This is a genomic window from Serratia sp. (in: enterobacteria), from assembly GCF_051654945.1.
In the GTDB taxonomy this organism is placed as follows: domain Bacteria; phylum Pseudomonadota; class Gammaproteobacteria; order Enterobacterales; family Enterobacteriaceae; genus Chania.
This window is the reverse complement of the sequence record NZ_JBOFZA010000072.1, coordinates 171,151-228,821: the sequence shown is the minus strand read 5'-3', so window position 1 is coordinate 228,821 and position 57,671 is coordinate 171,151. Positions and strand designations below refer to the sequence as shown.

The window sequence follows — 57,671 nt, the reverse complement described above, 5'->3', positions numbered from 1 at the left end:
CACCAGCAGGAAGCCCATCAGGCGGGAAATCGCCTCGATACCGCTTTTGCCAACCAGCTTCATGATCCCCGTAGAACTGCGTAAACAGACCCACAGAATGATCGCTATCGACAGGAAAATGGCCACCGGTGCGACATGCAATACCCAGTTGGCAAAACCCAACGTATTTTCGTGGACGCTGGATGCGGTGCTGATGATCATGGCGATGGTACCCGGCCCCGCGGTACTAGGCATGGCCAATGGTACAAAGGCGATATTGGCCGAGGTTTTCTTGTGCAGTTCCTGGGTTTTGCTTTCTACCTCCGGGGCTTCATCGGCACCTTGTTGTGGGAATAACATGCGAAAACCGATAAAGGCGACAATCAAGCCACCGGCGATCCGCAGGCCGGGGATGGAGATCCCAAAGGTGCTCATCACCACCTGGCCTGCATAGAACGCCACCGTCATGATAAAGAACACGTATACCGACGCCATCAGCGACTGACGGTTGCGCTCTTCGTTGGTCATATTGCCTGACAGGCCCAGCAGCAATGCCACGGTCGTCAGTGGGTTGGCTAGCGGCAACAGTAAGGCTAACCCTAGCCCGATGGCCTGAAACAACTGCAGAATACTCGACATAAACAGACCCCAATAAAACAATGAAACTCCGGCGTAGCCAGAGGATTAATTTAAACCACCCTCGTCAAACCAGGCGCTCAATTTTTTTATGCCGCCATACCAACCTATAGAACGTGGTCTGTAATGCCAACATCACTAAGTAGGCGATAGGGAAGGCCATCCATACGCCCTGTAGGCCAAAGCGATCACTGAGTAGATAGGCCGCAGGCAACTGCACGGCGACGATACACAGAATGGAAATCGTCACTGGCACCACCACGACACCGCTGGCGCGCATGATGCCACCGACGATCGCCTGGAAACCAAACACCAACATGCTCCACAGCATGATATGCAGTAAATGCTCCGCTTCTGCCAATACCACCGGGCTGGTGAGGAACAGGCCCAGGATCCAGTGTGACAGCAGGTAGACCAGAATGATCAACGAACCGGTCAGCCAAAGATTGATAAACAGCCCGGTACGCAAGATGGGGGCAATTCGTTCCGTTTTACCCGCGCCGATGGCCTGAGCGCCTAATATAGAGGCGGTAACGGCGATGGACAGGGCAGGGAATTGGACATAGTTCACGATCTGCGTCACTGCACCGTAGGCTGCCGTGGCATCCGAGCCGTGGCGGTTAACCAACGTCAGGATGATCAGTTCAGACATCGAAATTACCACCATTTGCAGACCGGTGGGCAAGCCAATACGTAACACTTTGCGTAGTACCACCATATCCAGTTTCATCGCCGCAAGCATGGCGCGATCGGGTGCCAACACGTGCTTTTTGCGGCGCAGGCGCACCGTCAGATACAGCATAGCCAGCACGTTACCCACCATGCCCGCCAGAGCGGCACTCTGAATGCCCATTGGGGCAAAGCCCAACCAGCCACGGATCAGGGCCGGAGTGAGCAGCAAGCCGACGATGGTGGACAGCAATAGGGCTAAAAGTGGCGAAACGGTATCACTGACGCCACGCAGCAACTGAGTGAACAGTACAAACACCAGTAGCAGCGGCATGATCAGCATCATGACGCGGGCGTAGGAAACGGCTTCTTCAAGCACGTCTGCGGGCGTGCCTAACGCCTGCAAAGCCTGGCGGGCAAACAGACTGCCAAAGACCGCTGCCAGCAAGCCAAGCAATACGCCGAGCATCAAGGCGGTACCGGCAATGGTTTTGACTTTTTCCGGTTCGTTCGCGCCCCACGCCTGCCCAATCAGCACCGAGGCACCGGCCCCGACGCCAATCACCAGTGAGATGAAGAAGAACACGACCGGGAACATCCCGGAGATGGCGGCCAATGCATGGGTGCCGAGCATCTGGCCAATGTAGATACCGTTGAGCGTGCCAGAAAATCCCTGCAGGAAGTTGGCCAGCACCATGGGCACCAAAAAGATCAGATAGATGCGCCAAAGGGGGGGCTGCTTATGCTGTGGACGGGTTTGCATTCAATGTTTTCCTGCGGCTGAAAGGCCTGTAAAGAGTACCAAGTGTGCTGACAAAGCGTTGCCCGGTTCCGAATGTAGGGGCGCTGCTCCCGCCTGGATATCAGATGTCATCATGGGAACGCATCGCGGGTCATCCAGGCTAAATGGGCCTGGATATCGGCAGGCCAATGCGCGGTGCGCTCGGCAAACAGATTGGCGTCATGACCAAACAGTGCGCGGGTGGCTTCTTCATACCCCGGCAAGGAACCGGCTATGGCGCTCATAAAGCGATAGACGTTCTCTTTGCTACGGCGTTCATTATCCTGCTCGACCGAAACACGTCTGGCTTCATCAACCAAACGACGTAGCGCCGCAGAAGCCCCGCCACGCTGTTGTGCCAGCCATTCCCAATGGCGCGGCAGGAGGGTCACTTCACGGGCAACCACGCCGAGTTTTGGCCGCCCAACCGAGGGCTGAGCTGCGGGTTCGCCGTCGGGTTCTGCAATATCCCCACCGGGCTGAGGCCAAACGTAGCCTGCTGGCCAAGGGTAATCCACCTGTGAGCCCGTGGCATCATCAAACACCAACAGGCCACCGGCAGTGAGATCCAACTTTGCCAGCGCCTGAGCAACTTCGCCATACGACCCGGCGGCTATCCGTTGATGCTGCAAGAATGCGGTACAGCTTGGCGTAGTAACAATTTTCATGCGCTTTATATCCGGGTTAAATTATTTTACCCGGGTAATTTGACTGAGGTGTATCTGGAAGTCAAGCGCGATCAATTATGCAGCAGGGTAAACTGCGCTTTATTTATCCTCCACAGATTTAATGTTACTATTCGCAAGGCTGTGAGCAGCCACTGGAGGTTCGCGTGTTATTAACGGACCAAGTCGTGCGTCAATCTGGCAATTGTGGGCGAGATATGGCGCATAACTGACTCAACACTAACCAAAATATCTGTACTGCATGTGATCTGTCGTGTGGGTCACCACTGTAGATAAGGAATTATTAATGCCTGTTATTACTCTTCCTGACGGAAGTCAGCGTCAATACGACCATGCCGTTTCCCCGCTGGATGTTGCCCGTGATATCGGTCCTGGCCTTGCCAAAGCCTGTATCGCCGGCCGCGTTAACGGTGAACTGGTTGATGCCAACGATGCGATCGAATCCGACGCGCAACTGGCCATCATCACCATCAAAGATGCCGAAGGCCTGGAAATCATGCGCCACTCTTGTGCGCACCTGCTGGGTCATGCGATCAAACAACTGTGGCCGGATACCAAAATGGCCATTGGTCCAGTGATCGACAACGGTTTCTACTACGACGTTGACCTCGACCATACCCTGACGCAGGAAGATCTGGATCTGCTGGAGAAGCGGATGCATGAATTGGCCGACAAAGATTATGACGTCATCAAGAAAAAAGTGAGCTGGCAGGAAGCCCGCGACACCTTCGCAGCCCGTGGCGAAAGCTACAAGGTGGCGATTCTGGATGAAAATATCAGCCATGACGACCAGCCTGGCCTGTATCATCACGAAGAATACGTGGATATGTGCCGTGGCCCGCACGTGCCGAACATGCGTTTCTGCCACCATTTCAAACTGCAGAAAACCTCCGGTGCCTACTGGCGTGGCGACAGCAAAAATAAAATGCTGCAACGTGTCTACGGCACTGCCTGGGCAGACAAGAAGCAGCTGAACGCCTACTTGCAACGCCTGGAAGAAGCGGCCAAGCGTGACCACCGCAAGATCGGCAAGCAGCTCGACCTGTATCATATGCAGGAAGAGGCACCTGGCATGGTGTTCTGGCATAACGACGGCTGGACTATCTTCCGTGAACTGGAAGCCTTTGTGCGCATGAAGCTCAAAGAGCACCAGTATCAGGAAGTGAAAGGGCCGTTCATGATGGACCGTGTGCTGTGGGAAAAAACCGGCCACTGGGAAAACTACAAAGACGCCATGTTCACCACCTCTTCCGAGAACCGTGAATATTGCATCAAGCCGATGAACTGCCCGGGCCACGTGCAGATCTTCAACCAGGGCTTGAAATCCTACCGTGACCTGCCGCTGCGTATGGGCGAGTTCGGTAGCTGCCACCGTAACGAACCATCCGGTTCGCTGCATGGCCTGATGCGTGTGCGTGGCTTTACTCAGGATGATGCCCACATCTTCTGTACCGAAGATCAGGTGCGTTCCGAAGTGAACGACTGCATCAAAATGGTCTACGATATGTACGGTGTGTTTGGCTTTGAAAAGATCGTGGTGAAACTCTCCACCCGTCCTGAAAAGCGCATCGGTACTGATGAAATGTGGACTCGAGCTGAAAACGATCTGGCCGCTGCGCTGACTGAAAACGGGATTCCGTTTGAATATCAGCCGGGTGAGGGCGCTTTCTACGGACCAAAAATTGAATTTACCTTGCATGATTGTTTGGATCGCGCATGGCAATGTGGTACCGTGCAACTCGATTTCTTCTTACCGGGCCGTTTAGGCGCGTCGTATGTTGGCGAAAACAACGAACGCGTGGTCCCGGTAATGATCCACCGTGCTATTCTTGGCTCCATGGAGCGCTTCATCGGTATCCTTACCGAAGAATATGCCGGTTTCTACCCAACCTGGATTGCTCCAGTGCAGGTAGTGGTGATGAATATCACCGACAGCCAGTCTGATTATGTCCAGCAATTGACCAAAAAACTGCAAGATGCAGGGATTCGGGCAAAAGCGGACTTGAGAAACGAGAAGATTGGCTTTAAAATTCGCGAACATACTTTACGACGGGTTCCATACATGTTGGTGTGCGGTGATAAAGAGGTCGAATCAGGCAAAGTTGCCGTTCGTACCCGCCGTGGCAAAGACCTGGGGAGCCTGGACGTACAAGAAGTCGTAGACAAGCTGCTACATGAGATCCGCAGCCGAAGTCTTCATCAACTGGAGGAATAAAGTATTAAAGGCGGAAAACGAGTTCAACCGGCGCGTCCAAATCGCATTAACAAAGAAATTCGCGCGCAAGAAGTTCGCCTAACCGGCGTCGATGGCGAGCAGATTGGTATTGTCAGTCTGAATGAAGCTCTTGAAAAAGCTGAGGAAGCGGGTGTTGATTTAGTAGAAATCAGCCCAAATGCCGAACCGCCAGTTTGCCGGATCATGGATTACGGCAAATTCCTCTACGAGAAGAGCAAGTCGACCAAAGAACAGAAGAAGAAGCAAAAAGTTATCCAGGTTAAGGAAATCAAATTCCGTCCTGGCACCGATGATGGCGACTATCAGGTCAAACTACGCAACCTGATTCGCTTTCTGGAAGATGGCGATAAAGCCAAGATCACCCTGCGTTTCCGTGGGCGTGAAATGGCGCACCAGCAGATCGGTATGGAAGTGCTTAACCGCGTCCGTAAAGACCTGTGTGAAGATATTGATCTGGCAGTTGTCGAATCCTTCCCTACTCGGATCGAAGGCCGTCAGATGATTATGGTGCTCGCACCCAAGAAGAAACAGTAAGGCTTCCAAGTAATCGAACCCGCGCCGTGCAAGCGTGCGTGGGTTTTATTCGCCTCACTGATTCGTTGTTTAACAATGCGAAGTGGATTTAATTAACATGCCAAAGATTAAAACTGTACGTGGTGCAGCCAAGCGCTTCAAAAAGACCGGCAGCGGTGGTTTTAAGCGCAAACATGCTAACCTGCGTCATATTCTGACCAAAAAAGCAACCAAGCGTAAACGTCATCTGCGTCCGAAAGGCATGGTGTCTAAAAACGATCTGGTCCTGGTTATCGCGTGCCTGCCGTACGCATAAGCCACATTTTTTGAATCTAGAATAAGACTTTAGGAGAGAGCATATGGCTCGCGTAAAACGTGGTGTAATTGCACGCGCACGTCACAAGAAAATACTGAAACAAGCGAAAGGTTACTACGGTGCCCGTTCGCGCGTTTATCGTGTTGCCTTCCAGGCAGTAATCAAAGCAGGTCAGTATGCTTACCGTGACCGTCGTCAACGTAAGCGTCAGTTCCGTCAGCTGTGGATTGCACGTATCAACGCAGCTGCTCGTCAGAACGGCTTGTCTTACAGCAAATTCATTAACGGCTTGAAAAAAGCTTCTATTGAAATTGACCGTAAGATCCTGGCTGACATCGCAGTATTCGACAAAGTGGCCTTCGGCGCACTGGTTGAAAAAGCGAAAGCAGCACTGGCGTAAGCTAGTTGAAAAGAGGGAGCTTGCTCCCTCTTTTACTATTTGTTATCACTACAGATATTGACTTTTACTGGCTGGCGCTATAACACTGGTAGCCAAGCTAACGACTAAGGTACGACAACCATGCACGCTGTTATTTTCCGCTTCTTTTTTTACTTTAGCGCCTGACTTCAGGAGGCTTTGCGCGTAAGAAAAGAAACGGAAAGTAGCGCCTAAGCCTCCCAAGTGGAGGCTTTTTTGTTTCCGCTCATCGCCAATGAGTGCTTTGGGGATGAGTGCCAGGTGTGTTCGAAAAATCACAATAATTACTTAGCGGGCCATAGGGCCAGAGGAAGAGGAAAGCAATGTCACATCTCGCAGAGCTGGTTGCCAACGCCAAGGCAGCCGTAGACGATGCCCAAGATGTTGCCGCGTTGGATTTGGTACGCGTCGAATATTTTGGCAAGAAAGGTCATTTCACCTTACAGATGCAGTCCCTGCGTGAAGTGCCAGCGGAAGAGCGCCCGGCAGCCGGGGCGGTGATCAACCAGGCAAAACAGGAAGTTCAGGATGCGCTGAACGCGCGCAAGAACGCGTTGGAGTCTGCGGTACTGAACGCCCGCCTGGCGGCGGAGACCATCGATGTCTCGCTGCCGGGGCGTCGCCTGGAGAACGGTGGCCTGCACCCGGTCACCCGCACCATCGATCGCATTGAAACCTTCTTTGGTGAGCTGGGCTTCTCGGTAGAGACCGGCCCGGAAATCGAAGATGACTATCATAACTTCGATGCGCTGAACATCCCCGGGCACCACCCGGCGCGCGCCGATCATGACACCTTCTGGTTTGATGCCACGCGTCTGCTGCGCACCCAGACCTCGGGCGTGCAGATCCGCACCATGAAGAACCAGCAGCCACCAATCCGCATCATTGCGCCGGGCCGTGTGTATCGTAACGACTACGATCAGACGCACACCCCGATGTTCCATCAGATGGAAGGGCTGATTGTCGATAAAGACATCAGCTTTACCAATCTGAAAGGGACGCTGCACGATTTCCTGAACAACTTCTTTGAAGAAGACCTGCAGGTGCGTTTCCGTCCTTCCTATTTCCCGTTCACCGAGCCTTCTGCCGAAGTGGACGTGATGGGCAAGAACGGCAAGTGGCTGGAAGTGTTAGGCTGCGGCATGGTGCACCCGAACGTACTGCGCAACGTGGGCATCGATCCGGAAATCTATTCCGGTTTTGCCTTCGGCATGGGTATGGAGCGTCTGACGATGCTGCGTTACGGTGTCACCGATCTGCGTGCGTTCTTCGAAAACGATCTGCGTTTCCTCAAACAGTTTAAGTAAGGCGGGAATATCACATGAAATTCAGTGAACTCTGGTTGCGCGAGTGGGTAAACCCGGCCATCAGCAGCGAAGCATTATCCGATCAAATCACCATGGCTGGCCTGGAAGTGGACGGCGTTGAGCCGGTGGCTGGCGTGTTCAACGGCGTGGTCGTGGGCCACGTGGTGGAGTGCGGTCAGCACCCGAACGCCGACAAACTGCGCGTTACCAAAGTGGACGTGGGCGGCGAACGCCTGTTAGACATCGTTTGTGGTGCGCCAAACTGCCGTGTTGGCCTGAAAGTGGCTGTTGCTACCGTCGGTGCCGTGCTGCCGGGTGATTTCAAAATCAAAGCCGCCAAGCTGCGTGGCGAGCCTTCCGAAGGTATGCTGTGTTCGTTCTCCGAACTGGCGATTTCCGACGATCATGGTGGCATCATCGAGCTGCCGCAAGATGCGCCGATCGGTACCGATATCCGCGATTATCTGCAACTGAACGATAGCGCGATCGAAATCAGCGTTACGCCGAACCGTGCCGATTGCCTGGGCATCATTGGCGTAGCGCGCGACGTTGCCGTGCTGAACCAACTGCCGCTCACCGAGCCGGATATGAGCCCGGTTGCAGCCACCATCACCGACACGCTGCCAATCCGCGTAGAGGCTCCACAAGCCTGCCCACGTTACCTTGGCCGCGTAGTGAAAGGCATCAACGTGAAGGCACCTTCACCGCTGTGGATGCGTGAGAAGCTGCGCCGCGCCGGTATTCGCTCGATTGATGCCGTGGTAGACGTGACCAACTACGTGCTGATGGAGCTGGGCCAGCCAATGCACGCTTTTGACCTCAATCGCATTGAAGGCGGTATCGTGGTGCGTATGGCCCGCGAAGGTGAAACCCTGCGTCTGCTGGATGGCAACGAAGCCAAATTGCAGGCGGATACGCTGGTGATTGCCGATGAGCAAAAAGCGCTGGCAATGGGCGGTATCTTTGGTGGCGAGCATTCCGGCGTGAATGACGAAACCCAGGATGTGCTGCTGGAATGCGCCTTCTTCAGCCCGCTGTCGATTACTGGCCGCGCTCGCCGTCATGGCCTGCATACCGACGCCTCCCATCGTTACGAGCGTGGCGTTGACCCGGCACTGCAACATAAAGCGATGGAGCGTGCCACACGCCTGCTGATCGAGATCTGCGGTGGTCAGGCTGGCCCAATCATTGATGTCAGCGATGAAAGCACCTTACCGAAGCGTGCCACCATTGCGCTGCGCCGTGAAAAGCTGGACCGCCTGATTGGCCACGTGGTCCCAAGTGAGCAGGTGAGCGATATTCTGCGCCGCCTGGGTTGTCAGGTTACCGAGCAGGGTGACAACTGGCTGGCGGTCGCACCAAGCTGGCGTTTCGATATGGAGATCGAAGAAGATCTGGTGGAAGAAGTGGCCCGCGTGTATGGCTACAACAACATCCCGGATGTGCCTGTGCGCGCCGATCTGGTGATGACCAAACACCGTGAAGCCGATCTGACGCTGAAGCGTGTGAAGACCATGTTGGTCGATCATGGCTATCAGGAAGCAATTACTTACAGTTTTGTCGACCCGAAAGTACAGGCGCTGTTGCACCCAGCTGAAGAAGCGTTGATCCTGCCAAGCCCTATCTCGGTAGAGATGTCTGCCATGCGTCTGTCGCTGTGGACGGGCCTGCTGTCGGCGGTGGTTTATAACCAGAATCGCCAGCAAACGCGTGTGCGCCTGTTTGAGAGCGGGCTGCGCTTTGTGCCTGATACTGCGGCGAATCTGGGGATCCGTCAGGATGTCATGCTGGCTGGCGTGATTGCCGGGCATACCCATGATGAACATTGGGATCTGGCAAGAAAGCCGGTGGACTTCTATGATTTGAAAGGGGATCTGGAGTCGGTACTGGAGCTGACCGGTAAATTATCCGAAATTCAGTTCAAGGCACAATCCAATCCAGCCCTGCATCCTGGGCAGAGTGCGGCCATTTATTTACACGGCGAACGTGTCGGTTTTATCGGTGTTGTGCACCCAGAACTTGAACGTAAACTGGATCTTAACGGCCGAACTGTGGTATTTGAATTGGAGTGGAACAAGGTCGCAAGCCGCGCCGTGCCTCAGGCCCGAGAGGTTTCTCGCTTCCCTGCAAACCGCCGCGATATCGCCGTTGTAGTGGCTGAAAACGTCGCCGCAGAAGATATTTTGGCAGAGTGTAAGAAAGTTGGCGCAAATCAGGTAGTTGGCGTAAACTTGTTTGATGTGTACCGTGGCAAGGGCGTAGCTGAGGGTTATAAGAGCCTGGCTATCAGTCTGGTATTGCAGGATACCGCCCGTACACTGGAAGAAGAGGAGATTGCCGCTACCGTTGCAAAATGTGTAGAGGCTCTAAAACAGCGATTCCAAGCATCCTTGAGGGATTGAACCTATGGCGCTTACTAAAGCTGAAATGTCAGAACACCTGTTTGAGAAGCTAGGGCTTAGCAAACGGGATGCCAAAGACCTGGTAGAACTGTTCTTTGAAGAGGTCCGTCGGGCTCTGGAGAATGGGGAACAGGTCAAGCTGTCTGGTTTTGGCAATTTTGATTTGCGAGACAAGAACCAACGTCCGGGACGCAACCCGAAAACCGGTGAGGACATTCCGATTACGGCGCGCCGCGTGGTCACTTTCCGTCCGGGACAGAAACTGAAAAGCCGGGTGGAGAACGCCAGCCCGAAAGAGTAAGTTACACAACGCCAAAAAGGCCGCGCAAGCGGCCTTTTTCTTTGGGAGCTACTGGGCCAATCCTGTAGGGGCGCCGCATGTTGAACCCGTTCTCACCAAAATAACCGTGTAGGAATTGCGTAAGCAGAGCGAAAACGATCTGAAAATCGGCGTTGCTCCAATAGGCGTGCCAGGGGGGCCTTGATATAACCATCCCAGCTTTACTAAAGGGAGAGCGTCCAATGAAAAAGATCCTGTTGCTGGTGTGTTTACCGCTGTTGCTGCCGATTGCGGCCCAGGCGGCCGTCTCTATTGATATCAACGTGCCCGGTGTTTCACTGCATCTTGGTGATCAGGATAAACGCGGTTACTACTGGGATGGCTACGACTGGCGTCCACCGCAGTGGTGGCATGAACATCAGGGGCGTGGCATAGGGGAACGTAACGTTCGTGGCCTGTATTGGGACGGTGGCCGCTGGCAACCGGCTCCGGCACACGGTAATCAACCGCGTGGAGGCAACCCTTTCCACGGCGATCGTCATGACAATGGCAATGCGCATAACAACCAGCATGACAACGGCGGCCGTGATGATCAGCACGATCGTGGCAACGATCATGACCGTGGCAACAACAATAACGGCAATGGGCAGGGTAAACCTTACCCAGACAAGGGCAACGGCCCACAGCGTTAATCAATTCCACGGAGGCTGGTATTGCCATCATCATCTTGATGCCCGGCAGTGCCAGCCGCTGTTTTCCCCACCATTCACGCATTCAAACCTTCCCCTCAGCGCCCGAACCTCCTACTATTTGCTGCAAGACGTTATTTTCAGGCCATAATCCTGGCCAGTAGGGAAGTTGTGTAGTCATGCCGAGCAGTCAAACCTTCACGTTGTTACAACAGCATCAACACCGACGCGATAAACGCTATTTGTCCTGGCTGGCGCTGGGCGTCGTGCTGGCGTTTGCCTTCAGCCTGAGCGCCGGGGATCTGTGGATCTGGCCTGCGCAATGGTTGAGTGAGCCTGCACAACTGTTTGTCTGGCAATTGCGGCTGCCACGCGCGCTGGCGGTGATGCTGGTAGGGGCAAGCCTGGCGGTGGCTGGGGCAGCAATGCAGGCACTGTTCGAGAACCCGCTGGCGGAACCAGGGTTGCTGGGCGTATCCAACGGTGCCGGAGTGGCGCTGGTGCTGACGGTACTGTTCGGTAACGGCCTGTTGCCAGTAGCGGTGATGAGCATGAACGCCATTATTGGCGCGTTGGTGATGACCTTGTTGTTGCTGATGTTTGCCCGCCGCCGCCGGTTGAGCAACGCGCGTTTGCTACTGGTGGGTGTCGCGCTGGGGATTGTGTGCAGCGCGATCATGACCTGGGCCGTCTATTTCAGTTCGAGCCTCGATCTGCGACAGTTGATGTATTGGATGATGGGCGGTTTCGGCGGCGTGGATTGGCGGCAGAAATGGCTGCTGTTAGCCCTGTTGCCGGTGCTGCTGTGGTTATGCGCGCAAGGCAAGCCACTCAACTTGATGACGCTTGGCGAGATGCAGGCGCGGCAGTTGGGTCTTTCCCTGCATGTATGGCGTAATCTGCTGGTGCTGGCTATTGGCTGGTTGGTGGGAACCAGCGTGGCGCTGGCGGGCGTGATTGGCTTTCTCGGTCTGGTGATCCCGCACATTTTGCGCCTCAGCGGTTTGACCAACCAGCGCTATCTGCTGCCTGGCTGTGCGCTGGCGGGGGCGGGCGTGTTATTGGTGGCAGACGTGGTGGCGAGGATTGCGTTGTTTTCGGCGGAATTACCCATCGGCGTGGTGACTGCGACGCTGGGAGCGCCACTTTTTATCTGGTTACTGGCCCGGACAAAAAGCGTAAGGTAAACCGGCTACCGGCGATCGCCGGCGGCGTTTTTCTGTATCACCTGCAAATAAAACCAAAGGATAACATCTGATGAGCAACCCGATTTATGCCATTCCCCTGCAAACCATCGAGAACCAATCAACCACGCTGGACGCCTATGCGGGCAAGGTGCTGCTGGTGGTCAACGTGGCGTCGGAATGCGGCCTGACCAAGCAGTACGAAGGTCTGGAAAAGCTTTATGAAACCTGGCGTGAGCAGGGTTTTGCGGTGTTGGGCTTCCCCTCCAACGAGTTTCTTGGTCAGGAGCCGGGCAGCAATGAAGAGATCCTGGCGTTCTGCCGTGGCACCTTTGGCGTCCAATTCCCGATGTTTGCCAAAATCGAAGTCAATGGCGAAGGGCGTCATCCGCTGTATCGGCAACTGATTGCCGCACAACCACAGGCCGTTGCGCCGGAAGGCAGCGGTTTCCTGGAGCGGATGAGCAGCAAAGGCCGTGCACCGAAGCAAACCGGCGATATCCTGTGGAACTTTGAGAAGTTCTTGATTGGCCGTGATGGCACGGTGATCCAGCGTTTCTCACCGGATATGACGCCGGAAGATCCGCAGGTGTCCGAGGCCATCAAACAGGCCTTGGCCAAGTAAAGGAGCGATAGCACCATGCTGCAACTCAGTGAGGTCGGGGTAGAAGGGCGATTAATGCCGTTTTCGGGGCAAATCGCCGCTGGGTTGCAGGTGCACCTGATCGGCCCAAACGGCGCAGGCAAGAGTACGCTGTTGGCCAGATTGGCGGGAATGCTGCCGGGGTCTGGCGAAATTCGTTTATCTGGCCGGTTGCTGGAGGCGTATACGGGGGCGGAGCTGGCCAGACACCGGGCTTATCTGTGTCAGCAGCAGCCTCCGGTTGCGCTGATGCCGGTGTTTCAATATCTCGCCTTGCATCAGCCCGCTGGGGCGGACGCAGGTGAACTGGAAAGCACGATTGTTTATCTGGCCCGTAGCCTGAAGCTGGCGGATAAGTTATCCCGCATGTTGACCCAGCTCTCAGGGGGCGAATGGCAACGGGTGCGGCTGGCTGCGGTGCTGTTGCAGGTTTGGCCAACGGTCAACCCGCTGAGCCAACTGCTGCTGCTTGATGAACCCACCAACAGCCTGGATGTGGCGCAAAAGGTGGCGCTCGATCGCTTACTGCAAGAATTTTGTCAAAATGCCCGCAGTGCGCTGGTCTGCGCTCACGATCTCAATCATACCTTGCAACAGGCCGATCGAGTCTGGTTACTGCAAGCCGGGCGGCTGGTGGCTGAGGGGAATACGCACGAGGTCATGGAGCCGGGGCTATTATCCAGGGTCTACGAAGTGGATTTCCATCTGCAGGCGGTGGGGGAGCAACGCTGGATTATGACTAAAACGGCCTAGTGATGTTGCCGTAAATAGGAGTTAAACGAAAAGTAAACGTGCACGATATAATTACTCTACGGGGGAGCGAAATTCCTCCGTTAATCCCGCCAGCTTTGTTGAACAACGCCCATTCCCTGCTAGGCTGATTAGGTTCAAATAAAATTCGGTAAATAATTATAACTGTATAACATTATGATTATACAGAAGATAACTATTTCACTGCTGCCAACGTTTTGCAAAAAGTTTCCTGATAATAATTCCCCCCTTAAGGTTTAGTTAAGCTTACCCAAGTACATTGGTGGTTAATTTACCAGGAACCATTCTCTGTGACGTTTACTATTCGTTAAATGTAAGAGTCTTACAGTGGCTTAAAGAAAATCGAGACGTTTGGGGTTTAATTATGGATCAATTCCTGCCTTTTTCACGCCCGGCGATTGGGGATGAAGAAATTGCGGCGGTAGAAAAGGTGTTGCGTTCCGGCTGGATCACCACCGGGCCGCAAAATCAGCAGTTGGAAAGCGAGTTTTGCCGAACCTTTGGCTGCAAGCATGCGGTGGCCGTCAGTTCTGCAACGGCAGGTATGCATATCACCTTGATGTCTCTGAGGATCGGGCCTGGTGATGAGGTGATTACTCCCTCTCAGACCTGGGTGTCCACCCTCAATATGATCGAGTTGCTTGGCGCTACGCCGGTGATGATCGATATCGACCGTGATACGTTGATGGTCAGCGCAGCGGATGTTGAAGCGGCCATCACCGCACGTACCAAAGCGATTGTTCCCGTTCACTATGCGGGCGCGCCATTACCAATGGATGCGTTACGCGATGTGGCACAACGTCACAATATCCCCCTGATTGAAGATGCGGCTCATGCCGTGGGCGCTCGTTTCAATGGTGAATGGGTCGGCGCACGGGGTACCGCGATCTTCTCTTTCCACGCCATCAAGAACCTGACCTGTGCCGAAGGTGGCCTGATCGCTACCGATGATGATGAATTGGCCGATCGCGTCCGCTGCCTGAAATTCCACGGCTTGGGTGTTGATGCCTTCGATCGTCAATTACAGGGGCGTAAGCCACAGGCCGAAGTAGTTGAGCCTGGCTATAAATATAACCTGTCCGATATTCACGCGGCGATCGCCGTGGTGCAGTTGGCGCGTTTGCCTGAACTGAATGCCCGGCGCAAGGTGCTGGCGGAACGTTATCTGGCCGCACTGCAAGACTCGCCTTGCCAACCGTTGGGGTTGCCGGATTACCCGCACGAACACGCCTGGCATCTGTTTATGGTACGTGTTGATGCCCAGCGCTGTGGTATTGAGCGCGATCAATTGATGGAACGGCTGAAAGAAGTCGGCGTGGGCACCGGCCTGCATTTTCGCGCGGCGCATACGCAAAAATTCTATCGTGAACGTTACCCACAGCTGTCACTGCCCAATACCGAATGGAACTCGGCACGCCTGTGTACCTTACCGCTGTTCCCGGATATGACCGAAGCCGATGTCGATCGTGTGGTCAATGCCCTGTCTTCTGTTCTGGAGTCTTCAAGTGTCTCGCGCTGAACCGATTAGTAAAGTTTCGGTGGTGATCCCGGTGTTCAACGAGCAGGAAAGTTTACCTGCCTTGCTGGAACGCACCACCGCTGCCTGTAAGCAGTTACTGCAACCCTATGAAATTATCCTGGTTGATGATGGCAGTAGCGACGACTCCGCCGCCATGTTGACCGCCGCAGCGGAACAGCCCGGCAGTTGCATTATTGCCGTGCTACTGAATCGTAACTACGGCCAGCATTCCGCCATTATGGCGGGCTTCAATCAGGTCAGCGGCGATCTGGTGATCACTTTGGATGCCGATCTGCAAAACCCGCCGGAGGAAATTCCCCGTCTGGTCAGCGTTGCGCAAGAGGGCTATGACGTGGTGGGTACCGTACGTGCCAACCGTCAGGATTCCTGGTTCCGCAAAACCGCCTCACGCATGATCAACATGATGATCCAGCGCGCCACCGGCAAATCCATGGGCGACTATGGATGCATGCTGCGTGCCTATCGCCGCCACATTATTGACGCGATGCTGCACTGTCATGAGCGCAGCACCTTTATTCCGATCCTGGCCAACACCTTTGCTCGCCGCACCACGGAGATCGAGGTACGCCACGCCGAGCGCGAGTTCGGTGACTCCAAATACAGCCTGATGAAGCTGATCAACCTGATGTATGACCTGATCACCTGTCTGACTACCACGCCGCTGCGGTTGCTCAGCGTGGTGGGCAGCGTGATCGCGCTGTCGGGCTTCGTGCTGGCGGTGCTGTTGATCGTGCTGCGCCTGATCCTGGGGCCTGAATGGGCGGCAGGTGGGGTCTTCACGCTGTTTGCGGTGCTATTCACCTTTATCGGTGCACAGTTTGTCGGTATGGGATTGTTAGGGGAGTACATCGGCCGGATTTATAACGATGTCCGTGCTCGTCCCCGCTATTTTGTCCAGAAAGTGGTTGGTGCTAAACCAACCCAAAATACTCAGGAAGAAGAATGATGAAAGCTATCGTATTTGCTTACCATGATATCGGCTGCGCAGGCTTGAAAGCGCTGACAGAAGCGGGCTATAACGTACAGGCCGTGTTTACCCATACCGAAGACCCAGGTGAGAACAACTTCTTCTCTTCCGTTGCTCGTCTGGGTGCCGAACTGGAGTTGCCGGTGTATGCGCCGGAGGACGTCAATCATCCGCTATGGGTGGAACGCATCCGTGAGCTGCAACCGGATATCATCTTCTCTTTCTATTACCGTAACATGCTGAGCGAAGAGATCCTGTCGCTGGCCCCTAACGGCGGGTTTAACCTGCATGGTTCACTGTTGCCGCGCTATCGTGGCCGTGCGCCAATCAATTGGGCACTGGTGAACGGCGAAACGGCAACCGGCGCTACGCTGCACAAGATGGTCAGACGCCCAGACGCCGGTGATATCGTCGGCCAGCATAAGGTGGCGATTTCCGAGCAGGACACGGCGCTGACGCTGCACAAAAAAGTGTTGGAAGCGGCACAGGTTGTGTTGAAAGAGCAACTGCCGAAACTGAAAAATGGCACAGCGACACTGACCGTACAGAATGAAGCGGATTCCAGCTACTTTGGTCGCCGTACCGCCGCCGATGGTGAGATCCTCTGGCACAAATCCGCCCGTGAAATCAACAATCTGGTGCGTGCCGTTACCGAACCTTATCCGGGCGCATTCAGCTATCTGGGCCAGCGCAAGATGATCGTTTGGCGCGCACGCGTGCTGAATACCGCACACGATAAGCAACCGGGTACGGTGCTGAGCACCACGCCACTGGTGATCGCTTGTGGTGAAGGGGCGCTGGAAATTGTTGCTGGCCAGAGCGAGTCGGGCCTGTATGTGCAGGGCAGCCGTCTGGCGCTGGAAATGGGCATGGTGACCGACGTGCGTCTGGCTGCCAAGCCTAATTCCGTGATGAAACGTCGGACCCGCGTGCTGATCCTTGGCGTGAACGGCTTTATCGGCAACCACCTCACCGAACGCCTGTTGCGCGAAGATCGTTATGATATCTACGGCCTGGATATCGGCTCTGATGCGATCGGCCGTTTCCTGGATAACCCGCGTTTCCACTTTGTGGAAGGGGATATCAGTATCCATTCCGAGTGGATCGAATATCACATCAAGAAATGCGACGTGGTGTTGCCGCTGGTAGCGATCGCTACACCGATCGAATACACCCGTAACCCGCTGCGCGTTTTCGAGTTGGATTTCGAAGAAAACCTGAAAATCGTCCGCGACTGTGTGAAATACAACAAACGCATCATCTTCCCGTCGACTTCCGAAGTGTATGGCATGTGTGACGATAAAGAGTTTGATGAGGACACCTCACGTCTGATCGTCGGGCCAATCAACAAACAGCGTTGGATCTACTCGGTCTCCAAGCAATTGCTGGACCGGGTGATCTGGGCCTATGGAGCCAAAGAAGGCCTCAAATTCACGCTGTTCCGTCCGTTTAACTGGATGGGGCCACGCCTGGACAACCTGGACGCGGCGCGTATCGGTTCTTCCCGCGCGATCACTCAGTTGATCCTGAACCTGGTTGAAGGATCTCCTATCAAGCTGGTGGACGGTGGGGCGCAGAAACGCTGCTTTACCGACATCAACGACGGTATCGAAGCGCTGTACCGCATTATTGAAAACCGTGACGGCCAGTGCGATGGTCAAATCGTCAACATCGGCAACCCGACCAACGAAGCCAGTATTCGTGAATTGGCGGAAATGCTGCTGGCCAGCTTCAACGAGCATCCGCTGCGCGGCAATTTCCCACCGTTTGCCGGTTTCAAGGATGTGGAAAGCAGCAGCTACTACGGCAAAGGCTATCAGGATGTCGAGCATCGTACGCCAAGCATCAAGAACGCGCGCCGCCTGCTGGACTGGCAGCCGACCATCGCCATGCAGCAGACCGTTGCCGAGACGCTGGACTACTTCCTGCGCACCACGGTAAAGGAAGGTGAGAGTGCATGAAGAAGGTCGGCCTGCGAGTTGATGTAGACACCTTTAGCGGTACCCGTGAAGGGGTACCGCACCTGCTGGAACTGTTGGCCAAATACGAGATTCAGGCCAGCTTCTTCTTCAGCGTCGGGCCGGACAATATGGGGCGTCACTTGTGGCGCCTGCTTCGTCCTCAATTCCTGCTGAAAATGTGGCGTTCCAAGGCCGCATCGCTGTATGGCTGGGATATTCTGTTGGCAGGCACCGCCTGGCCGGGGCGGAATATCTCTCGATCTTTGGGGCCGCTGATGAAGCGTACGCTGGAGATGGGCCATGAGGTAGGATTGCACGCTTGGGATCACCAAGGTTGGCAGGCCAAGGTGGGGCAGTGGTCAAAAGCCCAGTTGGCGCAACAGGTGCAACTGGGCGTTGATGCGTTGGCAAACGCGATCGGAGAACCGGTTCAGTGTTCCGCTGTGGCAGGGTGGCGTGCCGATCAGCGCGTGGTGGAGGTGAAGCAAGATTTTGCTTTTCAGTACAACAGCGATTGTCGAGGCACCCATCCTTTCCGCCCGCTATTAGAGAACGGCCAACCCGGCACGGTGCAAATCCCCGTGACGTTGCCCACCTTTGATGAGGTGATTGGCCGTGAGACCAGCATGGCGGACTTCAATGACTATATTCTGCAAGCGATAACCAACGATCGCGGTGTGCCGGTATACACCATTCACACCGAAGTTGAAGGTATGTCGCAGTCGGCGATGTTCGAACGGTTATTACAACGTGCCAAACAGCAGGGCATAGAGTTCTGTCCTCTGAGCGCATTGCTGCCGCAAGACGTATCATCTTTACCGTTAGGCCGAATTACACGAGCGCCGTTTCCTGGCCGAGAAGGCTGGTTGGGTTGTCAAACCGCAGTTGGGGGAAAAGACGTTACATGAAAGCGCTGAAAGGAACCTGGGCCATCGTTTTGGCCATTTTTTTTGCTCTGGTTTACCTGCTGCCACTGAATGGGCGGTTGCTGTGGCAGCCTGATGAAACCCGCTATGCCGAGATTAGCCGTGAGATGCTGGCGCGTGGCGATTGGGTAGTCCCTCATCTGCTCGGCCTGCGCTACTTTGAAAAGCCGGTCGCCGGTTACTGGATCAATAACATCAGCCAATGGCTGTTCGGCGACAGTAACTTTGCCGTGCGCTTTGGCTCGGTATTCAGCACCGGCATGACCGCCTTGCTGGTTTTTGCCCTGGCCTGGCTGATGTGGAAAAACGCGCGTCGTGCCTGCCTGGCGGTGCTGATCTTTCTGTCAATGGTGCTGGTATTCAGCATCGGCACGTACAGCGTGCTCGATCCGATGATCTCACTGTGGCTGACAGCGGCTATGGTCAGCTACTACCTGACGCTGCAAGCCACCACCGCCAAAGGGAAACTGGCTGGCTATGTGCTGCTTGGCCTGGCCTGTGGCATGGGTTTTATGACCAAGGGCTTCCTGGCGCTGGCGGTACCGGTGATTGCCGTGATCCCGATTGTGATCCAGCAGCGCAAAGTCAGAGATCTGTTGTGCTATGGGCCGGTGGCGATCGTGGTTGCAGCATTGCTCAGCCTGCCGTGGGCGCTGGCAGTAGCCCAGCGTGAGCCGGACTTTTGGAACTACTTTTTCTGGGTGGAGCATATTCAGCGCTTTGCTGAAGAAAATGCCCAGCATAAGGCCCCCTTCTGGTATTACCTTCCGATCCTGATCGCTGCGGTATTACCGTGGCTGGGACTATTGCCAGGCTCACTGCTCAAGGGATGGCGTGAACGCGCTCAACGCCCGGAGTTGTTCTTCCTGCTGAGCTGGGTGGTAATGCCGCTGATCTTCTTCAGCATCGCCAAAGGCAAGCTTCCTACCTATATTCTGCCATGCATGGCACCGTTAGCCCTGCTGATGGCGGCGTACGCCGAGGACTGTGTTGGTCAACTGCGCACCAGGGTATTCAAGGTCAATGCCGTACTGAACGGTCTGTTTGGGCTGATTGGTATTATCGCGTTGCTGTTGATCGGTTCCGGTGTGTTACCCAAAGTGCAGCTGTTTACCGCCGATGAATGGCCGAAAATCGTGCTTGGCCTGATTGCCTTTGGTGGTTGGCTGCTGTTTGCCGTGGTTTCCGCCCGTGATAACGCGAAACGCTGGACCTGGGCGGCCGCTTGCCCACTGCTGCTGTGCCTGTTGATCGGCTATGCCATTCCGCAGCAGGTGACCGATTCCAAGCTGCCGCAAAACTTTACCCGTGACAATATAGCCATGCTCAGTCAGAGCCGGTTTGTATTGGCCGATCGCGTGGGTATCGCCGCTGGCCTCGCCTGGGAACTAAAACGCAGCGATGTGTTGATGTACGGCGAGAAAGGCGAGATCGCCTATGGCTTGGCTTATCCGGATGCTAAAGGTCACTATATCGGCGAGGAAGATTTTGCTGGCTGGCTGACGCAGGCTCGCAAGCAAGGGGACGTATCGCTGGTGATGCAACTCTCCCGTGGTGAGCATGTGCCGACAGATTTGCCAACGCCAGACAGCGTGGTCGAGATGCACCGCATGGCATTGGTATGGTATAAGCAGCAGCCATGATGGCATATTTATTGGTGATCCTGGTTAGCCTGTTCACCTGTGCAGGGCAACTGTGTCAGAAGCAGGCGGCCCTCAGTTGGCAACAGGCTACCGCACGGCGGTGGGTTATAACGCTGCGCTGGTTGGCGCTGGCGGTGTTGCTATTGGGGCTGGGCATGTTGGTGTGGCTCTCGGTGTTGCAGCGCCTGCCGCTTAGTGTGGCCTATCCGATGCTGAGTCTCAATTTTGTCCTGGTGACGCTGGCGGCACGCTGGTTGTTTAATGAACCGACTACGCTGCGCCACTGGTGCGGCGTGGTGTCAATCATGCTGGGGATCCTGTTGATGAGTCTGCAATCATGAAAGGCTATCTTTGGGGCGCGGGTAGCGTACTGCTGGTCACGCTGGCACAGTTGCTGATGAAATGGGGCATGGGGCAGATCCCGCTGCTATCCATTATTGAGGTGAACTGGCCGTTACTCAACCATTACGCTGTGGCCCTGCTAGCAGTGGCCATGGGTATCTGCGGCTATGCGTTATCGATGCTGTGCTGGTTCTTTGCGCTCCATTACCTGCCGCTGAACCGGGCTTATCCGCTGTTGAGCGTCAGCTATGCGTTGGTATATCTGGCTGCGGTGATCCTGCCCTGGTTTAATGAATCGGCCACCCTGCTTAAAACGCTGGGGACGTTGTTTATTCTGTTCGGCGTCTGGCTGATTAACGGTCATCGGGCGGAAAAAAAGCGCGAATAGTGAAAAAAAACGCTGTCGATTCGAATATCTCATGCCCAAAACTTGCCTTTTTCCCAGCTTGAGCGATAAATTAACGCCAAACAGCATTCTCCTTACCTGGGGTGGCGGGGTGAAATACCGCAGGCGGTTGATCCGGTTCGGTGTTCAAGTGAAAGGTAAAATGCGATGCGTGTATGGTTTCTATTAGCCAGTTTGATCCTTGCCGGTTGCAGCAGCCATGCGCCACCGCCGAGCGGCCGTTTGTCCGATTCCATCGTGGTAGTCGCGCAATTGAACGAGCAACTGCGCCAATGGTACGGCACCCCGTATCGCTACGGCGGGCTGGATCGCGGCGGGGTCGACTGTTCCGGCTTTGTTTATCGTACCTTCCGCGATCGTTTCGATATGCAATTACCGCGATCCACCGAACAGCAAACCGGGCTGGGTACTAAAGTCTCGCGTGATGAGTTGATGCCGGGGGACCTGGTGTTCTTCAAGACCGGCAGCGGTGAGAACGGGTTGCATGTGGGTATCTACGATACCAATGACGAGTTTATTCATGCCTCGACCAGCAAAGGGGTGATCCGCTCCTCACTCAATAACGTTTACTGGCGCAAGGTGTACTGGCAGGCGCGCCGGATTTAACGCCGCAAATCGCCTATCTGGTGTATGATGGCAGCACTGCATGATGAGGTGACTGCCATGAATTCCTTACGTTTATTGATTTCCGATTCCTACGATCCCTGGTTTAATCTGGCGGTAGAAGAGTGCATCTTCCGCGAAATGACCACGCAAAAAATCCTCTTCCTGTGGCGTAATGCCGAAACCGTAGTCATTGGCCAGTCGCAGAACCCGTGGAAAGAGTGCAATACCCGGCGGATGGAGCAGGATGGCATTCGTTTGGCACGGCGTAGCAGCGGTGGTGGAGCGGTGTTTCACGATTTGGGTAATACCTGCTTTACCTTTATGGCCGGTAAGCCTGGCTATGACAAAACCGTTTCTACCGGCATTATTCTGGCGGCACTAAAACAGCTGGGGGTTGATGCAACGGCTTCCGGGCGAAACGATCTGGTGGTCGAAACGCCCGACGGAGTGCGCAAGATCTCCGGCTCAGCCTACCGCGAAACTCAGGATCGTGGCTTTCATCACGGCACGCTGTTGCTGAAGGCCGATCTCAATCGCCTGGCAGATTACCTCAACCCCGATCCGAAAAAATTGCAGGCGAAGGGCATTACCTCCGTGCGTTCCAGAGTCGCCAACCTGGCCGAGTTTGTCCCAGAGATCGACCACCAACAGGTTTGTGATGCCGTCATTCAGGCATTCTTCACCCATTATGGTGAAACGGCGCAGCCGGAAGTGATTTCTCCGGATGTGTTCCCCGACCTGCCCGATTTTGCCCAGCAATTTGCCAAGCAGAGCAGCTGGGAATGGAATTTTGGCAAAGCGCCCGCGTTTAGCCACTTGTTAAATGAGCGCTTTACCTGGGGTGGGGTGGATATCTTCTTTGATGTCGAGAAAGGCGCGATTGTACGTGCCCAGATCTTCACCGACAGCCTAAACCCCGCACCATTACAGACCTTGGCCGAAAGGCTGGTGGGATGTGCCTATCGCAGCGAGGCGTTGGCAGATTGCTGCGCGCAGCTGGTAGCGCAGTATCCGCAGCAGGAGAAGGAACTTGGCGAACTGCGGCGTTGGCTGTTGGAAACCATCAAGTAGTCCCGGGCCCGTCAGGTTTTTAATCAGTAAAATCAGGTGATCGCCGCATCACCTGATAGCTTCGCGCTAAAAGCACCTCCCACAAAGCATAAGGCTATTAATTATTAACGCCAGACAGTAAAAATTAAATTATCCGGCCTGCAAGTAAGAACAAAAAAACATCGCTCAAAGTATCAATTACTTGGCAGCGTTTGCATAACCACATTACTATTTCTGAACTATTTTCCAGGGATTGATCGGTAAAACTTATTGTTATACGATGGTTTGCACGCCATTAAGCCACTGGCATTAAAATGAATATTCAATCTGACGTTGAATTTATTAGTCAGTACGTGTTCCTGCCGATTTATTCCATGACGGGAAAGTTACTGGCGGTGGAGTTGCTCACCCGTTTTTCTGGCTCGGGAGGCAACCTGGCGATGCCTACGGAGATCGGAGTCCGGTTATTATCCCCACAACAAAGGATTGATTTATTCAACGACCAGGTGATGCTGGCTGAAAAGCACGCGCCCTGGTTTAGGGCTAATGGGGTGTCATTGACCATCAATATCGAAGAAACGGTTGTCGATTGGCTGCTTGGCAACCAGGAACTTCGCCAGCAGGTGCAGCAATTAACGTTTATTGCCTTTGAAATCAACGAAAGTTTCCCCAATCTTTCCGCCGGGAAAGACAACGGGAAGATCCGCATGTTAAGTGACTACTTTACGCTGTGGCTCGATGGCTTCGGTTCTGGTAAAGCGACGTTGACCGCCCTGTACGATGGGTTATTTGACTACGTAAAAATAGACAAACGCTTTTATTGGCAATTGTTTACCCAGCAGGGATATGACCGGGTTATCGATTCACTGCTCAGGAATATCAATCAACTTTGTAAGGGCGTGATTGTTTGCGGTATCGAGAAACACGAATACTTCAATAAATTGACCAACACCGGTGTTTTAGGGCTACAGGGGTTTTTATGGCCTGCCATCAGTGTGGATAATCTGAATTCTCTACGCAGGGTTGCCGAAGAGTTCGAGAATAATAACTGAATTTTGACTACTCACCGGGGTAAATAGTGGATTGGATGATCTTTACCTTGATCCCAGCTCTGATAATTATTGTGGCTTTATCTTTGATAAAACACTTTAGCCAGACACGCAATAAATCTTTAAACGGCTCTCGGCGCCGCCGATAAGCCTGCCACGCCCTCTGCCAGTAAAGCAGGGGCGTTCTCCCTGCAATTCATCCGTGTTAATCCGCCTCTGCAAGCTCTACACTGACAGTGATGGAGGGCCTATGCCGCAATTTGAAAATGCTTATTATCAACAGCTACCCGGTTTTTATACCGCACTGCAACCAACGCCGCTCAAGGCTGCCCGTTTGCTGTATTACAGCCAGCCGTTGGCACAGGAGCTGGGGTTGGATGCCAGCTGGTTTACCCCAGAAAAAACGCCAATCTGGGCGGGTGAAACCCTGTTGCCAGGCATGCAGCCCCTGGCGCAGGTTTACAGCGGCCACCAGTTCGGCTCCTGGGCCGGGCAATTAGGGGATGGCCGGGGGATCCTGCTGGGCGAACAGCGGCTCGCGGATGGCCGCAGCATGGACTGGCATCTGAAAGGTGCCGGGTTAACGCCGTATTCCCGCATGGGCGATGGGCGAGCCGTGTTGCGCTCGGTGATCCGTGAGTTTTTGGCCTCCGAAGCGTTATATCACCTGGGGATCCCGACCACGCGGGCCTTGACGATCGTCACCAGTGAACAGCCGGTATTTCGTGAACAGCCGGAACGGGGCGCGATGTTGCTGCGCGTAGCGGAAAGCCATGTCCGCTTCGGCCATTTCGAACATTTCTATTATCGTAAACAGTCGGAGCAGGTCAGGCAACTGGCGGACTTCGTCATTGCGCGCCACTGGCCGCAATGGGCTGAGGAACAAGATCGTTATCTGCTGTGGTTTACCGATGTAGTGGAACGTACCGCACGGATGATCGCCCACTGGCAGTGCGTGGGTTTTGCCCATGGCGTGATGAATACCGATAATATGTCGATCCTCGGCCTGACGATGGATTATGGGCCTTATGGTTTCCTCGACGATTACCGGCCCGATTATATCTGTAATCACTCCGACCATCAGGGCCGCTATGCGTTCGATAACCAGCCTGCCGTAGGGCTATGGAACCTGCATCGCTTAGCACAAACGCTGTCCGGTTTACTGACTGCGCAACAGTTACAGCAGGCGCTGGCCGCCTATGAACCGGCGTTGATGCTGGCTTATGGTGAACAGATGCGTGCCAAGCTGGGGTTGTTTACCCCGTCGAAACAGGATAACGATCTGTTGACCGGCCTGTTGAGCCTGATGGCGCAAGAAGGGCGTGACTACACCCGCACGTTCCGTTTATTGAGCGACGTTGAGCAACAGCAGGCGCAAACGCCAATGCGCGATGAATTTATCGATCGCGCCGCCTTTGACGGCTGGTATCAAAACTATCGCCAGCGCTTGCAACAAGAACAGGTCAGCGATGCCGAGCGCCAGCAAGCGATGAAGCAGGCGAACCCTAAGCTGATTTTACGCAACTATCTGGCACAGCAGGCCATCGAAGCGGCAGAACAGGACGACGTCAGCAAGTTGGCACGGTTGCATCAGGCATTGTTACAGCCTTTTGCCGATGATGCGCAGTATGACGATCTGGCGGCCTTGCCACCGGATTGGGGCAAGCATCTGGAAATTTCCTGCTCGAGCTGAATGCAGCACGCCCTCCATGGCTTGCCCCTACTGCCGCAAAAATACCTGCGGCAGTGCGGTTTCCGGGTGGGCAACGACACCCAGATCGGCTTGATACCAACGCGTCAGGATATCTGCCTGCAATACCTGTTGCGGGGTACCGCAAGCCACCAGACGGCCCTGATGTAACAACAGAATGCGATCGGCATACAGCGCGGCCAGATTCAGATCGTGCAGTACGCAACAGACCGCTAACGGCTGCTGACGCGTCAGGGAACGCAGCAGGCGCAAGGTATGCTGTTGATGATACAGATCGAGCGCCGAGGTAGGTTCATCCAGAAATAACCAGGATGGCGCGGGTTGCGGCTGCCATAATTGCACCAAAACCCTCGCCAACTGAACTCGCTGCTGTTCGCCGCCGGAGAGCTGGCGGTAATCACGTTGGGACAACGCGGCGCAGTCGGTTTGTGCCATCACCTGCTGGATCGCCAGCTTGTCGTCACGCCCGCTATGCGGGGAGCGGCCCATGGCAACCACTTCTTCCACGGTAAACGGGAAGGCCAGTTCGCTGTGTTGACGCATTACCGCCCGCACTTTGGCCAACTGCTGCGGTTGCCATTGCTCAAGCGGTTTACCTTGCAGGCGGCACTCGCCACAGTCAGCGGCCAGATAGCCGGTGAGCAAGCGTAACAGGGTCGATTTCCCTGCGCCGTTGGGGCCGATGATCGCCACCATCTCACCGCTGGCGATGCTGAGGGAAACATCGGTGATCAACCGGCGATCCCCCAGGTTGTAGCGTAACTGCCGTGCTGTCAGCATTGAAGAGTCATCCACCCGCTCGCTCCCGCTGGCGCATCACCAGCCACAGAAAATAGGGACCACCAATCAGGCTGGTCATCAGGCCTACCGGCATCTCTGCCGGGGCAACCAGCGTGCGTGCCAGCGTATCGCTCACCAGCAGCAGGCAGGCACCACCGAGGGCAGAGGCAGGCAATAACCAGCGATGATCGCCCCCAAGCCGCATACGCACCAGGTGCGGCACCACCAAACCAATAAAGCCAATTACGCCACTCATGGCCACGGCAGCTCCAATCAGCAAGGCGCTCAGCAATAGCAATTGCAACTTGGCGCGTTGCACATTCACCCCAAGGTAGTGTGCCTCTTCATCGCCCAGCTGTAGCAGGTTTAAACGGCGTGCCTGTAATAGCGTCAACAACGCGGCTGGCAGGATCAGCGAGGCGGCAACCACCAGGGTAGGCCACTGTGACTGGCTGAGGCTGCCCATCATCCACAGCGAAAACTGACGCAGTTGCTGGTCGCTACTGAGATAGGACAACACGCCAATCGCCGCCATGCAAAGCGCATTGATGGCGATACCGGCTAGTAACAGCCGCGACAGGCTACCGTGCCCGCTGCGGCTGATAGCGTAGATCAGTATCGACACCAGCAGGCTGCCAAGAAACGCCGCCAACATGTGGCTGTACAGCGCGATAAGTGGGGGCAGGGCCAGCGGCATGACGATCACCAGAGCGACGAACAGTGCGCCGCCGCTGCTGATCCCCAACAGGCTGGGATCGGCCAAAGGGTTGCGAAACAGCCCCTGCATTACCGCACCAGAAACGGCCAACGCACAGCCGATCACCACGGCCAACAGCACACGCGGCAGGCGAATATTCAGCCAGATATGCCAGGAGGCATCGCTGAGTGGGGCTTGCCACAGGGTGCGAAATGACAGGGTCAACGCTCCCAGGTTAGCGGCACCAAGCGCCAGGATGGTCAGCAGGATCAGCAGGCTGCCGATCGCCAGGCGGGGCGAAGTTCGGCAGCGCATTACTTTTGCTCCGCCGCTTTACGCAACAGGCTGAGCGCCTGCGGCGTTTCCAGCCCAAAACCGAGCAGCGCCATATCATCAACGATCAGCACACGGCGATTTTTCCCTGCCGGGGTTAGCGCGATGCCGGGCAACTGCCACAGATTCTCCTGGCCACCGATGGAGTGAACGCCATCGGTCGTCACCAACAGCAAGTCTGGTGCGCTGGCAATCACGCCCTCTTGTGAGAGCGGGCGGTAACGGCTGAAACCTTGCATGGCATTTTGCAGCCCTGCGGCACGGATGATGGCATCTGCCGCCGTTTGTTGGCCTGCGGCCATCGGGGTAATGCCGCCGTGGCTCATCACGAACAGCACCTTCACCGGCAGCGGGGTGTTGGCGACGGCTGCCAACTGCTGCTGATAGCGCTCGGCCAACTGCTTGCCTTGGCTACTGCGGTTGACGGCATCGGCAATGACGCTGATTTTTTCGGGTACTGCCTGTACGGTGGTATCGCCAGGGACACGTACCACTTTCACACCACTGTCTGCCAACTGCTTGAGCACCAACGCGGGCTCTGCCAGTTCGGTGGTCAGGATCAGGGTGGGCTTCAGCGCCAGAATACCCTCTGCATTCAACTGGCGCATATAGCCCACGTCAGGCAATTTCTGCACTGCAGCAGGGTGCAGACTGGTGCTGTCTCGTGCCACAACTTCATCGCCCGCGCCCAGCGCGAAGGCAATTTCGGTCACGTCACCGCCAATCGAAACTATCCTCTCGGCCGCCATGGCGGCCAATGGCAACGCCAGCGCGATACACAGCGCCAGGCGACGGGGCAATGAAGTTATCATGCGGCGACTTCCTTCGATTCCAGTGCAGCAACCTGTTCACGCCACTGAAGCTGCTCCGGTTGACCTTCGGTACGCTGTCCGTAGAGTTGGGCGATCTGGGTGCCATCGGCGGCAAACAGTTCCAGGCTGGTAACCATGCCATCTTTGGTTGGCTTGCGGGTGATCCAGCTTTCGGCAATCGCCCCTTCAATCAGATGCAAGGTAAAGTGGCGGTTGAAGATGTTAACCCAGCCGTCCTGCGGCATCAGGCGTTCGATCTGGCCGGTAAAGATCTGCACGCAACCCCGGTTGCCAACGAAGATCATGATTTCGTTCTGCGCGGACTTGGCGGCTTGCAGAATTTCCGTCAGCGCGTTGTTGTCCACGCGATAGGCCAGATCGTTGCCAACGGCGCGGAAGGCCTGTTGGCGAGTGAGGTCATTGCGGCTCAGCAGTTGGAAGAACTGGTGAACATCGGTCATGGCGCGCCAGTCGGCATCGATTTTGGCGGGATCTGGAGCACTGTTGCCGGTTTTAACCTCGGCCGGTTGCAGTTCCAAGGCTGGATTTTTCGCACTCTGATGGCGCTCGACCAGCGCGAACCAGGCGGCGAGATCGGTTTCGTCGGTGGTGTAGACCTTGTGCAGCGCGTCGCCCTGATGATCAAAAAACTGAATGCTATGGCGCACGCCGCGTTTGTTGGTTTCACTCAGGGCAAAAACGCTGGCCCATTGGTTGAGGAACAGGCGCAGATCCAGCTCGCGTGGATTGAGGATCAGCCCGGCATGGCCATTAAGGTGCTGATTCTGGTAACGGCCAATCTGCTCGTGTACCGCGTAGCTGTTACGGGTGATGGATTTGGTAACGCCGACCTGTTCCAGTTCGGTCAGCAGCGTGCGGGCATCGGCCTGCAGGCGGCGCGCATCGTGGCCGACGCGAGCGTGGGTCAGTTCGGCTTCGCTGATTTCAAACAGGTCGGCCAGATCGCGGGCATATTTACCTGGATGATCGATTTTTGCCTGCTCATAACGTTGGTATAGGGTCTCGCTCATTTTTTGCTTCCTGTACTGTGGGTGAGGGGCGGGCAACAAAGTGTGCCCGCTTTGGTTCAAAGGGTTACCACTGATAGCTGACCAGCAGTTTGGCGTTACGACCATCCTGCGGAATGCCCTGTGGTGAGTAATATTCTTTATCGAAGGCGTTGCCCAGGACCACGGTGGTGGTGACGCCCTGCAGGTTTTCGCGGCCTTTATAGCTCAGATAGAAATCGTTCACGCCATAGCCGGCCTGTTTGCTGTAGCCAGAGGCTACGTGGTTCGCACTCTGGGCAAAGGTACCTACCCAGCCGGTGGACAAGCCGGTTTCAGCAATGGGGATATCCAGCACGCTGGTGACCGTATCCGGATTGATACTCGGCAGCCAGTCGCCGGTAGCTTCGTCTTTACCACGCGTACGGTTGTAGGCCAGATCCAAACCGAACCACTGGGTTTTATAGTTCAGCGAGGCATCCCAGCCCCAAATCTTGGCGCGATCGATGTTGGTTGAGAAAGTGGTGCAACTGATGCAATACATACCGGTTGGGCCACGACCCAGCTCCATGGTGACATCGGTGGTGATGTAATCCCGGGATTTGGTATCAAAGTAGCTGGCCTTGAATTGCAGGCTGTCATTGGCCATCAGCACATCATCAAAGCGCAAGCCGAAGCCGTATTCCTGTGTGGCGTTGGTTTCCGGCTTCAGGTTCGGGTTAGGTACCCAATAGTTGGTGATGGTGGTTGGCCCCATGGGGATCGAGAAGTGCTTGGAGTCGTTGTACATCTCGCCCATGGTTGGTGCCCGGAACGCTTGAGCATAGGAGGCAAACATCATTAACCAGTCGGTAGGCGTGACGCTCATTGCACCGCGAGATGACCACTTGTTGGCGTTGACGTCGTCATAACCGTCGCTGGAACCTTTATAGTTGTCGTAACGGGTGCCGGCCAGGAAGGTGACAGGCAGATCGCGTAAAGTGATCTCATCTTGCAACCAGCCGGAAGCGAAGTTGATCTTGGCCTGCGGGAAGCTTTCGGTAGCACCCCCTGGGGTCTGTTCCTGGCGGTAGGCTTCACTGCCATAGGTGAACAGGTGCGAGGCGAAACTGCCTGCGAACAGGCGGGTACGGTTTTCGAGCTTGCCACCCTTGGTGGTTTGCTTACGGGCTTCATCCGCGCTGCCGTCGGTATGCGCGTTAATCTCCACTTCGGAATAATACAGCTTGGCATCGGCGTCCAGCCAATCTTGCCCGGTAGGTTTGAGCTTGTAGCCAACCTGAGCATCACGCTGAATGGTGGAGCGATCGGTCAGCAAATTACCGCTGGAAACATCCGGTGTCTGGGGGTTTTTGGGTTCCTGAGCACGGTTGTTGTAGTAGCGCAGGTTACCGCTCAGTGACTGACTGTCGTCGATAGTCCAGGTGCCTTTGGCCAGCACGTTGCTGATAGTTTCATCATTCGGCGCGTTAAAACCATCGCCCTGGCGAATATCACCGACATCGCGAGTGCCGAAAGAGATCAAACCATCGAGATCGTCGGTTTTACCGTAAGCGCTAGCGCCCATGCCAAGGCTATGATCGCCGCTGGCCGCGGTACCGAAGACACGATAACCGGTGTTATGGCCCGGCAACAGCAGATCGGCTGCATCGACGGTCTCATAGGAGATCACGCCGCCGAGTGCACCGCTGCCATACAGCAGTGCCGATGGTCCACGCACCACTTCAATACGTTTTACCAAACCAGGATCGATGAAGGTGCCATTGAGATGGCCGGTATCGGTACCTTGACGAACCCCATCAACCAGGGTCAGCACGCCACGGCGATCGTAGCCGCGCATCGAGATGTCTTGTCCGTTGCTCCGGCCGGTACCACTAACGGTAATACCCGGAACATGGCGCAGCATATCTCCGGCTGTTGTGGCGGTCTGGCTCTGCGGGCTGTTGCCGTCGATCACCGTCACCATCATCGGCGCTTCAAAGCTGCTGCGCTGATTACCGGTGGCGACCACGGTCATCGCGTCGTCTTTGTGGTTGGGTTGTTCCTTGGCGGTAGCTGTTGTCGCGCTGGTGTCGGTCTGGGCAACCGCCCCCGTAGGCAAAGCGCAGGCAATGGCCAGGCTTAATGCGGATAAACGCAGCCGGGAGGCAAAAATGGCAGGCATGTGGCAATTCTCCGTATGACTCAACATATCAATAGATTTGCTGGCTGCCTGGATCGCAAGATCGGGGTGGCTGGCGTTAAAAGGATTATGGCGTTATTTGGTTAAGATCAATTTTCCTGCTTTAGTCTGACGTAGCTGGTAGCGCTGTCCTTGATGGATGATCACCGCCAGCCCATCGGTGCCCAGCAGCTCTGCACTGTCGAAGCAGGGCGGTAACGCGGCAGTTACGCTGTCATCAGGCGTGGTCAAAGCGTTGTTGGACTGATGGGAATTATCGAGATTGTCCATAAAATCAACCAGTGAATGGTAATTAATATCAAATTGATAATCATTATCATGTGAACGAAAGGTTACATCAAGGAAAATTTTCTTACAGATGGAACCTTTTTGCCGCAATGCTTACCGGATTTAGAGAGAACCCGGCTAACTTGTTGAGGAAAAGGCTATTTCAGCAGAGTTTCGATACGCCCGAACAGGCGCTCAGGTTTGGTGACAGGGGCAAAGCGTGTGATGCGTTCGCCATCGGCGGTGAGCAGGAATTTGGTGAAGTTCCACTTGATACGTTGGCTGCCCAACAGCCCGGGAGCACGGCGTTTTAGCTCGCTGAACAGGGGATGTGCCTGTGCGCCATTGACGTCGATTTTGCTGAACAGGGGAAAGCTGACGCCATAGTTGAGGGTGCAGAAATTGGCAATCTCCAGCGGATTGCCCGGCTCTTGTCCGCCAAACTGATTACAGGGGAAACCCAGCACCATCAAGCCGCGCGAGCGATAAAACTGCCACAGTTTCTCCAAGCCAGCATATTGCGGGGTAAAGCCACACTTACTGGCGGTATTAACGATCAGATAGGCCCGCGCCGGAAAGTCTGCCAGCGTTTTATGTTCCCCTTGCAGGGTGACGCAGGGGATGGACAGCAGTGAACGACTCATCGGCAAAGGCTCCGGCTAAACGGGCGCAGCATGTGCACTGCGCCCATGGTGAGATCAGAAACGAGTATCTACCGCATCGGCCAGCATGGCTAATAATTGCTCGCTATCCGACCAGCTCAGGCAAGGGTCTGTAATGGATTGCCCGTAGGTCAGCGATTGGCCAGCCACGATCTTCTGCGTGCCTTCCACCAGGAAACTTTCCGCCATTACCCCGGCCACGGCCACGGAGCCTGCACGGATCTGTTGGCAGACGTTTTCCGCCACTTCTAGCTGGCGGCGATGCAGTTTCTGGCAGTTGCCGTGGCTGAAATCGATCACCAACTGTTCGGGTAAATCGAACTCACGCAGGCTATCACAGGCGGCTACCACATCGGTTGCATGATAGTTTGGCGTCTTGCCGCCGCGCATGATGATATGGCCATAAGGATTGCCACTGGTTTGATAAATGGTCATCTGACCGGTTTTGTCCGGCGACAGGAACATATGACCGGCACGTGCGGCACGGATGGCATCAATGGCGATGCGGGTATTGCCGTCGGTGCCATTTTTGAAGCCGACCGGGCAGGAGAGCGCCGAGGCCATTTCACGGTGGATCTGGCTTTCGGTGGTGCGAGCGCCAATCGCGCCCCAACTGATCAGGTCGGCAATATACTGGCCGATCACCATATCCAGGAATTCGGTCGCCGTTGGCAGGCCTAGTTGGTTGACGTCCAACAGCAGCTTGCGAGCCATCTCAATGCCACGGTTGACCTGATAGCTGCCGTCCAGGTCGGGATCGGAAATCAAGCCTTTCCAGCCCACCACGGTCCGCGGTTTTTCAAAATAGGTGCGCATTACGATTTCCAGGCGATCCTGATAGCGCTCGCGCAATACGTTAAGGCGGGTGGCGTAGTCCATTGCCGCATCCAGATCGTGAATGGAGCAAGGGCCAATCACCACTAACAGGCGTTTATCCTCGCTGGTCAGGATTTTTTCAATACGTTTACGTGACGCTGTCACGTTATCGGCTACCGACGCCGAGATCGGCAACTTTTCCGCCAACGCTTGCGGCGTGACCAAGCTGTCGATGCGCGCGGTCCGCAGTTCATCTGTTTTGTGCATGATTATCTCGAAAACTGTTCTTCGCTACGGCAGGAATACCGGGAAGTGATGGCGATCACAATAACGCAAAAACCGCTGAATTCAACCGGAGAGATGGTGATCTGCTGAGTAAAACCGGAAAAAAAGCACAAAAAAGTGGATGAAGGTGATTGTTCCCCTCACCCCAACCCTCTCCCTTTGGGAGAGGGTTGGGGTGAGGGGACGCTACCAATATCAGAACATCCTTCTGCTCATACCAAGGATATCGAGGATCTTGGTGGAGATCTCCTCCACCGAATAGTTGGTGGTATTAAGGTAGCGGATCTGGTTTTTGCGAAATAGCGCTTCAACTTCAGCAACTTCCATCCTGCACTGGCGTGGAGAGGAATAACGACTGTTCTCGCGGCGTTCTTCGCGGATCGCCGTTAATCGCTCTGGGTTTATGGTCAAGCCAAACAACTTATGCTGAAACGGTTTCAGCGCGGCGGGTAGCTGCAAATTATCCATATCATCGGCGGTAAACGGATAGTTGGCCGCGCGGATACCAAATTGCATCGCCAGGTACAGGCTGGTGGGAGTTTTACCGCAGCGAGACACGCCCAGCAGGATCACCTGCGCCTGATCGAGGTTGCGTAGCGATATACCGTCATCATGGGCCAGGGTGTATTCAATCGCCGCGATCCGGGCGTCATATTTGCCCAGGTTGTTTTCCGTCAGCCCGTGTGTGCGATTGGGCACTGGCGTTGGGTCCACCGCTAATTCGCCTTGAAGCGGGCCGACCAGCGCTTGCACGATATCCTGGCAGAACCCTTCACTTTGGGTGATCACCTGGCGTACTTCCGGCGAGATAATCGAGTAGAACACCAGTGGGCGTACTCCGGTCTGCTGGTAAATCTCATTGATCTGCTGGCAAACGCCCCGTGCACGTGCTTCGGTTTCCACAAAGGGCAGAGTGAAGGTGGTGGCCTTGACGGGAAACTGCGACAGCACCGCATGCCCTAACACTTCGGCGGTAATGGCCGTGCCATCCGAGATATAAAAAACGCTTCTTTCCACCCATGACTCCTTAACTGAACCCATTTCTGAGACGACTGATAGCCACATCATGGTCTGCAAACCTGTATACGGTAAAGAGGAGGGGGTAAATTTTGTGATGATGGGAATAATACGCGTCAATAAATATAATTATTAAAACTTAATTTCATTTTTTATAAAATCAAACATGCTATTTTATCGGCGTTTAGCACCGCCGATTGACGCTATTTTCACCAAATTAGTCACTAAACATAGGGGTATTTAAGCAAAAGTTTAAAGAATACATAATTTGTTGAATTGTAAGCTTTTAGCCAGTTAGGGAACGATCCCTATTAAAAAGGTGCCCGCTGGAATTCTCTTAATTGCTATTTTCTTCATTGGCTTGATCGATTCACCTTTCCATTGTCTATGGATCATTGTGCTAGTCTGGCTGGGTGCCGTTTTTGCGGTACGAGTCAAAAATCCGTCAATACCCTACTGATAGCAATAAGGATTGTCTCGATGTCTAACAATGGCCCAGACTTGCGTAATGTGCTTTGGTACAACCAGCTTGGCATGCACGACGTTGACCGTGTTGGTGGCAAAAATGCCTCCCTCGGTGAAATGATCACCAATCTTTCCGATTTGGGCGTGGCCGTACCCAACGGTTTTGCCACCACCGCCCAGGCATTTAATGATTTTCTTGAGCAAAGTGGGGTTAACCAGCGCATTTATCAGCTGCTGGATCAGACTGACGTTGACGATATTGCTCAACTGTCCAAGGCCGGTGCGCAAATTCGCCAATGGGTGATCGATACGCCTTTCCATGCGGAATTTGAACGTGAAATCACGCTGGCGTACCAACAACTGTCCGAGGGCGAAAGCGAAGCTTCCTTCGCCGTGCGTTCTTCCGCCACGGCCGAAGATATGCCAGACGCCTCGTTTGCCGGCCAGCAGGAAACCTTCCTCAACGTGCAGGGCATTGATGCGGTGATGGTGGCGATCAAACACGTTTTCGCCTCCCTGTTTAATGACCGGGCCATCTCTTACCGCGTGCATCAGGGTTACGATCACCGTGGCGTGGCGCTTTCCGCCGGTGTGCAACGTATGGTGCGCTCCGATCTGGCCTCCTCGGGCGTCATGTTTACCATTGATACCGAATCCGGCTTTGATCAGGTGGTGTTTATCACCTCGGCGTTTGGGCTGGGTGAAATGGTGGTGCAAGGGGCGGTCAACCCGGATGAATTCTATGTCCATAAACCGACGCTGCTGAAGGGCAAACCGGCCATTGTGCGCCGCAACATCGGCTCGAAAAAAATCCGCATGGTGTACGCGCCTTCGCAGGATCACGGCAAGCAGGTACGCATTGAAGATGTGCCAGAAGAGCAACGCAATCGTTTCTCTTTGACCGATGACGAGGTGCAGGCACTGGCGCATCAGGCATTGCTGATTGAAAAACACTATGGCCGCCCGATGGATATCGAGTGGGCCAAAGACGGTCACACCGGCAAGCTGCTGATTGTCCAGGCACGGCCAGAAACCGTGCGTTCCAATGAGCAGGTGATGGAACGCTACCAGTTGAACGGCAACAGTGCCGTGCTGGTGGAAGGCCGCGCCATTGGCCACCGCATTGGCGCGGGCCCGGTGAAGGTCATCCACGATATCAGCGAAATGGATCGCATCCAGCCGGGCGACGTGCTGGTCACCGATATGACCGACCCGGATTGGGAACCGATCATGAAGAAGGCGTCTGCGATCGTTACCAACCGTGGCGGGCGCACCTGTCATGCGGCGATCATCGCCCGTGAACTGGGGATCCCTGCCGTGGTCGGCTGTGGCCACGCCACGGACCTGCTGAAAGAAGGGCAGAAAGTCACCGTCTCCTGCGCCGAAGGCGACACCGGATTTGTCTACAGCGACATGCTGGAATTCAGCATACAAAGCTCGGAAGTCACCGAACTGCCAGAGCTGCCGCTGAAGATCATGATGAACGTCGGCAACCCGGACCGTGCGTTCGACTTCGCGCGCTTGCCGAATGAGGGCGTGGGGCTGGCCCGGTTGGAGTTTATTATCAACCGCATGATCGGCGTTCACCCGCGTGCCCTGTTGGAGTTTGACCAGCAGCCCCCAGAACTGCAGGCAGAAATCAAGACGCTGATGCTGGGCTACGACGATCCGGTCGAATTCTATGTGGGTCGTTTGACCGAAGGGATCGCCACGCTGGGTGCCGCATTCTGGCCGAAGCGGGTGATCGTGCGCCTGTCCGATTTCAAATCTAACGAATACGCCAACCTGGTGGGTGGCGAGAAGTACGAACCGCACGAAGAAAACCCGATGTTAGGTTTCCGCGGCGCGGGTCGTTACGTGGCGGATAGCTTCCGCGACTGCTTCGCCATGGAGTGCGCTGCGATGAAGCGGGTGCGTAATGAAATGGGGCTGACCAACGTTGAGGTCATGGTGCCGTTTGTGCGTACCGTGGCTCAGGCGGAGGCCGTAGTGGCGGAGTTGGGGCGCCAGGGGCTGAAACGCGGCGAGAACGGGCTGAAAGTGATCATGATGTGCGAGATCCCGTCCAACGCCTTGCTGGCCGATCAGTTCCTTGAGCACTTCGATGGCTTCTCTATCGGCTCCAACGATATGACGCAGCTGACGCTGGGGCTGGATCGCGATTCCGGCGTAGTCTCCGAGCTGTTTGATGAGCGTAACGAGGCGGTCAAGGCGCTGCTTTCCATGGCGATCCAGGCGGCCAAGCGTCACGGCAAATATGTGGGGATCTGTGGGCAAGGCCCGTCAGACCATGCCGACTTTGCCGAGTGGTTGATGGATCAGGGCATTGACAGCCTGTCGCTGAACCCGGATACCGTGGTGCAAACCTGGGTTAATTTGTCGCAAAGAAAATAAACCTGCATAACGACGTCTGTTAAAACAGAAAACCGCCGGTTAATCCTGGCGGTTTTTTTTATCTTGGATGGTTTTTTTGATAAAAAAAAGCCCATCAATGACGGGCAAAGACTACACACAGCAATTCAGAGATACGGGGTTAGCTTGTAGGGGATCCCACTGGAAACAATGACTGCAACACAATGATTTTCAGCAAGATAGAGTTTTATACTAGGCAGTTATCCGGCTCGCGTCATTAAGAATCGTCCCAATAAAATGGCCGGATTTATACGGGTTTGCTGTAACAACAGGTCTTTGAATTGCAGGTTTTAGTGACGTGAATAATCAGCGGGGTGAAGACTAAAGGGTAATCGCCTGCCCAGTGGATGGGCAGGCGATGCAGGGATTACAGCTGTTCTAAATCTTTGGCGACTTCTTCCAGATCGGTAGTTGGTTCCGGGGCTTCGTTGACCCAGGCGCTCACCAACCGATAAGAGACGGCCAACACCACCGGGCCGATAAACAGGCCAATCATACCGAAGGCCAACAGGCCACCGATCACGCCAGACAGGATCAGTATCAGCGGCAAGTCGGCACCCATGCGGATCAGCGCTGGGCGCAGGAAGTTATCCAGCGTTCCAACCACGCAGCTCCACACCAATAGCACGGTGCCCCAGGTGGTGTCTCCGGTCCAGTACAGCCAGATAATCGCCGGGATCAGCACCAGCAATGGCCCCAGTTGGGCGAGACAGAAGATAAACATCACTACGGTCAACAGGGTGGCCGCTGGGATGCCTGAAATAGCCAGCCCAATTCCGCCCAGGATTGACTGTACCAATGCCGTCACGACCACGCCCAATGCGACCGCGCGGATCGCTTGGCTAGCCAGCAACACGGCCGCGTCGCCGCGAGTGGAAGCAAGGCGTATGGCAAAATGGCGGATTGCCATGGCTACCTGCTCACCACGGGCGTACAGCAACGCACTGAACAACAACATCAACGAACAGTGGATCAGGAAACGGCCAATATGTGCCGCCTGGGTGACAAACCAGGTGGCGGTTTGGCCGAAGTAAGGTTGAATTTTGGCTACCAGGGCGTTACCACCGGTGTTAACCAACAGATGATAGCTGTTATATAATTTATGCCCGATCACCGGAATGGAGCGAAGCCAATCTAGCTGTGGAGCATGGATCTGGCCCGGAGCGTTTACCCACGCCACGAATGGAGCACTATTATCCACCACGCTGCTGATCAGCAGGGCAATCGGCAGTACGAACAGCAAGAGCAGCAGGATGGTCATGGCCGCAACGGCCAGTGACCGACGGCCCCACAGCAGGTGTTGTAACTTAATCAATACCGGCCAGGTGGCGATCACCACCATCGCCGCCCAGGCAAAGCCCAGAATAAACGGTTGAATGACCCAAAAACAGGCGACGATCATAATGGCGATAAACAGCACGCCAAAAATTATCGTCGGTAAATCGTAGCGGCGTTGCGGTTGTGTCATGTATGCGTTTTCATCCTAGTGGTTAATCCCTTGGTACCCTTTCATCATGGAGCATTTTGGCTGACTTTCACAGTCAGCCGCACATTTTGCCGTGAATTTCCATCTGCGGTACAGCCTTTCATTGATTAGTGATGTAAATAATTCAGGTGGGGTAAACGAGAGTGTTGTTGGGCAGACCAGCCCGCTTTCCAGACTGGTCGTTGGTGGGGTGTTCTGGAGGGAAAGATTATTGGCCGTAATAGGCTTTGGCACCGTGCTTACGTAAGTAATGTTTGTCTAACAGCGTGGCTTGCATTGCCGGAACCTGGGGGCTGAGCTGCTGGGTAAACAGGTTCATGTAGGCGATCTCCTCCAGCACCACGGCATTATGTACCGCGCTTGCCGCATCTTTTCCCCAGCTAAAAGGGCCATGGCTGTTGACCAAAACCGCCGGGATCTGATTGGGATCGATACCAAGCTGTTGAAACGTCTCGATGATGACCTTACCGGTTTCATGCTCGTATTCGCCAGCGATCTCCTCATCGTGCATCAAGCGGGTACAGGGAATGGTGCCGTAGAAATAGTCGGCATGAGTGGTGCCTAATGCTGACAGCGATCTGCCTGCCTGCGCCCAGATGGTGGCGTGGCGGGAATGGGTGTGGACGATGCCGCCAATGTCGGGGAAGGCCTGATATAAGGCAAGGTGGGTCGCTGTATCTGAAGAGGGCTTTTTATTTCCCTCCACGACTTTTCCGCTGGCTAACTCTACCACCACCATATCTTCAACCTGCATGGTGCTGTATTCCACCCCGGAAGGCTTGATTACCATTAACCCCGCCTGGCGATCGATACCGCTGACATTCCCCCAGGTAAATGTCACTAGTTGATGTTCAGGCAATAATAAGTTTGCCTCAAAAACCTGCTGTTTTAATTGCTGTAACATAATTCACCTCGTGAGATATTCGCCGGTTGGTGGGGGAGGCCACCAAATCTGGCTCTGTGCGCTTGGGCAAGGACGTTGACGTTAATAAATCGCTCTTGCTGGGCGATTAAATAACAGGGCCTATTATTGCCTCAGACTAAAATACTGTGCCTATCGGCAGGATTAAAGCGGGTAAGGTGGCCAGAAATAATAAATGGTTAAATTTGGGCAAATTCGGTCACATTCGGGCATGATTTCTGTGTTTGATTGTGCCCGTTTGTTTTTGATAAAGACTTTTGTTGGTGTCCGACACCCTGTTTTATGTGACAAACATATCGTTTATATTATTTATTCATGTTTGTGTTGCATTTAAGTGTGACTTGAATCACGTAATGGTGGGTGAAAAAGGCAGGCAAATCGTTTCTTGAATTGAGTCACTTTCATACCAGGTAAAAAATATCATTATAGCGTTAAGCCAATCTCGCTATTTTTAAAGGGATATCATGTTACAAGCCGAACGTTATAAGCTCATTTGTAGCCACGTACAACAACAAGGTTCTGCTTTGGTGACTGAGTTATCCGTAGTCTGTCAGGTCTCGCCTGAGACCATCCGCCGGGATTTGCGGGTGTTGGAAAAGAACAAGAAGCTGATCCGCAGCTTTGGCGGGGCTGTGGCTCTGGATGTACATGAAGTGCCGGTGTTGGACCATTGGGAGAGCGCGGCGGTATCAAACAGCGTCGATCAAGCGGAGAGCTTTCGCAAAAGAACGGAAGAACATCCTGATATCAAAATGAAAATAGCCAAGTCCGCGCTGCAATTTATCCATCCGGGCGATTGCATCCTGCTGGATAACAGCAGCACCTGCTGGTTTTTGGCCCGGCAGATCCCGGATATTGATATTACCGTGGTCACCAACTCGGTCAAAATCATTCAGGCCCTGGCCTGCCGCGACAAGATCCGCGTGATTGGCATCGGTGGCGAATACTCAAGAAGGCATGATGATTTTCATGGTCCGGTGGCCGAAAGCGCGCTGAGAAACTTCCAGATCAATACCTTTTTCTTCTCGTGCCAAGGGTTGAATCAGGAGCACGGCATCCGGGATGGTAATGAAATCAACGCCAGATTAAAACAGGTGATGTTGCAGGTGTCGGAGAAAAAGATCCTGCTCGCCGGTTCCAGTAAATTCGAGCAATATTCATTTTGCAGAATATGTATGTTGGATGAAGTAGATATTTTAATTACCAATAAACTCGTCTCGCCCAAATACCGTGGGGATAATCCAGGGTTGGAAATTATCGAAGCCCATAAGTAAGCCGTTCTTAAGCAAATGACGGTTGCAATCTAACGCTTATTATGTGCAGCAATAAAACAGTGTCAACACCAGTGTCCGTTAAATAGTTAAGTAAAAATAATATAAATCCCGATAGCTTAAATTCACCGCCTTAATAGCAAGCGTCTGGCTGGTGATAAAGCCGGGAACCCTACTGCTTAAATAAAATTCTGCCGAGGATCGACTTATGAAAAAAGCACTCTTACCTTGCCTGATCGCCACGTTGATGACCGCTCATTCCGCCTGGGCCGAGGATGCCGTGACGGTGCAAAAAGCCAATAAGCCTTTCACCATGGGAGTGGTGGTTAAAGTGGGTGGCATCCCTTGGTTTAACGTGATGGAACAGGGCATTAAAGAGGAAGGCAAAGCCCTGGGCGTCAACGCCTGGCAGGTCGGGCCAACGACGGCCGACCCGGCAGAGCAGGTGCGGGCGATCGAAGACCTGATTGCCAAAAAGGTGGATGTGATTGGGGTGGTACCGAACGACGCCAAAGTGTTGGAGCCGGTACTCAAGCGCGCCCAGGAAGCCGGCATCAAGGTGATAACCCATGAATCCCCAGGCCAGGTGAACGCGGACTGGGATTTCGAACTGCTGGACACCCAGAGCATGGGGGCCAATCACATGAAAGATATGGCGCAGTGCATGGGTGAGGAAGGCAAGTACGCCATGTTTGTCGGCAGCCTGACGGTGCCTTTGGTGAACGAGTGGGCCGACGCGGCGATCGCCTACCAGAAAGCCAATTATCCGAAGATGACCCTGGTTGAGGATCGCTTTGGCGTGGCGGAGTCGGTCGATGACTCCATGCGTACCGCCAACGACCTGCTTTCCAAGCACAAGGATCTGAAAGGGATCATGTCATTCGGTTCACAAGGGCCGATCGGTGCTGGCCGCGCCATCGACAAGCGTAAGAAGAACGACACTACCTGCGTGTTTGGTACCTTCACGCCGGGCCAGGGCATCAAACTGCTGGAGAAAGGCGCCATCGACGGTGGCTATATTTCCAACCCAATGCTGGCGGGCAAAGTCTTTGTTCAGGTGGCTACCGCCATGATGAACGGTGAGCCGATCAAGGATGGTGGCAAGCTGGGTGGCATGGGAGACATCAAAATCAATGGCAACACCCTTCTCAGTAACAATCCGGAAAAACTGGACGTGGAAAACACTAAGCGTTTGGTCAAGCTTGGCCTGTAAACACGGGTGATGTGACACTGCCGGGCAAGCGTTTTGCCCGGCATCTTGGTTATTGCAGGGAACGGTATGATGAGTCAACTTACTGATACTGATAATAAAGTGCCATTGATCACGCTCAAGTCGCTGTCAAAAAGCTTCGGGGGGCATCAGGCGCTGAAAAATATCACGCTGACCCTCAACCAGGGGGAGGTGCATTGCCTGGCAGGGGCCAATGGCTGTGGGAAAAGCACCCTGATTAAAACCATCAGTGGCGTCTACGCGCCCGATGTGGGCAGCGAGATTTGCATTGGCGATAAAGCTTATACCCGCCTGACACCGGGGCGCGCGCGTGATTTAGGCATCCAGGTGATCTATCAGGATCTGTCGCTGTTCCCCAACCTGACGGTGGCAGAAAATATCGCGTTTGAATACAACCTGAACGGCTATCTGGGCTGGTTCAGCAAGCGCAAGCTCCAGGCCAAAGCCAGGCAAATCCTTGATGAGCTGGCATTCAATATCGATCCCGATGCGTTAGTGCAGCATTTACCCATTGCCCAGCGCCAGCAGATCGCGATTTGCCGCGCCCTGGTGGCCCAGGCACGCCTGGTGATTATGGATGAACCGACCGCTTCGCTGACGCGTACCGAGGTCAATCAGCTGCTGCGCACGGTGAACTATCTGCGGGATAAAAATATTACCGTGGTGTTTGTTAGCCACCGGCTGGATGAAGTGAAAGAGATTTCAGACCGTATCACGGTGATCCGTGACGGCGAAAAGGTCGGTACCTGGGAAGCGCAGGAGTTATCGACCGGGCGTATTACCGAACTGATGACCGGGCTGACCATCGTCCATGAACAAAAACCGCCGAATGCCGAGTTAGGCAAGGTGGTGATGCAACTGGATAAGCTGAGCCGCAAAGGCCAATTTCAGGACGTTTCATTCAGCCTGCATCGCGGTGAGGTGTTGGGGCTATGCGGTTTGTTGGGTGCCGGGCGTACCGAGCTGGCGCTTAGCCTGTTTGGTATCACGCACCCGGATAGCGGCGAGCTGCAGATCGAAGGCAAAAAAGTCCGCATCAAAAACAACACCCAGGCGATTGAGCTGGGGATTGGCTACGTCTCTGAAGATCGCCTGACGCTGGGCGCGGTGTTATCCCAGTCGGTGGCCGACAACATGGTGTTATCCATTCTCAAACGTATTCAGACTCCATGGTACCTGATTGACGAGGCACATAAGGACGAATTGGTGCAGCAGTGGATCAAGGATCTGGATATCAAGGTGAGTGATCCAGACAACGCGTTGTCCACCTTATCCGGGGGCAACCAGCAGAAAGTGGTATTGGCAAAGTGGATCCTGACCCGGCCCAAAATCCTGATCCTGGATGCGCCAACGGTGGGCGTAGACATTGGTGCCAAAGACAGTATCTACAAGCTGATCCATCGCCTGTCTGGCGTTGGCATCGCCGTGTTGCTGATATCCGACGAGGTTCCTGAAGTGTATTACAACTGCGATCGCATTTTGCATATGTCGCAGGGGCGGATCGTCAATGAACTGATCCCCGGCCAGATGAGTGAGCAGCAGCTTGCGGAGGCGATTAATGGTTAATGTAAACTGGCTTAAGCCGAGTTCTGTCGAGGGATGGTTGGGCTGGGTGATCGCCATCATGCTGGTGCTGTTCTCTCTCCTGAGCAGCGAATTTCTCTCGTTGCAGAACCTGCTGGACTTAAGCGAAAGCTATGCGGTCACCGGCGTTTTTGCCCTGGGTTTGTTTGTGGTGCTGGTCACCGGCGGAATCGACATCTCCTTTGCGGCGGTGGCTTCGGTGGTGCAGTACGCGGTGGCTTCGTTGCTGATGCACGATTTGGTCACCAACCCGGTCTGGTGCCTGCTGATCGCGGTAGCGATAGGCGTGACGCTGGGCATGGTCAACGCCATCCTGATCTACTCGCTGAATATCGTCTCGATCATTATCACCATCAGTATGCAGTCGCTGCTGTTTGGCCTGCTGATGTGGGTGACCGGCGGCCAGAGCATTTATGACCTGCCAGACTGGTGGATTGCCCAACGTTCCGTACTGCCCTTCAGCTATGGCGGCGAAAGCTATCAGATAGGGTTACCGCTGGTGGTGATGCTGGCTATCGCTCTGCTAACCCTGTTGCTGCTGACGAAAACCCATATCGGTCGCCAGCTGTACGCGGTGGGTGGCAGCCCAGAATCGGCCCGACGCATCGGTATCCGCGTGGTGTTGGTGTATCTGTTTGCCTATGGCTACCTCGGTGCCACCGCTGCGATTGGCGGCATGTTGCAGGTCTACCGGATGAGCGAGGTGGTCCCAAGCGCTCTGGTGGGAGGCGAGCTGGACGTGTTGGCTGCCGCGGTGCTTGGCGGTGCCAGCCTGTCTGGCGGGCGTGGTACGGTGATCGGGACGCTGATGGGGGTATTCCTGATCGGCATCCTGAAAAACGGCCTTAACCTGATTGGCGTATCCAGCTATTTCGTCAATATCGTGATTGGCATGGTGATCGTGGCGGCGATATGCGTCACGCATTATAAGAAACGCAAAGAAACCGACGTCGGTTTCGTCTGACAGGGGCCAAAGGGATGAAAAACAACCGTTTATTTGCTGTTGATGGTGCGGTGTCCGGCCTGCTGGGGATCTGCTGTCTGGCGACCTTGGCGTTTACGCTGCTGATGCCAGGACGCTTTTTTACCGAAAACACCTTTCTGAGTATTGCATTTCAACTGCCGGAACTGGGGTTGCTGACCTTTGCCATGTTCGTGCCGATGCTGAGCGGCGGGTTGAACCTGTCGATCATCGGCACCGCCAACCTGACCAGCCTGTTTATGGCCTGGTTGCTGATCAGCTTTGTGCCACCGGAGGCCAGTACGGCGGTGCAACTGATGTGGCTGGTACTCGCGTTGCTGGGCGCTGCGCTGATCGCCGTGATCATTGGTTGCCTGACCGGGCTGATGATCTCCCGCATTGGTGCTCACCCCATCCTGGTGACCCTGGGCAGCATGACGATTATCAGCGGGATCGGCGTCTACCTGACCAAAGGGGCGGCGTTGAGCGGTATGCCGCCGCTGGTACGCAGTATGGGATCGGAGGTGGTGTGGGGCGTACCGGTGCCGATGCTGATTTTCATTGTGGCATCGCTGGTGTTGGCATTGGTACTGGGGAAAACCCGGCTGGGCAAATCTATCTACATGTGTGGCAGCAATATCAACGCCACCTGGTTTAGCGGCATTCGTACCGATCGGGTGATGCTGGCCATCTATACCATTTCCAGCCTGTTGTGCGTGTTGGCCGGTTTGATCATGATGGCGCGTTTCAACTCGGCGCGTATGGGGTACGGCGATTCTTACCTGCTGTTGACCGTGTTGGCGATTGTGTTGGGAGGAACCAACCCATTTGGTGGCGTGGGCAAAGTCAGCCACGTGTTTTGTGCGCTGCTGGTGCTACAGGTGATCGCCACCGGCCTGAGCCTGCTGGGCGTCAGCCTGCATGTGAATCTGGCGGTCTGGGGCATCACCCTGATCTGCGCGCTGGCTTTCAGAACCTTCAAGGACAAATGGCAGGCTCGGCGTGCCATGGATCGTAATCGGGCCAAGCTGCAACGTGCGCTGGCCACCGGTGAGGAGAAATAATGCGTAGTCATCCGTTAGGGATTTATGAGAAGGCGCTGCCGAAAGACACCAGTTGGTTGGAGAAGCTGGCGCTGGCCAAAGCCTGTGGTTTTGATTTTGTCGAAATGTCGATTGATGAAAGCGATGAACGCCTGGCTCGCCTGGACTGGAGTGCGCAACAACGTATGGCCATCCTCGAGGCCATGCAGCAGACCGGCATCCGCATCCCGACGCTGTGCCTCTCGGCGCACCGGCGTTTCCCGTTTGGTAGCCGCGATAGCGCCACGCGCGACCAGGCCAGGGCGATCATGGTCAAGGCAATCAAACTGGCCCAGGATTTGGGTATCCGCACCATTCAACTGGCCGGCTATGATGTCTATTACGAACCGCAGGACAGCGAAACGATAGCGCGTTTCGAAGCCTCGCTGGCCTGGGCCGTGGCGCAGGCGGCCGGGGCGCAGGTAATGTGTGCGGTAGAGATTATGGATACGCCGTTTATCAACGCCATCAGCAAGTGGAAAGTGCTGGCAGATAAAATCAACTCGCCGTGGTTTACCGTCTACCCGGATATTGGCAACCTGACCGCCTGGGGCAATGATGTGGACCTTGAGCTGAGTTGCGGCATCGATCAAATCGCGGCGATCCACCTGAAAGATACTTACCCGGTTACCGCAGAGGCTCCAGGGCAGTTCCGCGATGTGCCTTTTGGTGACGGTTGTGTGGACTTTGTCGGGCTGTTTAAAACCCTGCAACGGCTCAACTATCGTGGCACTTTCCTGATCGAAATGTGGACCGAAAAGTCGCCGCAGCCCCTGCTGGATATCATCCACGCGCGTCAGTGGATCGAAGAGCAGATGCGTGTTGCTGGCTGGCAGGATGAGCGTTCATCCATGACGATCCCGGGGGAGGTAGCCTGATGAGTCACTATTATCTAGGGATCGACCTGGGCGGCACGGTCACCAAGGCCGGTATCTACACATCCGCAGGGCAGGAGTTGGTGGTCACCGAGCAGGCGTTGCCGTTGCTAAGCCCCCAGCGTGGGTTTTGCGAAAGGGATATGGCCGGGCTGTGGGAAGCCACCTGTCAGGTGATCCGCCGGGCGTTGGCCGAAGGCAAGATAGATGCCGGGCAAATCAAAGGGGTGAGCTTCTCGGCGCATGGTAAAGGGCTTTATCTGGTGGATAAACAGGGCCGGCCGGTGCGCCAGGGCATTGTGTCATCCGATTCCCGTGCGCAAGCCTTGGTCAGCCGTTGGCAGCAGGAAGGCAAAGATCGGCAAGCCTATGGTTACAGCCTGCAACAGCTATGGCCATCGCATCCAGCGGCGTTGCTACGCTGGTTGAAAGATCACGAGCCGGAAAGCTACGCGCAAACCGGCTATGTGCTGATGGTGCATGACTATATCCGCTCTTGCCTGACCGGCGTGTTCACCAGTGAAGAAACCAATATCTCCGGCAGTAACCTGTTTAATCAACAGCAGGGCGCGATCGATCCGGCGCTGCTGTCGATCTTTGGTATCGAGGAAGTCGCAGACAAAACGGCAGAGATCATCGGTTCGGCCGATTGTGCAGGCTATGTCACAACCGCTGCCGCGCAATCCAGCGGCCTGAAAGCGGGGACGCCGGTATTTGGCGGTATGTTCGACGTGGTGGGGGCAGCGTTGACCTCTGGGGTGCAGGATGCCAGCAAACTCAGCGCGGTGGCTGGAACCTGGTCCATCGCTACCCGCGTGTTCGATCGCATCATGCCAGCGGAATACCCGTACGTCTGGGGGAAATACAGCATTCCCGGCACCTATTTTGTCCATGAAGGCAGCCCGACCTCCGCCAGTAACCTCGCCTGGTTTGTGCAGCAGTTTCTTCCCAACCTGCCGGACAGCTACGCCACCTTGAACCAGTGGGCGGAGCAGGGTTATCAGAAATCGGAAGATATTCTGTTCTTCCCTTGGCTGTATGGCTCCAACTTCAAAGCCAATTTGAACGGCGGCTTTCTTGGGCTGTGCGGCCATCATGGCGTGGAAGATATGGTGTATGCCATCTATCAGGGGATCGTGTTCTCACATCTGCTGCATCAGGACCGCATTCTGGCACTCAGTGCCGGGACCGAAAGTATCCGCTTCACCGGCGGGCCGACCCATTCGCGGGTATGGATGCAGATGTTTTGTGATGCCAGCAACCTGCCGTTGGAGATTGTCGACGTACGCCAGTCGGGTTGCCGTGCTGCCGCGCTGTGTGCCTCGGTGGGGGCCGGTGAGTTTAATGGGTTTAGCGCGGCCATGGAGGCCAGCCAGGCTCCGATCGTTCGTCTTGAGCCAGATACCGCGAAACACCGCGTATTACGCCAGCGATTTGAGCGCTTCAAGCAGGTGGCGGCAGCACTGAGTGCAGTGGAATAACCGCCAGAGTTTCCTTTCCCCAAAGCGCAGCTAGCGGCTGCGCTATCATTTTCCCCGCCAAATAATGCTAATTGCAGGATGTACAAGCGGCAAAACACCCGCCATTATGAGGTAGATGGCGATGACGCAGCAGCTGCGCCGATCGTGATAATAAAAAACAGGGGAGGGCCAGTTCCGGGCCCGATTAAGCAATTAAGAGCAGACAGAGTCCAACAAGCGAATGATCCCACAAATTTCTCAGGCACCTGGCCTCGTGCAACGGGTGCTGGACTTTTTGGCCGCGTTAAAACAGAGCGGATTCAACGGTGATACCGCCACTAGCTATGCCGATCGCTTGACGATGGCCACGGACAACAGTATTTACCAACTGTTGCCCGATGCGGTGGTATTTCCTCGTTCAACCGCTGACGTGGCGCTTATCGCCAGGGTGGCCGATGAAGAGCGCTTCAAAGCATTAACCTTCAGCCCGCGCGGTGGCGGCACCGGCACCAATGGGCAGGCATTGAACACCGGCATTGTGGTTGATATGTCACGCTACATGAACCGCATTCTGGACATCAACGTCGAACAGGGCTGGGTACGGGTAGAAGCCGGGGTGATTAAAGACCAGCTCAACCAGTATTTGCGCCCGTTCGGCTACTTCTTCGCGCCGGAGCTTTCCACCAGTAACCGAGCGACCTTGGGCGGCATGATCAATACCGACGCGTCTGGCCAGGGGTCGCTGGTATATGGCAAAACCTCGGACCATGTGCTGGGGCTGCGGGCGGTATTGCTGGGGGGCGAGATGATCGACACCCGCGTCATGCCGACGACGCTGGCGGAAACGATTGCTCAGGAAGATACGCCAGAAGGCCGGATCTACCACACCGTGCTGAATCGTTGCCGTGAGCAACGGGCGCTGATCCTGGAAAAATTCCCCAAACTTAACCGTTTTCTCACCGGTTACGATCTGCGCCACGTGTTGAGTGACGATCTGCAAACCTTCGATCTGACGCGCATTCTTACCGGAGCCGAAGGGACCCTGGCCTTTATCACCGAAGCGCGGCTGGATATCACGCCGTTGCCGAAGGTACGGCGGCTGGTGAACGTTAAGTACGACTCTTTCGATTCAGCCCTGCGCAATGCGCCGTTTATGGTGGAAGCCAAGGCGCTGTCGGTGGAAACCATCGACTCCAAGGTGTTGAATCTGGCCCGTGAAGATATCGTCTGGCACTCGGTCAGCGAACTGATCACTAACGTACCGGACAAGGAAATGCTCGGGCTGAACATCGTTGAGTTTGCCGGTGACGATAAGGCGCTGATCGACGGCCAGATGGAAGCGCTGTGCGAACGTCTGGACGACCTGATCTCCGAGCAGCAGGCTGGGGTGATCGGCTATCAGATTTGTGGCGATCTGACCGGCATTGAGCGTATCTACAATATGCGCAAAAAGGCGGTGGGATTGCTGGGTAACGCCAAAGGGCAGGCCAAGCCGATCCCGTTCGCCGAAGATACCTGCGTTCCGCCACAGCACTTGGCCGATTACATTACCGAGTTCCGCCAACTGCTGGATAGCCATAACCTGAGCTACGGCATGTTTGGCCACGTGGATGCCGGGGTGCTGCACGTGCGCCCGGCGCTGGATATGTGCGATCCGCAGCAAGAAGTGCTGATGAAGCAGATCTCTGACCAGGTAGTGGAGCTAACCGCGAAATACGGTGGCCTGCTGTGGGGCGAGCACGGCAAAGGCTTTAGGGCGGAATACAGCCCGGCGTTCTTTGGCGAAGAACTCTATGAAGAACTGCGCCGCATCAAGGCAGCGTTTGACCCGCTCAACCGTCTGAATCCGGGCAAGATCTGTCCGCCGCTGGGCGTTGACGCCGTGATGATGAAGGTTGATGCGGTGAAACGCGGCACGTTGGATCGCCGTATTCCCATCGACGTTCGCACCTCGTTCCGTGGTGCGATGGAGTGTAACGGCAACGGACTCTGTTTCAACTTTGATGTGCACAGCCCGATGTGTCCGTCGATGAAGATCACCGCCAACCGCATTCATTCGCCGAAAGGCCGTGCGGCCCTGGTGCGTGAATGGTTACGGTTACTGGCAGAGCAGGGCGTCGATCCTGTCGCGCTGGAAAAACAGTTACCGCAGCAGCGCCTCAGTTTCCGCACCCTGGTCGAGAAAACCCGTAATAGCTGGCACGCAGGCAAGGGTGAATATGATTTCTCCCATGAGGTCAAGGAAGCCATGTCTGGCTGCCTGGCCTGTAAAGCCTGCTCGACCCAGTGCCCGATCAAGATCGACGTGCCGGGCTTCCGTTCGCGCTTCTTGCAGCTATATCACACCCGCTACCTGCGTCCGTTGCGTGACTACATGGTCGCTGGCGTTGAAAGCTACACTCCGCTGATGGCCAAAGCACCGAAGGTGTTCAACTTCTTCTTCAAACAGCCGTGGGTACGCGAACTGAGCCGTAACACCATCGGTATGGTGGATCTGCCACTGCTTTCCAGTCCGACGTTGCGCCAGCAGCTTTCTGGCCATAGCGCATTTAGCATGACGCTTGAACAGCTGGAGGCATTGAGCGACAGCCAGCGTGAACAGCATGTGTTGGTGGTGCAGGATCCGTTTACCAGCTATTACGATGCCCAGGTAGTGGCAGACTTTGTCCGGCTGGTGGAAAAACTGGGCTACAAGCCGGTATTGCTGCCGTTCTCACCGAACGGCAAGGCGCAACATATCAAAGGCTTCCTGACGCGCTTTGCCAAAACGGCGCGCAAGACCGCAGACTTCCTTAACCGGGTTGCCAAGCTGGGCATGCCGATGGTGGGCGTCGATCCTGCGTTGGTTCTATGCTATCGGGACGAATATCAAGAAATCCTCGGGGCCGACCGGGGTGATTTCCAGGTGCAGCTGGTTCATGAATGGTTGCAGAAGCTGCTGGCCGAACGTGCAGAACAGCCCGCCACCGGGGAAGCCTGGTATCTGTTTGGCCACTGCACCGAAACGACCGCATTACCGGTCAGCACTCAGCAATGGACTTCGATCTTTGCCCGTTTTGGTGCCAGGTTGGAAAACGTCAGCGTGGGTTGCTGCGGCATGGCTGGCACTTACGGCCACGAAGCCAACAATCTGCAAAATTCCCTGGGGATTTATGAGTTATCATGGCATCAGGCGCTACAACGTTTGCCAAGGCAACGCTGTCTGGCGACCGGTTATTCTTGCCGCAGCCAGGTCAAACGCATTGAAGGCAATGGCGTGCGGCATCCGTTACAGGCACTTCTGGAGATGATTGCGTGAAGCTGTGGAAACGTGAAACAACGCTGGAACAACTCAACCAAAGCGGCGAAGGATGTATGGTGGCCCATGTGGGCATCCAGTTCACCCGCCTGGAAGAGGATTATTTAGAGGCGGTGATGCCTGTTGATCACCGCACCACCCAGCCGTTTGGCCTGTTGCACGGTGGGGCTTCGGTGGTGCTGGCCGAGTCGATGGGCTCGATGGCAGGTTATCTGTGTACCGAAGGGGAGCAAAAGGTGGTGGGGTTGGAGATTAACGCCAACCACCTGCGGGCGGTATTTAAAGGGCAGGTGCGCGGGGTTTGTCGGGCATTGCATGCAGGCCGCCGCAATCAGGTTTGGCAGATCGAAATCTTCGACGATCGCGATCGCCTGTGCTGTACCTCCCGGCTGACTACCGCAGTATTGGAGTAAGGGCGTTCGAGGGGGAATGCGCTCGCTGTTTCCCCTCACCCCAACCCTCTCCCAAAGGGCGAGGGAGCTAGTCCTGCGATCTGCTTAGGTGCCGCAGTTAATCTGTAACAGGGGAGGTGCCAAAGCAGGTAATGGTAGTAAAGTTGTGGCACATTCAGTCCCCTCTCCCAATAAGCGAGGGGGCCAGTGCGGTGATCTGCTTGGGTCCAGGAATTAATTTGTGACAGAGTGGATGCTGAGGGTGATCACGGTAAATAATCTGTGGCACATTCGGTCCCCTCTCCCCGTGGGAGAGGGTTAGGGGCCGGCTTCATAGCTGGAATGGTACCCGTTTCACAAAATCCTTCTGAAAAGCGGTGGCTTTATCCCAGCCGCCTTCCATCGAATATTTCTGGCAAATCAGCGTTAGCGTATGCCGGGCAAAATGGTAACTCTGCACGCGGAACAGCTGGCATCGCTGTGGGTTGTTGATCTCAATAATCAGCCGATTGTGCAGTTTGCTCAGCGCATGCAGGTAGCTTTCGTCATCGCCGTTTTCCAGGCATAAATTTGCCATGCCAAGGCTGATGGCATTGTAACGCTTCAGATGATTGATATGGCATTCCGGCCGTTGCAGCGCCGCTTCCGCCATATAAAAATCTACCGTGACATCACGGATGTTGAACTTGTATTCATCAATTTTGCCCAGCAGCCACGCATTTATCGAGATAGCCATAGGTCCACGCCCAATTAAAGCTAATGATAATCATTATCATATTTGCTGCTGTGGCGATGATCAATGCTCCTCGCCGATTTTTTTCTGTTGTGGGCGATTTGTGCGTACACAGGCTAAAAACACGCGAACGACTAGACTTAAAGCAGGGAAAGGCATTTTTCAGACAGACAAAATGCAGAAATAGGTATTTTCTATGAATGTTTAAAATCGACGATTTATCTGTCTCTATAACCTTGCGAGGGCAGCGGGATAAGGCGTTCGAGATAGGATGAATTACAATGAATTCATAGGGATGAAAATTGTCTTAGCCACTTTTTTGCCCGGATGTGTCAGCGGTTTATCGCGCCGCCGAGTGCAAATCCGGGCGTTTGGCAAATACCCCCGCAAAACAAACGGTTGAAGTGATAATCATTATCACTAACATAGGCGGTAAACCACACCGGCGGTGGTAAAACACGAATGTGAGGTAGGCCATATGCATACGGAAGATGTTGGTACTTTTTCCTTGGCAGACAATGTCTGGCAGGGCATTGCGCTGAGCGACAGCGCGGTGAAGCAGATAATCAGACTCATGCAGCAGGATGCGCAGGTTAAAGGGCTGCAACTCGGGGTCAAACAATCCGGTTGTGCGGGCTTTGCCTACGTGCTGGATTTGACCCGCGAACCTGCCAGCGACGATCTATTGTTCGAGCGCGACGGGGCAAAACTGTTCGTGCCGCTAAAAGCGATGCCGTTTATCGATGGCACCACGGTAGATTTTGTTCGGGAAGGGCTGAATCAGATGTTCAAATTTAACAACCCTAAAGCTCAGAACGCCTGCGGGTGCGGTGAGAGCTTTGGCGTTTAAGCGATACCAAAATGACACGAAGCAACGTAGAAACAGCGAATGATGTACCGGCTTGGGTCAGCGAAGGTCGCTACAAGGAAGGATTCTTTACCCAACTGGCCACCGATGAGTTGGCCAAAGGCATCAACGAAGAGGTGGTTCGCGCCATCTCGGCCAAGCGTAATGAACCCGAGTGGATGCTGGAATTCCGCCTGGAGGCTTATCGTGCCTGGCTGCAAATGGAAGAGCCACACTGGCTGAAAGCCAACTACGACAAGCTGAACTATCAGGATTACAGCTACTATTCAGCGCCGTCCTGTGGCAGCTGTGATGATGCCTGTGGTTCACAGCCAGGGGCGGAGCAGCAGCCTGGAGCCAGCACGGAAAACGGCTATCTGACCAGCGAGGTTGAACTGGCGTTCAATCAGTTGGGGGTTCCAGTGCGTGAAGGCAGTGAGGTGGCGGTGGACGCCATTTTCGACTCGGTTTCCGTCGCCACCACCTATCGTGAAAAGTTGGCGGAAAGCGGGGTGATCTTCTGCTCGTTCGGTGAGGCCATTCACGAATATCCGGATCTGGTGCGCAAGTATCTGGGCCGCGTGGTGCCGCACAACGACAACTTTTTCGCCGCGCTCAATGCTGCGGTGGCTTCCGACGGCACCTTTGTCTACGTGCCAAAGGGCGTACGCTGCCCGATGGAGCTTTCCACCTATTTTCGCATCAACGCCGCGAAAACCGGTCAATTTGAACGCACCATCCTGATTGCCGATGAAGGCAGCTACGTCAGCTACATCGAAGGTTGCTCGGCGCCGGTACGCGACAGCTATCAGCTGCACGCTGCGGTGGTAGAAGTGATCCTGCATAAAGACGCCGAAGTGAAGTATTCCACGGTGCAAAACTGGTTCTCCGGCGGTGGCGAAAGCAAGGGCGGCATTCTTAACTTCGTCACCAAGAGAGCGCTGTGCGAAGGTGCGGGTTCAAAAATGTCCTGGACCCAGTCGGAAACCGGCTCAGCGATCACCTGGAAATACCCTAGCGTGATCTTGCAGGGCGACAACTCGATCGGTGAGTTCTTCTCGGTGGCGCTGACCAGCGGCTATCAGCAGGCGGATACCGGCACCAAGATGATCCATATTGGTAAAAACACCAAATCGACCATTATTGCCAAAGGGATCTCCGCCGGGCACAGTCAGAATACCTACCGTGGATTGGTGAAGATCCTGCCTGGGGCGGAAAACGCCCGTAACTTTACCCAGTGCGATTCGATGCTGATCGGGCCGAACAGCGGGGCTCATACCTTCCCTTATGTGGAAACGCGCAATAACAGCGCACAGCTTGAACACGAAGCCACCACGTCGAAGATTGGTGACGACCAGCTGTTCTACTGCCTGCAACGGGGGATTAGCGAAGATGATGCCATCTCGATGATCGTCAATGGTTTCTGTAAGGACGTGTTCTCCGAATTGCCGCTGGAATTTGCCGTGGAGGCACAGAAGTTACTGGCTATCAGCCTGGAACACAGCGTCGGTTAAGCACCCGCATTTATCGCGCAATCGCGCAGTCTGAGGACACCGCATGTTAAGTATCAAGAATTTGCAAGTCAGCGCCGAAGGTAATGAGATCCTCAAGGGGCTGAGCCTGGAGATCAAACCGGGCGAAGTGCACGCCATCATGGGGCCAAACGGCTCCGGCAAAAGCACGCTTTCTGCCACGCTGGCTGGCCGGGAAGAGTACGAGGTCACGGCAGGCGAAGTCACGTTTAAAGGCAAAGATCTGCTGGAGCTGGCTCCTGAAGATCGGGCTGGTGAGGGCGTGTTCCTGGCATTCCAGTATCCGGTGGAAATTCCCGGCGTCAGCAACCACTTCTTCCTGCAAGCGTCGGTGAACGCGGTGCGTAAATATCGTGGGCAAGAGGCGCTGGATCGTTTTGATTTCGCCGATTTTATCGAGCAGAAAATTGAGCTGTTGAATATGCCAGCGGATTTGTTGACCCGCTCGGTCAACGTCGGCTTTTCCGGCGGCGAGAAGAAGCGCAACGACATCCTGCAAATGGCCGCGCTTGAGCCGGAGTTGTGCATCCTGGATGAAACGGACTCCGGGTTGGATATCGATGCCCTGAAGATCGTTGCCAACGGCGTCAACTCGCTGCGTGACGGCAAGCGCGCCTTTATTATCGTCACCCACTATCAGCGTATTCTCGATTATATCAAACCGGATTACGTCCACGTGCTGTCCCAGGGGCGCATCGTGAAGTCCGGTGATTTCTCATTGGTGAAGCAGTTGGAGGAGCAGGGCTATGGCTGGCTTTCCGACCAACAGTAATTCATTGGCGCTACAGCAGATGTACAGCCTGTTCGAAGCCCGCGGCGGCGAGCACTCTGCACATGCGTTAGCCCACTGGCAGCAGGCTTTGCGCCAAGGCTGGCCGACCCGCAAGCATGAAAACTGGAAATACACCCCGCTGGAAGGCTTGCTGGAACAACAGTTCCTGGCACCGGCTGACTCAGTGTTCAGTGCAGCGCAGCGTGATCAACTGGCATTGAAGATCGATGCGTACCGCTTGGTATTTGTCGATGGGCGCTTGTGCCCGCAATTGAGTGACGAGGATCTGGGCGAATACCGTCTGGAGAGGATCGCCCATGTTGCGCCACAAGCGCTGCCGGAGCCGATCCAGCCAGAGATTTTCCTGCATCTGAGCGAAAGCCTGGCGCAGGAAACCAGCATCATCCGCCTGGCCGCCGGCAAAACTCCGGTCAAGCCACTCTACCTGCTGCATATCAGCAGTGGGCGCGACCAGCCCGGCGAAGTCAATACGCTGCATCATCGGCACCATCTGGAGATTGCGGGCGGTGCTCGGGCCTCGGTCATCGAGCATTATGTCAGCGTCAGCCCGGCGGCCCATTTTACCGGCGCGCGTCTGACCGTCACGGTGGGTGATAATGCCGAGCTGCATCACTGCAAACTGGCGTTTGAGAGTCAGGCCTGCTATCACTTTGCCCATAACGACCTGCTGATTGGCCGCGACGCGCGGGTGAAAAGCGACAGCTTCCTGCTGGGTGCAGGGCTGACACGCCACCACACCAGCGCACAGTTAAACGGTGAGGGGAGCAACCTGGTGATCAACAGTCTGGTGCTGCCGGTAGGTAAAGAGGTGTGTGACACCCGCACCTATCTGGAGCACAACAAAGGCTATTGCGAAAGCCGCCAACTGCACAAAACGGTGGTCAGCGATCGGGCCAAAGCGGTGTTTAACGGCATGATCAAGGTCGCGCAGCACGCGATCAAAACCGACGGCCAGATGAACAACCACAATCTGCTGTTGGGCAAGGTGGCGGAGGTTGACACCAAACCGCAACTGGAAATCTACGCCGATGATGTCAAATGCAGCCACGGTGCCACCGTGGGCCGGATCGACGAAGAACAGCTGTTTTATCTGCAATCGCGCGGTATCGGCAAGCATGCGGCCCAGCAGATGATCATCTTTGCTTTTGCCGCCGAACTTACGGAGGGCATTGCCGACCCGGTCATTCGGCAACAGGTGCTGGCACGCATTGCCGATCGTTTGCCTAGGGAGGCCGCATGAGTTATCCCCTGGAACGGGTGCGTAGCGATTTTCCCCTGCTGAGCCGGGAGGTTAACGGGCAGCCGCTGGCTTACCTGGACAGCGCCGCCAGCGCGCAGAAACCGCAGAGTGTGATTGACCGCGAGCTGGATTTCTATCGTCATGGTTATGCCGCTGTGCATCGCGGTATCCACACGCTGAGCGCTGAAGCCACACAGCAGATGGAAGCCGTGCGTGAGCAGATGGCGCGTTTTATCAACGCGGGCTCGGCGGAAGAAATTGTGTTCGTCAAAGGCACCACCGAAGGCATCAATCTGGTGGCCAACAGCTTTGGCCGTGATCTCCTGACGGCAGGCGATAGCATCATCATCACCGAGATGGAGCACCACGCCAATATAGTCCCCTGGCAAATGCTGGCGCAGGAGCGTGGTATCAAGCTGCGAGTCTGGCCGTTGCAACCCGACGGTACTCTGGATCTGGCGCAATTGCCGGGTTTGATCGATGCTTCTACCAAGCTGCTGGCCATTACCCAGGTCTCG

Annotated in this window: 53 protein-coding genes and 1 other annotated feature (2 of these 54 only partly in view); of the genes, 38 read left to right on the top strand and 15 right to left on the bottom strand. The window is 55.0% G+C overall.

Annotation, left to right across the window (positions count from 1 at the left end):
• The 3 genes from ACRDCA_RS11525 to ACRDCA_RS11515 form a co-directional block, all read right to left on the bottom strand.
• Nucleotides 1-618, bottom strand: partial view of a MarC family NAAT transporter gene (locus tag ACRDCA_RS11525; protein ID WP_438689624.1) — the 5' portion only. Its footprint begins 69 nt before the window's first position; 618 of the gene's 687 nt are visible here — the first part of the coding sequence; it begins with the start codon at nucleotides 616-618; the stop codon falls past the left edge of the window.
• Nucleotides 619-682: 64 nt separating this feature from the next.
• Nucleotides 683-2,047 carry an MATE family efflux transporter gene (locus tag ACRDCA_RS11520; RefSeq protein WP_438689623.1) on the bottom strand — a complete coding sequence of 455 codons (1,365 nt, stop codon included), beginning with the start codon at nucleotides 2,045-2,047 and terminating at the stop codon, nucleotides 683-685.
• A gap of 110 nt (nucleotides 2,048-2,157) precedes the next feature.
• Complete coding sequence (locus ACRDCA_RS11515) at nucleotides 2,158-2,733, bottom strand: DUF2239 family protein (RefSeq protein ID WP_438689622.1); 576 nt, start codon at nucleotides 2,731-2,733, stop codon at nucleotides 2,158-2,160.
• Between the two features lie 304 nt (nucleotides 2,734-3,037).
• Between ACRDCA_RS11515 and thrS the strand changes: the two genes are divergently transcribed.
• From thrS to ACRDCA_RS11400, 23 genes are all read left to right on the top strand, one after another.
• Entirely contained in the window at nucleotides 3,038-4,966 is a 1,929-nt protein-coding gene (gene thrS / locus ACRDCA_RS11510) for a threonine--tRNA ligase (protein ID WP_411752516.1), read from the top strand.
• Between the two features lie 3 nt (nucleotides 4,967-4,969).
• Complete coding sequence (infC, locus tag ACRDCA_RS11505) at nucleotides 4,970-5,521, top strand: translation initiation factor IF-3 (protein ID WP_071683678.1); 552 nt, start codon at nucleotides 4,970-4,972, stop codon at nucleotides 5,519-5,521.
• Between the two features lie 97 nt (nucleotides 5,522-5,618).
• A complete protein-coding gene (gene rpmI, locus ACRDCA_RS11500) occupies nucleotides 5,619-5,816 on the top strand; it encodes a 50S ribosomal protein L35 (RefSeq protein WP_024485856.1) in 198 nt (65 codons plus the stop codon).
• Between the two features lie 43 nt (nucleotides 5,817-5,859).
• Nucleotides 5,860-6,216: a 50S ribosomal protein L20 gene (rplT, locus tag ACRDCA_RS11495; RefSeq protein WP_004963673.1), complete on the top strand. Its 357-nt coding sequence runs from the start codon at nucleotides 5,860-5,862 to the stop codon at nucleotides 6,214-6,216.
• Nucleotides 6,217-6,330: 114 nt separating this feature from the next.
• Nucleotides 6,331-6,455, top strand: a sequence feature (Phe leader region).
• Complete coding sequence (pheM, locus tag ACRDCA_RS11490; RefSeq protein ID WP_121608962.1) at nucleotides 6,337-6,381, top strand: pheST operon leader peptide PheM; 45 nt, start codon at nucleotides 6,337-6,339, stop codon at nucleotides 6,379-6,381. (Overlaps the previous feature by 45 nt.)
• A gap of 102 nt (nucleotides 6,456-6,557) precedes the next feature.
• Complete coding sequence (gene pheS, locus ACRDCA_RS11485; RefSeq protein WP_438689621.1) at nucleotides 6,558-7,541, top strand: phenylalanine--tRNA ligase subunit alpha; 984 nt, start codon at nucleotides 6,558-6,560, stop codon at nucleotides 7,539-7,541.
• Between the two features lie 14 nt (nucleotides 7,542-7,555).
• Nucleotides 7,556-9,943, top strand: a complete 2,388-nt coding sequence (pheT, locus tag ACRDCA_RS11480; protein WP_438689620.1) for a phenylalanine--tRNA ligase subunit beta — start codon at nucleotides 7,556-7,558, stop codon at nucleotides 9,941-9,943.
• A gap of 4 nt (nucleotides 9,944-9,947) precedes the next feature.
• Nucleotides 9,948-10,244 carry an integration host factor subunit alpha gene (gene ihfA, locus ACRDCA_RS11475; RefSeq protein ID WP_004943604.1) on the top strand — a complete coding sequence of 99 codons (297 nt, stop codon included), beginning with the start codon at nucleotides 9,948-9,950 and terminating at the stop codon, nucleotides 10,242-10,244.
• Nucleotides 10,245-10,465: 221 nt separating this feature from the next.
• Nucleotides 10,466-10,915, top strand: a complete 450-nt coding sequence (locus ACRDCA_RS11470) for a DUF2502 domain-containing protein (RefSeq protein WP_438689619.1) — start codon at nucleotides 10,466-10,468, stop codon at nucleotides 10,913-10,915.
• A gap of 176 nt (nucleotides 10,916-11,091) precedes the next feature.
• Complete coding sequence (gene btuC, locus ACRDCA_RS11465) at nucleotides 11,092-12,099, top strand: vitamin B12 ABC transporter permease BtuC (RefSeq protein WP_438689618.1); 1,008 nt, start codon at nucleotides 11,092-11,094, stop codon at nucleotides 12,097-12,099.
• A gap of 70 nt (nucleotides 12,100-12,169) precedes the next feature.
• Nucleotides 12,170-12,721: a glutathione peroxidase gene (locus ACRDCA_RS11460; protein WP_438689617.1), complete on the top strand. Its 552-nt coding sequence runs from the start codon at nucleotides 12,170-12,172 to the stop codon at nucleotides 12,719-12,721.
• A 15-nt stretch (nucleotides 12,722-12,736) separates the two neighbouring features.
• Nucleotides 12,737-13,492, top strand: coding sequence for a vitamin B12 ABC transporter ATP-binding protein BtuD (gene btuD / locus ACRDCA_RS11455; RefSeq protein WP_438689616.1), 756 nt, complete (start codon nucleotides 12,737-12,739; stop codon nucleotides 13,490-13,492).
• Between the two features lie 382 nt (nucleotides 13,493-13,874).
• Entirely contained in the window at nucleotides 13,875-15,029 is a 1,155-nt protein-coding gene (arnB, locus tag ACRDCA_RS11450; protein ID WP_438689615.1) for a UDP-4-amino-4-deoxy-L-arabinose aminotransferase, read from the top strand.
• The gene (gene arnC / locus ACRDCA_RS11445) at nucleotides 15,016-15,996 is read left to right on the top strand and encodes an undecaprenyl-phosphate 4-deoxy-4-formamido-L-arabinose transferase (RefSeq protein ID WP_438689614.1); all 981 of its coding nucleotides are present in this window, start codon (nucleotides 15,016-15,018) and stop codon (nucleotides 15,994-15,996) included. Before arnB ends, arnC begins: the two co-directional genes overlap by 14 nt.
• Nucleotides 15,996-17,978 (top strand): bifunctional UDP-4-amino-4-deoxy-L-arabinose formyltransferase/UDP-glucuronic acid oxidase ArnA, encoded by a 1,983-nt coding sequence (arnA, locus tag ACRDCA_RS11440; RefSeq protein ID WP_438690146.1) that lies wholly within the window; start codon nucleotides 15,996-15,998, stop codon nucleotides 17,976-17,978. The genes arnC and arnA overlap by 1 nt, the downstream gene beginning before the upstream one ends.
• The gene (gene arnD, locus ACRDCA_RS11435; RefSeq protein WP_438689613.1) at nucleotides 17,975-18,886 is read left to right on the top strand and encodes a 4-deoxy-4-formamido-L-arabinose-phosphoundecaprenol deformylase; all 912 of its coding nucleotides are present in this window, start codon (nucleotides 17,975-17,977) and stop codon (nucleotides 18,884-18,886) included. The genes arnA and arnD overlap by 4 nt, the downstream gene beginning before the upstream one ends.
• On the top strand, nucleotides 18,883-20,547 hold the full coding sequence (gene arnT, locus ACRDCA_RS11430; RefSeq protein WP_438689612.1) for a lipid IV(A) 4-amino-4-deoxy-L-arabinosyltransferase: 1,665 nt from the start codon (nucleotides 18,883-18,885) through the stop codon (nucleotides 20,545-20,547). Before arnD ends, arnT begins: the two co-directional genes overlap by 4 nt.
• The gene (gene arnE, locus ACRDCA_RS11425; protein WP_438689611.1) at nucleotides 20,544-20,888 is read left to right on the top strand and encodes a 4-amino-4-deoxy-L-arabinose-phosphoundecaprenol flippase subunit ArnE; all 345 of its coding nucleotides are present in this window, start codon (nucleotides 20,544-20,546) and stop codon (nucleotides 20,886-20,888) included. Before arnT ends, arnE begins: the two co-directional genes overlap by 4 nt.
• The gene (gene arnF / locus ACRDCA_RS11420) at nucleotides 20,885-21,277 is read left to right on the top strand and encodes a 4-amino-4-deoxy-L-arabinose-phosphoundecaprenol flippase subunit ArnF (RefSeq protein WP_438689610.1); all 393 of its coding nucleotides are present in this window, start codon (nucleotides 20,885-20,887) and stop codon (nucleotides 21,275-21,277) included. Before arnE ends, arnF begins: the two co-directional genes overlap by 4 nt.
• A gap of 165 nt (nucleotides 21,278-21,442) precedes the next feature.
• Nucleotides 21,443-21,901 carry an NlpC/P60 family protein gene (locus tag ACRDCA_RS11415; RefSeq protein WP_438689609.1) on the top strand — a complete coding sequence of 153 codons (459 nt, stop codon included), beginning with the start codon at nucleotides 21,443-21,445 and terminating at the stop codon, nucleotides 21,899-21,901.
• A 57-nt stretch (nucleotides 21,902-21,958) separates the two neighbouring features.
• Nucleotides 21,959-22,972 (top strand): lipoate--protein ligase A, encoded by a 1,014-nt coding sequence (locus tag ACRDCA_RS11410; RefSeq protein WP_438689608.1) that lies wholly within the window; start codon nucleotides 21,959-21,961, stop codon nucleotides 22,970-22,972.
• Nucleotides 22,973-23,265: 293 nt separating this feature from the next.
• Complete coding sequence (locus tag ACRDCA_RS11405; RefSeq protein ID WP_438689607.1) at nucleotides 23,266-24,003, top strand: EAL domain-containing protein; 738 nt, start codon at nucleotides 23,266-23,268, stop codon at nucleotides 24,001-24,003.
• Nucleotides 24,004-24,250: 247 nt separating this feature from the next.
• A complete protein-coding gene (locus ACRDCA_RS11400; protein WP_438689606.1) occupies nucleotides 24,251-25,693 on the top strand; it encodes a protein adenylyltransferase SelO in 1,443 nt (480 codons plus the stop codon).
• A 27-nt stretch (nucleotides 25,694-25,720) separates the two neighbouring features.
• On the opposite strand, the gene ACRDCA_RS11395 is transcribed toward ACRDCA_RS11400, so the two are convergent.
• The 9 genes from ACRDCA_RS11395 to ppsR form a co-directional block, all read right to left on the bottom strand.
• Entirely contained in the window at nucleotides 25,721-26,491 is a 771-nt protein-coding gene (locus ACRDCA_RS11395; RefSeq protein ID WP_438690145.1) for a heme ABC transporter ATP-binding protein, read from the bottom strand.
• 7 nt (nucleotides 26,492-26,498) lie between these two features.
• Nucleotides 26,499-27,503, bottom strand: a complete 1,005-nt coding sequence (locus tag ACRDCA_RS11390; RefSeq protein WP_438689605.1) for a FecCD family ABC transporter permease — start codon at nucleotides 27,501-27,503, stop codon at nucleotides 26,499-26,501.
• Nucleotides 27,503-28,333 carry a heme/hemin ABC transporter substrate-binding protein gene (locus tag ACRDCA_RS11385; RefSeq protein WP_438689604.1) on the bottom strand — a complete coding sequence of 277 codons (831 nt, stop codon included), beginning with the start codon at nucleotides 28,331-28,333 and terminating at the stop codon, nucleotides 27,503-27,505. The genes ACRDCA_RS11390 and ACRDCA_RS11385 overlap by 1 nt, the downstream gene beginning before the upstream one ends.
• Nucleotides 28,330-29,364: a hemin-degrading factor gene (locus ACRDCA_RS11380; RefSeq protein ID WP_438689603.1), complete on the bottom strand. Its 1,035-nt coding sequence runs from the start codon at nucleotides 29,362-29,364 to the stop codon at nucleotides 28,330-28,332. Before ACRDCA_RS11380 ends, ACRDCA_RS11385 begins: the two co-directional genes overlap by 4 nt.
• Nucleotides 29,365-29,428: 64 nt before the next feature.
• Complete coding sequence (locus tag ACRDCA_RS11375; protein ID WP_438689602.1) at nucleotides 29,429-31,504, bottom strand: TonB-dependent hemoglobin/transferrin/lactoferrin family receptor; 2,076 nt, start codon at nucleotides 31,502-31,504, stop codon at nucleotides 29,429-29,431.
• A 93-nt stretch (nucleotides 31,505-31,597) separates the two neighbouring features.
• Nucleotides 31,598-31,792 carry a hemin uptake protein HemP gene (gene hemP, locus ACRDCA_RS11370; protein WP_438689601.1) on the bottom strand — a complete coding sequence of 65 codons (195 nt, stop codon included), beginning with the start codon at nucleotides 31,790-31,792 and terminating at the stop codon, nucleotides 31,598-31,600.
• Between the two features lie 155 nt (nucleotides 31,793-31,947).
• Entirely contained in the window at nucleotides 31,948-32,433 is a 486-nt protein-coding gene (locus ACRDCA_RS11365; protein WP_438689600.1) for a glutathione peroxidase, read from the bottom strand.
• A 54-nt stretch (nucleotides 32,434-32,487) separates the two neighbouring features.
• Nucleotides 32,488-33,534: a 3-deoxy-7-phosphoheptulonate synthase gene (locus ACRDCA_RS11360; protein WP_438689599.1), complete on the bottom strand. Its 1,047-nt coding sequence runs from the start codon at nucleotides 33,532-33,534 to the stop codon at nucleotides 32,488-32,490.
• Nucleotides 33,535-33,747: 213 nt separating this feature from the next.
• A complete protein-coding gene (gene ppsR, locus ACRDCA_RS11355; RefSeq protein ID WP_025119745.1) occupies nucleotides 33,748-34,569 on the bottom strand; it encodes a posphoenolpyruvate synthetase regulatory kinase/phosphorylase PpsR in 822 nt (273 codons plus the stop codon).
• Nucleotides 34,570-35,049: 480 nt separating this feature from the next.
• Here ppsR and ppsA point away from each other — a divergent pair, with 480 nt between their 5' ends.
• The gene (gene ppsA / locus ACRDCA_RS11350; protein WP_438689598.1) at nucleotides 35,050-37,428 is read left to right on the top strand and encodes a phosphoenolpyruvate synthase; all 2,379 of its coding nucleotides are present in this window, start codon (nucleotides 35,050-35,052) and stop codon (nucleotides 37,426-37,428) included.
• Between the two features lie 385 nt (nucleotides 37,429-37,813).
• Here ppsA and ydiK read toward each other — a convergent pair whose 3' ends face one another.
• Entirely contained in the window at nucleotides 37,814-38,914 is a 1,101-nt protein-coding gene (gene ydiK, locus ACRDCA_RS11345; RefSeq protein ID WP_438689597.1) for an AI-2E family transporter YdiK, read from the bottom strand.
• 226 nt (nucleotides 38,915-39,140) lie between these two features.
• Nucleotides 39,141-39,836, bottom strand: a complete 696-nt coding sequence (araD, locus tag ACRDCA_RS11340) for an L-ribulose-5-phosphate 4-epimerase (RefSeq protein WP_438689596.1) — start codon at nucleotides 39,834-39,836, stop codon at nucleotides 39,141-39,143.
• A 482-nt stretch (nucleotides 39,837-40,318) separates the two neighbouring features.
• On the opposite strand from araD, the gene ACRDCA_RS11335 reads away from it, so the two are divergent.
• From ACRDCA_RS11335 to menI, 9 genes are all read left to right on the top strand, one after another.
• On the top strand, nucleotides 40,319-41,128 hold the full coding sequence (locus ACRDCA_RS11335) for a DeoR/GlpR family DNA-binding transcription regulator (protein WP_438689595.1): 810 nt from the start codon (nucleotides 40,319-40,321) through the stop codon (nucleotides 41,126-41,128).
• Nucleotides 41,129-41,333: 205 nt separating this feature from the next.
• Nucleotides 41,334-42,338 carry a substrate-binding domain-containing protein gene (locus ACRDCA_RS11330; RefSeq protein ID WP_438689594.1) on the top strand — a complete coding sequence of 335 codons (1,005 nt, stop codon included), beginning with the start codon at nucleotides 41,334-41,336 and terminating at the stop codon, nucleotides 42,336-42,338.
• Between the two features lie 69 nt (nucleotides 42,339-42,407).
• Nucleotides 42,408-43,922 carry a sugar ABC transporter ATP-binding protein gene (locus tag ACRDCA_RS11325; RefSeq protein WP_438690144.1) on the top strand — a complete coding sequence of 505 codons (1,515 nt, stop codon included), beginning with the start codon at nucleotides 42,408-42,410 and terminating at the stop codon, nucleotides 43,920-43,922.
• Entirely contained in the window at nucleotides 43,915-44,904 is a 990-nt protein-coding gene (locus ACRDCA_RS11320; RefSeq protein ID WP_438689593.1) for an ABC transporter permease, read from the top strand. Before ACRDCA_RS11325 ends, ACRDCA_RS11320 begins: the two co-directional genes overlap by 8 nt.
• A 14-nt stretch (nucleotides 44,905-44,918) precedes the next feature.
• Nucleotides 44,919-45,965, top strand: coding sequence for an ABC transporter permease (locus ACRDCA_RS11315; protein ID WP_438689592.1), 1,047 nt, complete (start codon nucleotides 44,919-44,921; stop codon nucleotides 45,963-45,965).
• Nucleotides 45,965-46,861 (top strand): L-ribulose-5-phosphate 3-epimerase, encoded by an 897-nt coding sequence (locus ACRDCA_RS11310; RefSeq protein WP_438689591.1) that lies wholly within the window; start codon nucleotides 45,965-45,967, stop codon nucleotides 46,859-46,861. Before ACRDCA_RS11315 ends, ACRDCA_RS11310 begins: the two co-directional genes overlap by 1 nt.
• Nucleotides 46,861-48,339, top strand: coding sequence for an FGGY-family carbohydrate kinase (locus ACRDCA_RS11305; protein ID WP_438689590.1), 1,479 nt, complete (start codon nucleotides 46,861-46,863; stop codon nucleotides 48,337-48,339). The genes ACRDCA_RS11310 and ACRDCA_RS11305 overlap by 1 nt, the downstream gene beginning before the upstream one ends.
• A 220-nt stretch (nucleotides 48,340-48,559) precedes the next feature.
• Complete coding sequence (gene ydiJ, locus ACRDCA_RS11300) at nucleotides 48,560-51,616, top strand: D-2-hydroxyglutarate dehydrogenase YdiJ (protein ID WP_438689589.1); 3,057 nt, start codon at nucleotides 48,560-48,562, stop codon at nucleotides 51,614-51,616.
• On the top strand, nucleotides 51,613-52,029 hold the full coding sequence (gene menI / locus ACRDCA_RS11295; RefSeq protein WP_411753368.1) for a 1,4-dihydroxy-2-naphthoyl-CoA hydrolase: 417 nt from the start codon (nucleotides 51,613-51,615) through the stop codon (nucleotides 52,027-52,029). Before ydiJ ends, menI begins: the two co-directional genes overlap by 4 nt.
• 310 nt (nucleotides 52,030-52,339) lie before the next feature.
• Here the strand turns inward: menI and ACRDCA_RS11290 are convergent, their stop codons facing one another.
• Nucleotides 52,340-52,744 (bottom strand): hypothetical protein, encoded by a 405-nt coding sequence (locus ACRDCA_RS11290; protein ID WP_438689588.1) that lies wholly within the window; start codon nucleotides 52,742-52,744, stop codon nucleotides 52,340-52,342.
• Nucleotides 52,745-53,219: 475 nt separating this feature from the next.
• Between ACRDCA_RS11290 and sufA the strand changes: the two genes are divergently transcribed.
• The 5 genes in view from sufA to sufS are tightly spaced (at most 43 nt apart) and all read left to right on the top strand, a layout consistent with a single transcriptional unit that may run on beyond the window.
• The gene (sufA, locus tag ACRDCA_RS11285) at nucleotides 53,220-53,591 is read left to right on the top strand and encodes a Fe-S cluster assembly scaffold SufA (protein ID WP_438689587.1); all 372 of its coding nucleotides are present in this window, start codon (nucleotides 53,220-53,222) and stop codon (nucleotides 53,589-53,591) included.
• Between the two features lie 11 nt (nucleotides 53,592-53,602).
• Nucleotides 53,603-55,102 carry a Fe-S cluster assembly protein SufB gene (sufB, locus tag ACRDCA_RS11280; protein WP_438689586.1) on the top strand — a complete coding sequence of 500 codons (1,500 nt, stop codon included), beginning with the start codon at nucleotides 53,603-53,605 and terminating at the stop codon, nucleotides 55,100-55,102.
• 43 nt (nucleotides 55,103-55,145) lie between these two features.
• A complete protein-coding gene (gene sufC / locus ACRDCA_RS11275) occupies nucleotides 55,146-55,892 on the top strand; it encodes a Fe-S cluster assembly ATPase SufC (protein ID WP_025119729.1) in 747 nt (248 codons plus the stop codon).
• A complete protein-coding gene (gene sufD, locus ACRDCA_RS11270; RefSeq protein WP_438689585.1) occupies nucleotides 55,867-57,153 on the top strand; it encodes a Fe-S cluster assembly protein SufD in 1,287 nt (428 codons plus the stop codon). The genes sufC and sufD overlap by 26 nt, the downstream gene beginning before the upstream one ends.
• On the top strand, nucleotides 57,150-57,671 hold the 5' portion of the coding sequence (gene sufS / locus ACRDCA_RS11265) for a cysteine desulfurase SufS (protein ID WP_438689584.1). It continues 699 nt past the right edge of the window; only the first 522 of its 1,221 coding nucleotides appear in the window; its start codon is at nucleotides 57,150-57,152; its stop codon lies beyond the right edge, outside the window. Before sufD ends, sufS begins: the two co-directional genes overlap by 4 nt.

Bases quoted from the DNA above. Each gene is read 5' to 3' on its own strand.
- ACRDCA_RS11520 (WP_438689623.1), bottom strand. From the start codon at position 2,047: ATGCAAACCCGTCCACAGCATAAGCAGCCCCCCCTTTGGCGCATCTAT.
- ACRDCA_RS11515 (WP_438689622.1), bottom strand. From the start codon at position 2,733: ATGAAAATTGTTACTACGCCAAGCTGTACCGCATTCTTGCAGCATCAA.
- thrS (WP_411752516.1), top strand. From the start codon at position 3,038: ATGCCTGTTATTACTCTTCCTGACGGAAGTCAGCGTCAATACGACCAT.
- rpmI (WP_024485856.1), top strand. From the start codon at position 5,619: ATGCCAAAGATTAAAACTGTACGTGGTGCAGCCAAGCGCTTCAAAAAG.
- rplT (WP_004963673.1), top strand. From the start codon at position 5,860: ATGGCTCGCGTAAAACGTGGTGTAATTGCACGCGCACGTCACAAGAAA.
- pheS (WP_438689621.1), top strand. From the start codon at position 6,558: ATGTCACATCTCGCAGAGCTGGTTGCCAACGCCAAGGCAGCCGTAGAC.
- pheT (WP_438689620.1), top strand. From the start codon at position 7,556: ATGAAATTCAGTGAACTCTGGTTGCGCGAGTGGGTAAACCCGGCCATC.
- ihfA (WP_004943604.1), top strand. From the start codon at position 9,948: ATGGCGCTTACTAAAGCTGAAATGTCAGAACACCTGTTTGAGAAGCTA.
- ACRDCA_RS11470 (WP_438689619.1), top strand. From the start codon at position 10,466: ATGAAAAAGATCCTGTTGCTGGTGTGTTTACCGCTGTTGCTGCCGATT.
- btuC (WP_438689618.1), top strand. From the start codon at position 11,092: ATGCCGAGCAGTCAAACCTTCACGTTGTTACAACAGCATCAACACCGA.
- ACRDCA_RS11460 (WP_438689617.1), top strand. From the start codon at position 12,170: ATGAGCAACCCGATTTATGCCATTCCCCTGCAAACCATCGAGAACCAA.
- btuD (WP_438689616.1), top strand. From the start codon at position 12,737: ATGCTGCAACTCAGTGAGGTCGGGGTAGAAGGGCGATTAATGCCGTTT.
- arnB (WP_438689615.1), top strand. From the start codon at position 13,875: ATGGATCAATTCCTGCCTTTTTCACGCCCGGCGATTGGGGATGAAGAA.
- arnA (WP_438690146.1), top strand. From the start codon at position 15,996: ATGAAAGCTATCGTATTTGCTTACCATGATATCGGCTGCGCAGGCTTG.
- arnD (WP_438689613.1), top strand. From the start codon at position 17,975: ATGAAGAAGGTCGGCCTGCGAGTTGATGTAGACACCTTTAGCGGTACC.
- arnT (WP_438689612.1), top strand. From the start codon at position 18,883: ATGAAAGCGCTGAAAGGAACCTGGGCCATCGTTTTGGCCATTTTTTTT.
- arnE (WP_438689611.1), top strand. From the start codon at position 20,544: ATGATGGCATATTTATTGGTGATCCTGGTTAGCCTGTTCACCTGTGCA.
- arnF (WP_438689610.1), top strand. From the start codon at position 20,885: ATGAAAGGCTATCTTTGGGGCGCGGGTAGCGTACTGCTGGTCACGCTG.
- ACRDCA_RS11415 (WP_438689609.1), top strand. From the start codon at position 21,443: ATGCGTGTATGGTTTCTATTAGCCAGTTTGATCCTTGCCGGTTGCAGC.
- ACRDCA_RS11410 (WP_438689608.1), top strand. From the start codon at position 21,959: ATGAATTCCTTACGTTTATTGATTTCCGATTCCTACGATCCCTGGTTT.
- ACRDCA_RS11405 (WP_438689607.1), top strand. From the start codon at position 23,266: ATGAATATTCAATCTGACGTTGAATTTATTAGTCAGTACGTGTTCCTG.
- ACRDCA_RS11400 (WP_438689606.1), top strand. From the start codon at position 24,251: ATGCCGCAATTTGAAAATGCTTATTATCAACAGCTACCCGGTTTTTAT.
- ACRDCA_RS11395 (WP_438690145.1), bottom strand. From the start codon at position 26,491: ATGCTGACAGCACGGCAGTTACGCTACAACCTGGGGGATCGCCGGTTG.
- ACRDCA_RS11390 (WP_438689605.1), bottom strand. From the start codon at position 27,503: ATGCGCTGCCGAACTTCGCCCCGCCTGGCGATCGGCAGCCTGCTGATC.
- ACRDCA_RS11385 (WP_438689604.1), bottom strand. From the start codon at position 28,333: ATGATAACTTCATTGCCCCGTCGCCTGGCGCTGTGTATCGCGCTGGCG.
- ACRDCA_RS11380 (WP_438689603.1), bottom strand. From the start codon at position 29,364: ATGAGCGAGACCCTATACCAACGTTATGAGCAGGCAAAAATCGATCAT.
- ACRDCA_RS11375 (WP_438689602.1), bottom strand. From the start codon at position 31,504: ATGCCTGCCATTTTTGCCTCCCGGCTGCGTTTATCCGCATTAAGCCTG.
- hemP (WP_438689601.1), bottom strand. From the start codon at position 31,792: ATGGACAATCTCGATAATTCCCATCAGTCCAACAACGCTTTGACCACG.
- ACRDCA_RS11365 (WP_438689600.1), bottom strand. From the start codon at position 32,433: ATGAGTCGTTCACTGCTGTCCATCCCCTGCGTCACCCTGCAAGGGGAA.
- ACRDCA_RS11360 (WP_438689599.1), bottom strand. From the start codon at position 33,534: ATGCACAAAACAGATGAACTGCGGACCGCGCGCATCGACAGCTTGGTC.
- ppsA (WP_438689598.1), top strand. From the start codon at position 35,050: ATGTCTAACAATGGCCCAGACTTGCGTAATGTGCTTTGGTACAACCAG.
- ydiK (WP_438689597.1), bottom strand. From the start codon at position 38,914: ATGACACAACCGCAACGCCGCTACGATTTACCGACGATAATTTTTGGC.
- araD (WP_438689596.1), bottom strand. From the start codon at position 39,836: ATGTTACAGCAATTAAAACAGCAGGTTTTTGAGGCAAACTTATTATTG.
- ACRDCA_RS11335 (WP_438689595.1), top strand. From the start codon at position 40,319: ATGTTACAAGCCGAACGTTATAAGCTCATTTGTAGCCACGTACAACAA.
- ACRDCA_RS11330 (WP_438689594.1), top strand. From the start codon at position 41,334: ATGAAAAAAGCACTCTTACCTTGCCTGATCGCCACGTTGATGACCGCT.
- ACRDCA_RS11325 (WP_438690144.1), top strand. From the start codon at position 42,408: ATGAGTCAACTTACTGATACTGATAATAAAGTGCCATTGATCACGCTC.
- ACRDCA_RS11320 (WP_438689593.1), top strand. From the start codon at position 43,915: ATGGTTAATGTAAACTGGCTTAAGCCGAGTTCTGTCGAGGGATGGTTG.
- ACRDCA_RS11315 (WP_438689592.1), top strand. From the start codon at position 44,919: ATGAAAAACAACCGTTTATTTGCTGTTGATGGTGCGGTGTCCGGCCTG.
- ACRDCA_RS11310 (WP_438689591.1), top strand. From the start codon at position 45,965: ATGCGTAGTCATCCGTTAGGGATTTATGAGAAGGCGCTGCCGAAAGAC.
- ACRDCA_RS11305 (WP_438689590.1), top strand. From the start codon at position 46,861: ATGAGTCACTATTATCTAGGGATCGACCTGGGCGGCACGGTCACCAAG.
- ydiJ (WP_438689589.1), top strand. From the start codon at position 48,560: ATGATCCCACAAATTTCTCAGGCACCTGGCCTCGTGCAACGGGTGCTG.
- ACRDCA_RS11290 (WP_438689588.1), bottom strand. From the start codon at position 52,744: ATGGCTATCTCGATAAATGCGTGGCTGCTGGGCAAAATTGATGAATAC.
- sufA (WP_438689587.1), top strand. From the start codon at position 53,220: ATGCATACGGAAGATGTTGGTACTTTTTCCTTGGCAGACAATGTCTGG.
- sufB (WP_438689586.1), top strand. From the start codon at position 53,603: ATGACACGAAGCAACGTAGAAACAGCGAATGATGTACCGGCTTGGGTC.
- sufC (WP_025119729.1), top strand. From the start codon at position 55,146: ATGTTAAGTATCAAGAATTTGCAAGTCAGCGCCGAAGGTAATGAGATC.
- sufD (WP_438689585.1), top strand. From the start codon at position 55,867: ATGGCTGGCTTTCCGACCAACAGTAATTCATTGGCGCTACAGCAGATG.